This window comes from Curvibacter sp. Hmag1.1 (genome assembly GCF_059769165.1).
Genome location: NZ_JBMBGX010000002.1, coordinates 784,944 through 839,105, shown reverse-complemented (window position 1 = coordinate 839,105; position 54,162 = coordinate 784,944). Strand labels below are relative to the sequence as shown.

Genomic DNA, 54,162 nt, shown 5'->3' with positions numbered 1-54,162 from the left:
AAGTCGGTTTCGCTGGTGCGGGTGACGATGGTGGCGTTCATGACCGGGTCATCGCCAACGATAGCGCCCAGGCGTCCGCCGATCGTGAGGTGTTTCAACAGGTCTTGGGGAATTTGACCGACCGAGCCGCTGAGCAGGATCACGTCAAATTTGCCCTCGGAGGCGCCGAGCTTGGAGCCATCAGCTTCACGCACAGTCACATTGTTCAGACCGGCTTGTGCGAGGTTGCTGCGGGCAAACGCTGCGAGCTCGGGCACGATTTCCAGAGTCAGCACCTGGCGGGCGCGGTGGGCCAACAGGGCGGCCATGAAGCCGGAGCCGGCACCGATTTCGAGCACGGATTCGTGCGACTGGACGGCCAGATCCTGCAAAAGGCGGGCTTCGAGGCGGGGGGCGAGCATGCACTGGCCGGCGGGCAGGGGGATTTCGAGGTCGGCAAAGGCCAGGCTCTTGTGGGCGGCGGGCACAAATTCGTCACGGTGCACGTTGTCCAGCAGCTCCAGAACCTGGAGGTCGAGCACATTCCAGGGGCGGATTTGTTGCTCGATCATGTTGAAACGGGCTTGATTCGGATGCATGGCGAAGTTTCCTTGGGTCACGTTAAACGGGTGTGACAAATTTTACCGGCCGGTGGAGGGTGCGCCGGACCACAAACGTTTGGCCCATTGCGCCAGATCATCCATGTAGCAGTACACCACCGGAACCACTACCAGTGTGAGCAAAGAAGAGGTAATCACGCCACCGATCACTGCCTGTCCCATGGGAGCGCGCATTTCGGCGCCTTCGCTCAAGGCAAAGGCCAGCGGCACCATGCCGAAGATCATGGCCAGCGTGGTCATCAGGATGGGGCGCAGGCGCACTTTGGCGGCCAACAACAGGGCTTCCGAGCGGGGCAAGCCGGGAACGGGATGGCCTTGTTCGTCCGTGCCGCCTTCACGGGCGCGGATGGCAAAGTCCACCAGCAGAATCGCATTCTTGGTGACCAGGCCCATCAGCATCACCACCCCGATGATGGAAAACATGGAGAGCGTGGAGTTGAACATCATCAGTGCCAGCACCACGCCGATCAGCGTGAGCGGCAGGGAGGTCATCAGCGCCAACGGTTGCAGGAAGCTCTTGAACTGGCTGGCCAGAATCATGTAGATGAACACGATGGCCAGTACCAGCGCCGAAATGGCGTAGCCGAAGGCTTCCGCCATGTCTTTGGTGGAACCGCTGAATTTGTAGCTGTAGCCCGGCGGCAGGCTGATGCTGTCCATCGCGGTCTTGATGTCGGCCGACACCTCGCCCGCCGAGCGGCCCGACACGTTGCCGCTGATGGACACCTCGCGGGTAAGGTCGCGGCGGTTGATCTGGTTCGGGCCGGTGGATTCACGCACGTCGGCCACCTGGTTCAGTCGCACGATGCGGGGGCTGCCATCGGCATTGCTGCCCACGGTGAAGGGCAGGCGCTGCAGGTCCGACGCGGCATTGCGGGCATCGGGTGCCAGGCGCACATTGACGTCATAGGTTTGGTCGTCCGGCGCGCGCCAGTTGCCCACGGTCTTTCCGGCGATCAAGGTGCGCAGGGCGCTGCCGATCTGGGCCACATTCAGGCCGAGGTCCGAGGCCGCATCCCGTCGCACCCGCACGTCCAGCGTGGGCTTGTTGGGTTTCATGCTGGAGTCCAGATCCACGAGGCCGGGGACGTCGCGCACCTTGTCCAGCGCCACCACGGTGAGTCGCTCGAGTTCGTGCGTGTCGGGGCCTTGAATGGAGAACAATATCTGCTTCTGCCCACCGACTGAATCCAGCAAGCCCACGTGGGTCACCGTGATGCCGGCCACATTGCGCAGGCGCTGACGCAGCTTCACTGACATCTGGTCCACGCTCAGGCTGCGGTTGTTGCGGTCCACGAGGCGGATGTAAATGTTGGCGTAAATCTTCCCCTGCGCATTGCCGGTGTTGATCGTGGTCAGCGTGTAACGCACCTCGGGGAATTCGCGGATGATGGCCTCGACCTGTCGGGCCCGGGACTCCGTCACTTCCAATGACGAACCCACCGGCGTGTTGAAGGTGAGCGACGTCTCTGAGAAGTCTGATTTGGGAACAAACTCGGTGCCCAGGAGCGGCACCATCAAGATGCTGCCGACAAAAATGCCGACGGCGATCAACACTGTGGCCAGCTTGTGCAGCAAAGCCCAGCGCAGGATGCTTTGGTAGCCCTCAGCCAAGGCCTCGGTACCGCGGTCAAACAGGCCGGTAACGCGACCTATGGTCTTGTCGTAGAAGGTGACCGGAGCATGGCCTTTACCGTGGCTCTCAATACTGGGGTCATGCCAGATGCTGGAGAGCATGGGGTCCAGCGTGAAGCTCACAAACATCGAGATCAGCACTGCCGCCACGATGGTGATGCCGAACTCGTGGAAGAACTTGCCGATGATGCCGCCCATGAAGCCGATGGGCAGGAACACAGCCACGATGGAGAGGGTAGTGGCCAGCACGGCCAGGCCGATTTCCTGGGTGCCGTCCAGCGAGGCGTTGTAGGCGTTCTTGCCCATTTGCACGTGGCGCACGATGTTTTCGCGGACCACGATCGCATCATCAATCAGTAAGCCCACGCACAGCGACAGGGCCATCAGCGTGATCATGTTGATGGTGAAGCCGAAGGCATTCATGAACAAGAAGGTGCCTATCAGCGCAATCGGGAGCGTGAGTCCGGTAATGACGGTGGAGCGCCACGAGTTCAGGAACAGGAACACGATGAGCACCGTAAGCACTGCGCCTTCAATCAGCGTTTGGCGCACGTTGTTGACCGACACCCGGATCTGGCGCGACCCATCGGTGATCTGCTCCAGCCGCACGCCCGGAGGCAACTGCTTTTGCATCTCGGCCAGTGCTTTGACCAGGCCGTCCACCACCACGATGGTGTTTTCGTCCTGGGACTTTTGCACGTTCATCAGCAGGGTGCGCTGGCCGTTGTAGAGGGCCAGTGTCTCGGCCTCCTGGGCGCCATCGGCCACGCGGGCGACCTGGTCCAGTCGTACCGGTGTGCCGTTCTTGCGGGCCACGATGATGCTGCCAAAGTCTTCCGGGCGCTGCATGCGGGCTTGTACCTGAATCACGCGCTCCTGCTCGTTTGAGTGGATGGTGCCCAGGGGCAGGTCCTGGTTTTCGTTGGTGACGGCGGTGACCACCTGGTCCGGCGTGATGCCGAAGGACTCCAGCGCCTGCGGGTTTAGGTAAAGGTTGATCTCGCGCTTGGTACCGCCCACCAAAGTGACTGAGCCTACGCCACGTACATTTTCCAAGCGCTTCTTGAAGTTCTGCTCTGCCCAGTTGGTCAGTTCTACGGCGGTCAGCGCTTTGCCGCCCTGGCTGGCGTCCGGCAACACGACCACCGACCACACAGCGCGGGAAGACGGATCGAAGCGCAAGACGCGGGGTTCTTTGACTTCGGTGCGCAGCAGGGGTTTGACGGCGGCCACTTTTTCGCGCACATCGTCCGCAGCTTTGCGGCCATCGATGTGCAGGCCAAACTCAATCACCACCACGCTCTGGCCCTCGTAATTGCGGGAGGTCAGGGCATTGATGCCGGCGATCGAGTTGACGCCTTCTTCCACTTTTTTGGAGACTTCACTCTCCACAATTTCGGGAGATGCACCGGGGTAGTCGGTGATGACCACCACCACCGGAAAGTCGATATTCGGGAACTGGTCGACCTGCAAACGTTGTAACGAAAACAAGCCCAGCACCACCAAGGCCAGCATGACCATGGTGGCGAACACCGGGTTCTGGAGACTAACGCGGGTAAACCACATCAGTTGCTACCTGCTGCGTTTTTGATCGCGGTTCCCGCACGCAGGGCGCCCACTGCGCCCGACAACACAGGAGTACCTTCGGGTATGCCCTTGACGCTGACCATGGCCACGCCATTTGCATCACCGCGCTCGCCCAGCTCCACCGTCTGGTGGGCGACTTTGTTGTCCTGCACCCACTGCACATAGGGTTGTGGTTTGTCGGTGCGTATGGCGCTCACGGGCAAAGCCAGTGTGCGGCTGACACCCACGGCCAGTGCGCCTTGGGCGAACAGGCCCTGGCGCAGGCCTTCAGGCTTTTCCAGGCTCAAATACACCAGCACAGAGCGGCTGCCCGCCACCGCGCTGGGGTTGATGCGGGCCACGCGGGCTTGCAGGCGCTGGGCAGAGCCTTCTACCGTCAGTTGCGCAGTTTGTCCGGGTTTAACGCCCAGTGAGTCGGCCGCTGCCAGATTGGCTTCCACCTCAAGGCGGCTCAGGTCCACGATTTCCAGCACGCGCGCATCAATCGCCACGCGTTCGCCGGGCTGGGTCAGGCGCTGTGCGACCTGGCCTGAAATGGGGGCGCGCAGCACGGTGTCTTCCAGGGATTTGGCCGCCACATCCACACCTGCCATCGCAGCGCGGTAGGAGGCCTCGGCAGCTGCAAGGCTGGCGCTGGAGGACTCCAGTGCAGTCTGGGAAATAAAGCCCTGGTCCACCAGCTTGCGGTTGTTCTCAAAGCTGCGGCGGGCAATATCCACCTGCGCTTTGGCGGATTCGGCTTGCTGTTGAGCCTGGCGGGTGCGGGCTTGGTATTCCGTGGAGTCCACGCGCGCCAGCACTTGACCGGCTTTGACCATATCGCCTTCGCGCACAGTCAGCCCTTGTAGTTCGCCGGCGACACGGGCTTTCACAAAGGCTGAGCTCACTGCTTTGATCGGGCCGGAAACCGGCAGGGTGCGGGTGAGTTCCACGGTGTTTGCACGCACCAGATCTGCAGCACCCAGCTCCAGGCTCACCGGCACTTTGAGTGCAGCCTGTTGGCTTTCCAGCACCTCTTTTTTGGCTTTGTTGCTCGCAACGAGCCGCATGCCTACACCGGCGACGACGGCCAGACTGACGGCCACAGTGGTCCATTTGATCCAGGGTTTCATAGTGTCAGGAGGCGTTGGGTGCGGCAGGTGTGCGGACTGTCAGCCCCAGCAGCAGGTTGTCGATATGGGTGTTCAAGTAGGCAATGGGGTCCAGTTCCCCATTGCCCGCCACGCAGGGTCCGATGGAGTGGCGCCACAGGGCCAGAAACATCATGGGGGCGAGCAACAGGTAAACGCCGTATTCCACATTCAGCTGCCGGAACTCTCCGGAATCCACGCCCCGCTGCAAGACGCGGCGGATCAGGTCATTTCCGGGTTTGACGACTTCCTCTTGGTAAAAAGCAGCAAGTTCTGGAAAATTGCCTGCTTCACTCATCATCAGCTTGGATATGCCGGACGCCTTGGTGGAACCCACGCGTTCCCACCAGGCCGTCATGCAGTAGCGCAAGAGGTCGGCGCTGTTGCCTTCAAAGGTTTCCAACTCGGCGCTCCATTCGGAGAAGCGGCCCGAGATGTTTTCGCGCACCACCGCTTTGAACAGCTCTTCCTTGCTGGAGAAATACAAAAACAAGGTGCCCTTGGACACGCCGGCCAACTTCGCGACCTCTTCGGCACGGGTGGCGGCAAAGCCTTTTTCCACAAACAGTTCCAGTGCGGCTGCCAGCAACTCGCCCGGGCGTGCGTCTTTGCGCCGCTCGCGCTTGGCGCGCGCGCTGGAGGCAATGTCACAAAGGGTGGGGAGGGTTGGCATAAATTACTGACTGGTTGGTTATTAATGTACCGGTGCCGCCCCTGAGTGTCAATCCAAGTGGTTTCCCGTGCCGGGCAGTTTGTGCAAAGTTGTGCAAACCGTCTGTGCATTGCCCTTGTTGCTTCAAGATAACGGGCTCCTCCGTAAGATTCAGGGCGTTCAACCGACTGAGCTTGTGCCCGGGCATCGTGCCACGGCGCTGTGAACCCCATTCTTTTCAGGAGTCCCCCATGAGCACCACACACCAAACCATCACCCTAGGAGGCGGTTGCTTCTGGTGTACCGAGTCGGTGTTTGTCGAGGTGATGGGGGTGGTCGATGTCGAATCCGGGTACAGCAATGGCCACTTGCACCAGCCCAGCTACGAAGCTGTGTGCACCGGGACGACCGGCCACAATGAAGTGGTGAAGCTGGTGTACGACCCGGCGGTGGTGAGCACCCGCGAGTTGCTGGAGATCTTTTTCGTGATTCATGACCCGACCACCCTGAACCGTCAGGGCAATGACACCGGCACGCAGTACCGCAGTGGCATTTACTTTTCCACCCCGGAGCAGGAGGCCGAGGCCCGCGCCATCATCGCCGAGCTGACCGCCAGCGGGCATTACGGCCGCCCCATCGTGACCGAAGTCCTTGCGGTTCAAAACTACTGGCCTGCCGAGGCCTACCACCAGGACTTTTTTGCCCGCAATCCGACGCGGGGCTACTGCATGGCGGTGGCAGCGCCCAAGGTGGCGAAGTTCCGCAAGACCTTCGCGCGCTTGCAGAAAAGTTGAATCCACAGCCCTTCAGGCTGTAACCCGAGACGGATTCGCTGGTACAACCTGAGTTGTCATCAACTCAGGGTCCCCAGGCATGACCTCAGCAGCGTTATCCGCGCCCATCCACTTGCGCCGCCGCTTTGCGGTGATCAGTCTGGGGGGCATCCTGGCGATGGCATTGGGGCTGGGGTGGTTGATGTCCCAGATGTTGACCCAGCGCATGCTGCAGCGCGAGGGCGAGGTCAGCATGGACTTCATCCAGAACCTGCTGCGAACCGATGATTCCGGCCAGTACCTCGCACGCCCTGATGACCCCGCGCTGCAGGCGCGCTTTCTGGGCTCGATGGCCCATATTGCCTCCATGCGCGAGCCGGTACGTGCCAACGCTTACACCGCCGACGGTACCGTGGCCTGGTCCACCGACGCCTCGCTGATCGGCAAACGCTATCCCGTGAACGACGAGCTGGACGAAGCCCTGCAAGGCCAACTCGTCGTGCATAGCGGTCGCATGGATGAGGACACCGTAGCCAAAGGCGAACACGTGGGACTGGCAGCCTTGGCGCCGTTTTATGTGGAAAGCTACATCCCGGTCCTGGGGCCCGATGGCAAGGCAGTGGTGGGGGTGATGGAGCTCTATAAGGTGCCTGTGCAGCTCAATGCGGCGATCCGGGAGGCCCATCTTCAACTCTGGGCTGCGTGTGCCCTGGGTGCGGCCGCTTTGTTTGTGGCCTTGTACTGGACGGTGGCTCGCGCAGACCGCGTAATGCGCCTGCAGCAAGCGCGCTTGGCTGAAACCCAGACGCTGGCCACCGCCATTGAGCTGGCCGGCGCTGTGGCCCATAACCTGCGCAACCCCTTGGCCTCCATTCGGGTATCCGCTGAAATGCTGCAAGCGCAGGGGGACGCAGCGCACACCGAACACTGCACTGACATCACAGGCGCAGTCGACCGGGCGGATCGTTGGATCACCGAGCTTGTACGGGTGTCCCAAGCGCCCCAGCTGCAAATTGAGCGGGTGCGCCCGGTAGCTGTCATTCGCGATTGCCTGGAGGAACTGGGGCCGGAAATGACGCGCCGCGCTATCCGTTGGTCTACATCACAGGGTAAGGCACCGGATGTGCTGGCCCATACCGCCATGCTGCGGCAGATCATGGTCAGCATCGTGGCCAATGCCATTGACGCCATGCCCCATGGGGGCGACTTGCAGGTGACTTGGGTCGTCCAGGGGGCGGCACTCAATATCAGCGTGACGGACAGCGGTATCGGTCTACACGACGAAGTGCGCCAAGCTTTGTTCAGGCCATTTTTCAGCACCAAAAGCGGAGGTCTGGGCATCGGGCTCGCGCTGGTCAAGCGCATGGTCGAGCAGTGGGGCGGGCAGATCACCCTGCGGCCGGCGCCGGAGCGTGGCACCCGTGTAGAGATGCTGTTCCCCTTGGCTTTGCCGGACGCGGCTGGGACTTCCGTACACTGAGGCGCCATGGCATCCATTCTGGTTATTGAAGACGAACGGGTCCTAGCCAAAAACATGGTCCGGTTCTTTGAGTCGTTGGGGCACAACGCCGAAGCGGCCCACGATGGCATCATTGGCGTGCAGGCTGCTGCCCGCATGGTGCCCGACGTGGTGATTGTGGATTTCCAACTGCCGGGCATGGATGGTCTGGAAGTCATCCGCCAGCTGCGACAGACCGAGGACCCGCCGCGCATCGTGATGGTCACCGGTCATGCGAGCGTCACGCTGGCTGTGGATGCCATGAAGGCGGGCTCCATGGACCTGCTCACCAAACCCGTGACCCTGGCCAGCTTGCGAGAAGTCGTGGAGCGGGCTTTGCGAGAACGGGGTGAGCAACGGGCCCTGCATTTCTACCGCCAGCGCGAGGCCAGTCACTCCAGCCTGAAAGCCCTTATCGGCGAGTCGCCGGAGATGGTGGCCTTGCGGTCCATGGTGCAAAAGCTGTCTCTTCTGGAACCCACCGACCAAACCTCGGCCGCGCCCATCCTGATCATCGGGGAGACCGGGACTGGCAAAGAGTTGGTTGCCAGGGCCTGCCATCAGGCAGGTCCCCGTGCCGATGCCCCCTTTGTAGAAATCAACTGTGCAGCCCTGCCTGCCCATTTGATGGAAGGTGAACTTTTTGGCTACGAAAAAGGCGCTTTCACCGACGCGCATGCCCGCAAGATGGGCCTGATCGAATCAGCCGATGGCGGCACCTTGTTTCTCGATGAAATCGGCGAAATGGACTTGGGTCTGCAGGCCAAACTGCTGCGCGTGCTGGAAAACTTCAAGGTGCGCCGCTTGGGGTCGCTCACCGACCGGCAGGTGAATGTACGCATCGTGGCCGCCACCAACCGGGATCTGGATATCCATGTGCGCGAAGGGCGTTTCCGCAGTGATTTGCTGTATCGCCTGAGTGTGTTCCAAATCCAGATTCCTCCCCTGCGCGCGCGCGGGGATGACGTGTTGCACCTGGCTCGCCATTTGCTGGATCAGCAGGCCCGCAAATACGGGCATGGAACCTTGCGCCTCGACGCATCAGCTGCGCAAGCCTTGAAGGGCTATGCGTTTCCGGGCAATGTGCGGGAGTTGCGCAATCTGCTGGAGCGCGCCGCACTGTTGCAAACTGGTGGTTTCATAAAGATTGCCGATCTGGCATTGCCGCAGGCAGAAGTGCGATCGGCGCCCGCCGCCGGGGCCGGGCCTGCGACGTCTCTGGAAGCGGTGGAGCGTGAGCACCTTGTGCGCGCACTCGAAGCCCACCACTGGAATGTGACCCGTGCTGCCCGCTCCCTGGATATCAGCCGCGACACCCTGCGCTACCGCATGGAGCGCCACGGACTAAAGCGCTGAACGCGCCCACTAGCGGTTGTTGCGGATGGGGGAATCGTTCGCTATGCCCCAGTCCATCTTGGGCTTGAGCGGTGGGGTCAGGGGCTGACCGGTGCCGTAGTTTTCGCTGTACCAAAGCGCCAGCCATACCAAACCTGCCAATGCCGCCGCACCCGCGGCCAGCTTGAGCACGATGAGCCAGAAGTTGGGTTCTTTGTCGCTTGCCATGGTGCTTAAGTGTGGAAACTGTGCAGATTCAAACAATATTGTGAAATTTGCGCCGAAAACGCCTGTGGCGCCCGCGGAATATGCGCAGGCAGCTCCTGAATGTATAGCAAAAACCGGCGTCAGTTCAACTTCATCCCTGCGACCAGCTGGGTCACGTTGTGACGCATCATCTTCAAGTAGGTGGCGCCTGGCTGGTCCGCGGTGGACAGTGCGTCGGCATACAGGCTGGCGCCCAGGGTGGCACCGGCGTCTTTGCTGAGTTGGGCGATGAGCTTAGGCGTACTCATGTTTTCCACAAACACGGCGCGGATTTTTTCGCGCTGGATTTGCTTGATCAGCTGGGCCACTTGTTTGGCGCTGGGTTCGGTTTCAGTGTTCACACCTTGCGGGGCCAGAAACTTCACGCCGTACTGCGCTGCAAAGTAGCCAAATGCATCGTGCGAGGTAATGACCTTGCGTTTGTCCGCCGGGATGCTGACAATCTGCTCTTTGGTCCAGCTGTCCAGCGCCTGCAGTTCTTTGACGTAGGCCTCTGCGTTGGCTTGGTAAGTGGCAGCACCTGCGGCGTCCACTTTGGACAAACCGGCTGCGATGTTGCGCACGTAAAGCACCACATTGCCGGGGTTTTGCCAAGCGTGGGGATCGGTTTCTTCGTGGGCGTGGCCGGCGTGGCCTTTCTCTTCTTCCATATGTCGTGGCTTCACCCCTTTGGTGGCTGCCACAGTCTCGCCCTTGTAGCCTGCTGACTTGATGAGCTTGGCAGCCCAGGGTTCAAAGCCCAATCCGTTGGTGACGACCAGCCTGGATGCCAACAAGGTTTTGGCGTCAGCGGGCTTGGCTTCAAACACATGGGCATCTTCATTGGGGCCGACCAAGGTGGTGACGGCCACCCGGTCGCCACCGACCACGCGCACCAGATCGCCCAAGATGCTGAAGCTGGCGGTCACCGGCAGCTTGTCGGCCGCGAAGGCTTGGCTGCCCAGCAAGGCCAGGGCGGTGGCACTGGCCAAGAGAAAACGGCGCGGCATGGCGGAGAGCGAGAAGGTGTCGAATGCAGTCATGGTGATATGCAGGTTGGGTTGTGGAGTCGAAATAGAAAAGAAATGCGGATGGGGCGTGGCTCAGGCCACGCGGTGGGACCGCATCCAGCGGCGTGGTAGCCAGCCGCCGGGCGCGAGCAACAAAGAGGTGGCATAGAGCGCCCCTGCGCAGCCGATGATGGTGGGGCCCGAGGGCGTGTCGAAGTGGTAGGACAGCAGCAGCCCGGCGACACCGGCCAGCGCCGCTTGTGCGCTGGCGTTGAGCAGTTGCGCAGGCAGGGTGTCGTGCCACAGGCGGGCACTCACGGCGGGCAGCATCATCAGCCCCACGGCCATGAGCGTGCCCAGGGTCTGAAAGCCCGCCACCAGGTTGAGCACCACCAGCATCAAAAAGCCCTGCTGCCAGACCCAAGGCGGCACGCGGCTGCGGTGCGCGGCCAAGAACACCGGGTCAAAGGTTTCCAGCACCAGCCCCCGGTACATGAGCGCAAGCGTCAGGACGCTGAAGGTAGCCACGCCGGCCACCAACAGCAGGCCATCCCCGTCCACACCCAGGGCGCTGCCGAACAGGATGTGCAGCAAGTCCAGCTGCGTACCGTGGCCCGCAATCAAGGTCACGCCCAGCGCTAGGGCCACGAGGTAAATGGCGGCCAGGCTGGCGTCTTCTTTCAGGGTGGTGAAACGGCTCACCGCACCGGACATGCCCGCAACGAGCAGGCCCGCGACCACACCGCCCACTGCCATGGCGGTGAGTGATAAGCCACTCACCATGAAGCCGATGGCCACCCCGGGCAGCACTGCATGGCTGAGTGCATCGCCCAAGAGGCTCATGCGGCGCAGGGTCAGGAAAACGCCCAAGGGGGCGGCACTCAGCGACAGCGCCAACGTAGCCACCAGCGCGCGGCGCATGAAGGCAAATTCGGCAAAAGGGGAAATCAGGGCCTCCCATACCGGGCCCACAGAAAAGTCCATGGGCATCCTTAAACGGTGGTAGGGGTGGCGGCCAGTCGCCGGGCCAGCAGGGTGTCGAAGTCCAGGCCGTTGACTTCGCCGTCGATGTCGCAAATGGCGGCTGTCTCGTCCCAGGCTTCAGCCATGGCGCGGGCGCGTTGCAGGTTGGCTTCTGTCAAAACCTCAGCCGTGGCACCCCAGGCAATGCATTCGCGTGCCAGCAACAGGGTCTGGGGAAAGTGCTCCCTCACTTGCGCGTCGTCGTGCAGCACAGCTATGACGGTGCGGCCTTGGCGGTGCCACTGCTGCACCAGGGTGAGCAGGCCGGCGGTGGTTTTGCTGTCGACGGCGTTGAAGGGTTCGTCCAGCAGGATGAGGTCGGCGTCCTGCACCAGCAGGCGGGCAAACAGGGCGCGCTGTAACTGGCCGCTGGAGAGCGTGCCTACCGGGCGGCGCTCAAAGCCTTGCAGGCCCACCGCCTCCAGCGCAGCATCCACCCGCGCCAGCATGGCCGCTGTGGCGCTGCCAAAGGCGCCGGTCTGCGCCCACAGGCCCATGAGCACGCAGTCGCGCACATCCAGCGGAAAACTGCGGTCCAACTCGCTGTGTTGGGGCAAGTAGGCCAAACGCTGTCCGGGTGCAGGGCTAATGTGCCCGTGCGGGTCGGGTTGCACCAGCCCGGCCAGGCTTTTGAGCAAGGTGCTTTTGCCTGCACCGTTGGGGCCTATCACCGCCGTCAATGAGCCTCGCGCAAAGTGACCACTTACATGGTGCAGCGCCGGGTGGCGGCGGTAGCTCACCGTCAGGTTGTGCAGCGTGACGGCGGCGGATGGCACCAGTGTGGTCATAGTGGCGCTGCTTCCAGGCTCGCCCACCACACGCCCAGCCAGAGCAGGGCGAGGGCCGGCAGGGTGATGGCGACGCGCTGCCATGCGGGCAGGGCCAGGAATCCGGGGCGTTTGTAAAGTTGGCGGGTAGGGCGGGGAACTGTCACAAAGCAATCTCATAATGCAACTAAATTGCGATATAGTCTAACGCAACTTGGTTGCATTTAAATGACTATTGCAACTGAATTGCATTTTCGAGGATGTTCTGATGGCTTCTGTGAACCCACCGGCCCCGCCCGTGCTCAAGGGTGACGATCCGATTGACGCGCTCTTGTCGGCCCATGGCCTGCGCCGCACGGCGGCGGCGCGCCGCGTGTTGGGCTGGCTGTTGGCCCACCCCGACACCAGCTACACCCATGCGCAGTTGCAGGAGTCTCTGGCCGGTGACCACGTCGAGCCGTTGGACCGCGTCACCCTCTACCGCCTGATAGACCGCCTGACGCAGGTAGGCCTGCTGCTTTGCCGGGTGGACAGCCAGCGTGTGCGCCGCTACCAGGCCATGCCCGCCAGCGTGCACGCTACCCCCCACTTTGAGTGTCAGACCTGCCACCGCGACAGCCCCTTGGCCGGTGCCCTGCATGCGGTGGATCTGGAGAAAGCGGCACAAACCGCCATCGAATCCCTGCGGGCACTGGGCTACACCGACATGCACCTCGACTTTGCGGTGAAGGGCGTGTGCGCGGACTGCGCCACGGGTGCTGCATCTGCCAGTGCGAACGCAGGGCCCGCCGCATGATCCATAGCCAAGGTCTGCGCTACCGCTACCCCGGAGGCAGCGAGCTGCGTTTTCCGGATGTGCAAGTGCCCCAGGGCGCGGTGCTGCTGCTCAGTGGCCCTTCGGGCAGTGGCAAATCCACTTGGCTGGCCTTGGTGGCTGCCTTGGTGGCGCCATCTGCCGGCACGCTGAACGTGGCAGGCCAGGACGTGACCGGTTTGCGTGGTGCGGCGGCGGACGCATGGCGTGCTGGCGCCATCGGTTTTTTGCCGCAAAAGTTGCATTTGAGTGAGGCGCTGACCGTGCAACAAAACCTGGCTATGGCGCAATGGGCCGCTGGTAGGGATGAAGATATCGCAAGCATCCAAACGGCCCTGAATGCGTTGGGAGTTGCAGAGCTGGCAGGTCGCTTGCCCGGCCAGCTCTCCGGCGGGCAGGCGCAGCGGGTGGCGCTGGCGCGTGCGGTGCTGCTCAAGCCCCACGTGCTGCTGGCCGACGAGCCAACCGCCAGCCTGGATGACGAAGCCGCCGCACAAGCTGTGGGCCTGTTGCTCGCTACCGCAGCCCGGCACGGCGCCACGCTGGTGATTGCCACCCACGACGCGCGGGTCGCTGCCCTGGTGCCGCCTGCGACGGATGGTCAAATAGGCTTCTGGCGCTTGTCAATTGTGCGCGAGCAGCTATCAAAAGCGTAGCACCATGAAAACTCTATTCTTTGCATGGCGCTATTTGTGGTCCCGTCCCTTGGGGGCCGCGCTCAACCTTCTGCTGCTGAGTCTGGGGCTGGCGTCGATTACCTTTTTGTTGCTGGTGGGGGCGCAACTCAGCAAGGCTTTTGACCGTGACTTGGCCGGCATCGACGTGGTGGTGGGCGCCAAGGGCAGCCCCATGCAGCTCATCCTCTCGGGCGTGTTGCACATTGACGTGCCGCCGGGCAACGTGCCGCTTCAGGCGGTGAATGAACTGGCGAAGAACCCGCTGGTGGCGCTGATCATTCCCATCAGCCTGGGCGACAACTTCGGTGGCTATCGCATCGTAGGCACGTCGACTGCTTATGTGGACCTCTACGAGGCACAGCTTGCTCAAGGTGCGCTGTGGACGCAGCCCATGCAAGCCGTGCTGGGATCTACCGTGGCCCAGCGCATGGGGCTGCAACTGGGCCAGACCTTTGTAGGCTCGCATGGCTTGGGCGCGGGTGGTCACACCCACGGCGAGAACGCCTACACCGTGGTCGGCATCCTGCAGCCCAGTGGCAGCGTACTGGACCGGCTGATCCTGACCGACACCGCCTCGGTGTGGAAGGTGCACGAGGACTACACGGCGGTGGACGATGACGACCGCAAGGTCATGGAAGAAGAGCGCGAAATCACCATGGCGCTGGTGAAATACAAAACCCCCATGGCGGCCTTGAGCTTTCCGCGCTATGTAAACACCAGCACCGAAATGCAAGCCGCCGCTCCGGCGCTGGAAATCACCCGCTTGCTCAACATGCTGGGCCTGGGCACCGATGTGCTGCGTGCTTTTGCCGCTGTGCTTTTGCTCACTGCGGGCTTGAGCGTGTTCATTGCCCTGTGGAGCGCCGTGCGCGAGCGGCGTACCGACCTGGCGCTGCTGCGCATGCTGGGTGCATCCCCTGCCAAAGTGGCTACCTTGCTGCTGTGCGAAGCCCTATGGCTGGGGCTGCTGGCGGCCGTGCTGGGTGTGCTGCTCGGTCAGGGCTTTGCGCAGGCACTGGCGTTGTTCCTCAGCCTGGACAACTCGCTCTTGATCGGCGGCATGGTCTGGCCCGTCGGGCTGTGGGTGGTGCCCGCACTGGCGCTGGTCGTGTCTCTCGCTTCTGCTGTATTGCCTACCGTGGCGGCTTATCGGGTGAGCGTGTTGCGCTTGCTTCAGAGCCGTTAACTCCGTTTGTATTTCACTCTAACTCCCAAGGAAATATATGAAAAAAAGCCTCCTGGCGCTCATTCTGCTTGCGCAAGCAGCTACGTTTTCTGTAGCAAAAGAAAGTGCTGAAGAAACCAAACAGGACGTGGCCAAGCACCGCGCCATGGCCGCCGCACATGAAGCTGCTGCAAAGTGTCGTGAAGCCGGCAAAGGGGAAGACATCTGCAACAAAGAGCTGCAGGCCGCGTGCAAGGGCATTGCCATTGGCAAGTTCTGCGGCATGAAACACGAGCATTGAGCCGCGGGTTCAACCCCGGGTCTTATGCGGTTCACAGGGTCGCACTAAACTGTGGCTCTTCTCCGGAGGTTTTGTATGCGCGCTGAAATCTGCTCCGCCCGTCGTGGTGTCTTCTCTTTGGCCTTGGTGCTGGGTGCTGTTTGGGTCGCGCCTGCCATGGCCCAGCTAAGCTCCCCCATGCCCGGTGTTCCCGCGGGTACCGGCGCCGGCGTGCACAGCCCCAACAGCCCCTTCGCCCCTTTGAAAGACCGCGCTGACGTGCTGCCCTGGTCGGTACTGACCACCGTCAAAACCAAGACGGAGAAGAACCGCCTGCTGCCCGTGTTCCCGGCCGATGTGCAGGCCCTGAACAAAAAAGTACAGCGCATTCAGGGCTTCATGATGCCGCTGGAACCCGGTGAAAAGCAAAAGCACTTTCTCATCAGCTCTGTGCCTCTGACTTGCTCTTTTTGTGTGCCCGGCGGTCCCGAGAGCATGGTGGAAGTGAAGACCAAGACCCCTGTGAAATACTCCATGGAAGCTGTGGTGGTCGAAGGTCAGTTTGCGGTGCTCAATGACGACCCCTATGGCCTCTACTACCGCATCACTGATGCGGTTGCCGTCAAATAACTTCCGTTTTGCTGTAGCTGCATGCCTTTGGACCACCCGGTCGTATCGTCCCTGTTGCCGGTGGTTCTGCTGATTCTGGTCGGTGTAGTCACCGGCAAGATGAAGCTCATCCGCCAAGAGGCGGTACGCGATCTTTCCAACCTTGTTTTTCTGGTGCTGACCCAGGCCCTGCTGTTCCGCACCATGAGCAGCGTGCATGTGCAGGACTTGGACTTTGCACCCGTGTCGCTGTACTTCGCCGTGGCGGCCGGCTTGTTTACGGTGATGTTGTTGCTGCAAGGTCCCAGCAGCCGGGCTGCAGTGATTGCGCTCTCCGGCACCTTCAGCAACACGGTGATGATCGGCATTCCGCTGGTCGGCTTGGCATATGGCAAAGACGCGCTGGTGCTGCTCTTCACCCTGATTTCCTTGCACGCGCTGGTGCTGCTGACATTTGCCACCGTGGTGCTGGAGTTGCTGAGTGCGCGTGAAGAAAGCGCCCAACACGATGGGCCCGCACGCCACCCGCTCAAGTCGGTAGGCTTGGCGGTGCGCAATGCGGTGGTGCACCCGGTGCCCATGCCCATCATTGCAGGGCTGCTCTATGCCCAGACCGGTTGGGGCTTGCCCGATGTGGTGGACCGGCCCTTGCAACTGCTGGGCAATGCCTTCGGCCCGGTGGCGCTGGTGTTGGTGGGCGTAACGCTGTCTAACGCAGCCATCGGCCGCAATCTGAAGGGCGCCTTGGCCATTTCCGCTGTCAAGACGCTGCTGCATCCCGCCCTCATGGCACTGTCGGGCTACCTGGCAGGCCTGCGCGGCATGTCGCTTACCGTGTTGGTGGTGGCGGCATCGCTGCCCATTGGTGCCAACGTGTTTTTGTTTTCTCAGCGCTACCAGAAGGCGGAAGACCTGGTCACTGCCAGCGTGGCGGTTTCGACCTTGGTGGCATTGGTCACCGTCACGCTGGTGATGTACCTCTTGCCTTTGTGGCTGGGCTGACTCAGCCGCTATCTGGAGCATTTGAACTTGAAGCTTGCCCGTCTTTTGTGGAAAGTTGCCTTTTGGCTGCTGGTGGCTTTGACCGTGGTGATGTCTTTGGTGCCCGGTGAACAGGTTCCCCAGACCCTGGTGTTTTGGGACAAAGCGCAGCACGCACTTGGTTTTGCAGCCTTGGCCGTTTTCGGTTTGCTGGCCTATCCGATGGCGGTGCCGCGTGTGCTGGTGGGCTTGCTGCTGCTGGGTGTGGCCATCGAGTGCGCGCAGGCGATGACCACCTGGCGCCAAGGGGACTGGATGGATTGGTTGGCTGATGCCACAGGCATCGCTCTGGGTACAGGTGCCATGGCGGTGTGGGCGCGCATCCGTGGCCTGACACTTTTGGCAGGAAACTCCGGTACATGAACTTCAAGTTGAAACACCCCTTGCGCACCTTGCTCACGGGGGTGCTGGCGCTACTGCCCTTGGCGGCAACCTTGTTATTGCTATCGTGGCTGTGGAGTTTTCTGGCTGTATGGCTGGGGCCGGGGAGTGCCTTCGGTCAGTTGCTGACCGGCATCGGGCTGGGGCTGACTGAGTCGGAGGTGATCGGCTACCTGCTGGGCTTGATGTTGGTGGTTGCGCTGGTCTATGCCTTCGGCTTGATGGTGGAGCGGGGCCTGGAGCAAGGTGCGGCCCAGCTGCTGGAAGCATTGGTGCAACGCATTCCTGTGGTCCGTACGGTGTACGACGTGGTGCAAAAGCTGGTCGGTCTGTTGAGCAGGAAAGACGGGGAGGAGCTTCAGTCACTGTCGCCTGTATGGCTGTATTTTGGCGGCAAACCGGGCTCTGATGCCGGTGACGCCAGCGTTGCGGCGGGCAAGCAGGGCACAGCTGTGCTCGGCTTTTTGTCGACACCCCAGGCCGTGATGATTGGTGGCATGCCTTATCTCGGGGTACTGGTGCCGACAGCGCCCGTTCCTGTGGGCGGTGGTTTGCTCTATGTGCCGCCGGACTGGGTGGAGCCCGCAGACATCGGCATGGAGGGGGTGACGAGCATCTATGTGTCGATGGGCGTCACTTCCGATCAATACCTGAAAAAATCCGGGCTCTGACGCCCGTGTAGCAGGCAGCCCTGTGCGCTAAGGTGCCAAGCGCTCGCGCAGCCACTGGCCGTCTTCGCCTGCGCAGTAGCGCAGGCGGTCGTGCAGGCGGCTCTTGCGGCCTTGCCAGAATTCCCACTGGTCCGGCTTGAGCCTGTAGCCGCCCCAGTGCGGCGGGCGGGGCGGTTGCAGCAAAAACTGTGCGGCGTATTTGGCTGCGTTGGTGACCAGCACCGTGCGACCCGGAATCACCTCGCTCTGGGGCGAAGCCCAAGCACCAATGCGCGAATCCAGCGGGCGGCTGTGGAAGTAGGCGTCGCTTTCCTCATCACTCACTTTTTCGACCACGCCTTCAATGCGTACCACGCGCTCCAGCTCCACCCAATGGAACTGCAAAGCCGCATACGGGTTGCCCGCCAGTGCCTGGCCCTTGCGGCTGCCGTAGTTGGTGTACCAGACGATGCCGCGGGCGTCGTACCCTTTGATCAGTACCACGCGGGTGGACGGGCGCAAGTCGCTGCCCACGGTGGCCAGCGTCATGGCATTGGGTTCGGGAATCTCGCCCTGAATGGCTTCCTGAAGCCAGCGATCGAATTGTTGGAGCGGGTCAGCGTGCGAGGCGTGCTCATCGAGTTCGGCACGTTCGTAGCTTTTGCGAAGGTCGGCAATGGATGTCATGCCCGCAGTATAGGAAGAGTGCGCTTCCCGCGGCTTGCGATGGGTCATGCGGCAGCAGGGTGAGTGCGCAGCGACCGCCTACAATCATGGGTTGCTTTTTCAACCGGAGTCTTTTGCATGTCTGCCCAGGAAAATAACGACCAAACCGTCGTCACCGTAGTCATCGCCGTCATCATCGTGGCCATCCTGGCTTCCGTGATCGGTTTCGCCGTCCACAAGTCCCGCGCCAAGCCTGCTGCTGCGCCTGTGTCGGTGTCTACCCCTGTGGCAGAACCTGCAGATGCTGCCGCTTCGGCACCTGCTGCCCCTGCGTCCGCTGCCCAGTAAACAGCTTTTGCACCGGCACAGCCCGCCTGTGCCGGTCGCGTTTCCTTTTCGGGCGTTGGAGCCGGCGTACTGCCAGTTGCATACTCTTCGCAAGTGACCTTGCCTTCCGGAGTGCAGCGCCCATGAATATCCCCGCGAGTTACCCCCTGGTTTCATCCCTTGAGGCCGCTGCTTTGCCTGTGGTGCTGGTGCTGGCCTCCGGCCGTGGCGAGCGCTTTACAGCATCCGGCGGCAAGGTGCACAAACTGCAAGCAGACCTGGCCGGCACCCCCGTGATGCAGCGCACTCTGAACGCCGTGCGCGCCAGTGGATTGCGCTGGCACCTCGAAGATGCAGGCCACCCCGGCATGGGTGATAGCATTGCTGCCGCCGTACGCGCCACCCTCGAAGCGCCGGGCTGGATGGTGTTGCCCGCCGATTTGCCCCTGATTCGCCCTGAAACCCTGGTGGATATCGCCCGTGCTCCGCTGGCCGGCGAGGTACTTATGCCGGTGTTTGAAGGGCAGCGTGGCCACCCGGTGCGCTTTGCCCCTGCGTGTGGCGATGCACTCGCTGCTTTGCAGGGAAATCAGGGTGCAGCGCCCGTAGTGTCTGCGCGAGCAGCTATCAAAATAGTAGTCAACGACCCCGGTTGCATCACCGATATCGACACCCTGGACGATTTGCAACGCGCAGAACGCCTGTTGCAGGCAGCGTCCTGAACCCGCGACACGGCCGTACGGCGGCCAGTTTGTACCTCACTGGTAACCACGTGCATTCACAAGTGGGGGTTTCCAAGTTACCATCAGATGTGTAATTTAGTTACAGAAACATATGCCAGACACCACCTCTACCCCCGTCGCGTTGCACCCTGTTGTGGAGGCGGTGACCCGCCGTATCGTGGAGCGCAGCGCGGCCACCCGCAGCGCGTATCTGGCCCAAGTCGCGCAGATGGCTGATCGCAAGCCCGGTGCCGACCGCATGGGTTGTGCCAACGTGGCTCACGCTTTTGCCGCGATGCCCGAGGCCGACAAGACCCGCGTCACCGGACTGGACAAGCTCAAGATCGTGGCCGAGAAGGGCCCGAACATCGGCATCGTCAACGCTTATAACGACCTGCTTTCCGCCCACGCGCCCTTGCAGCATTACCCTGATCTGGTCAAGGTCGAAGCCCGCAAGCACGGCGCAACAGCCCAAGTGGCGGGCGGAGTACCCGCCATGTGCGATGGCGTGACCCAAGGTACCGCCGGCATGGAGCTGAGCTTGTTCAGCCGCGACGCCATCGCCATGGCTACTGCCGTGTCGCTGAGCCACGATGTGTTTGATGCCGCCCTGATGCTGGGCGTGTGCGACAAGATCGTGCCCGGCTTGTTGATCGGCGCACTGCACTTCGGCCACCTGCCCACCGTGTTTGTGCCGGCTGGCCCCATGACTTCGGGTCTGCCCAACAACGAAAAGGCCAAGGTGCGCGAAAAAGCCGCCCAAGGCTTGGTCGGCCGCCCTGAACTGCTGGCCGCCGAGAGCGCTGCGTACCACGGCGAAGGCACTTGCACTTTTTACGGCACCGCTAACAGCAACCAGATGCTGCTCGAAGCCATGGGCCTGCATGTGCCTGGCACCGCCTTCATCAACCCCGGCGACGGCATGCGCCAGGAACTGACCCGTGAAGCGGTACGCACCGTGCTGGGCATTACCAAGGCCAAGCGTTTTGCGCCCATCGGCGAGGTGGTGGACGAGCGCTGCATCGTGAACGCCATGGTGGCGCTGCTGGCCACCGGCGGTTCGACCAACCATTTGATCCACTGGGTGGCGGTGGCCCGCGCCGCGGGCATCGTGATCGACTGGAACGACTTCTCGTCCCTGTCGGACGTGGTGCCCTTGCTGACCCGTGTCTATCCCAACGGCAGCGCCGATGTGAACCAGTTCCAGGCTGCAGGCGGCCCAGGCTACGTGATCCGCGAGCTGCTGGATGCCGGCTTCATGCATGCGGATGTGTTGACCGTGCGCAGCGGTGGTTTGCGTGAATACACCGCCATTCCGTCCGCCAAAGCCGATGGCAGCTTGCAGTGGGCAGATGCAGGTGCCAGCAAGGACGAGACCGTGGTGCGCCCTGCCAGCAGCCCGTTCAGCGCCAGCGGTGGCCTCAAGTTGCTCAAGGGCAACCTCGGCCGCAGCGTGATCAAGGTGTCTGCGGTGCCGGACGACCGCCACATCATTGAAGCACCTTGCCGCGTGTTCGACTCGCAAGACGCACTGCACAAAGCCTTCAGCGCCGATGAACTCAATCACGACGTGATTTGCGTGGTGCGTTGGCAAGGCCCGCAGGCCAATGGCATGCCTGAGCTGCACAAGCTCACCCCGCCCCTGGCCGTGCTGCAAGGCAAGGGTTATCGCGTGGCGCTGGTGACTGATGGCCGCATGAGCGGCGCCTCCGGCAAAGTGCCTGCCGCCATCCACGTGTCGCCCGAGGCCGCTGCCGGTGGCCCCTTGGCCAAGGTGCGCGATGGCGACATCATCCGCCTGGACGCCAACGCCGAAACCCTGCAAGTGCTGGTGAGCGATGCCGAGTGGGCGGCACGCCCCCTGGACACCATGCCCGAAGCCCTGCGTGCTGCTAATGGCATCGGCATGGGCCGAGAACTGTTCGCCAACTTCCGCCGCAATGCACTGGCCGCCGAAGAAGGCGCCTGCACCTGGTTCTGACCCCCCCCAATAACGTCGATCTGGAACTTTTCAATGTCTAACGCTCCCGCCTTTACCGCCCTGCAAGTCATGCAGGACGCGCCCGTCATCCCCGTCATCGTGCTGAACGATGTAGCTCACGCGGTGCCTATGGCCCGCGCTCTGGTGGCCGGCGGCGTGCGCATGCTGGAAGTGACCCTGCGCACTCCCCAGGCGCTTGCCTGCATGGAAGCCATTGCCCGTGATGTGCCTGAAGCCGTGGTTGGCGCCGGCACTGTGCGCAGCAAGGCAGATGCACAAGCTGCCGCCAACGCCGGTGCCCGCTTTGCCGTGAGCCCCGGTTACACCAGCGCCGTTGGCCAGGCCTGCCGTGACTTGGGCCTGTCCTTGTTGCCCGGTGTAGCCACCGGCAGCGAAATCATGATGGCGCAGGAAGATGGCTTTACCCAGCTCAAATTTTTCCCCGCCATGCAAGCCGGCGGCCCCGCCATGCTCAAGGCTTGGAGCGGCCCTTTCTTCGACGTGAAGTTCTGCCCCACCGGCGGCGTGACCCTGCAAAACGCGCCCGAGTTTTTGGCCCTGCCCAACGTGGTGTGCGTTGGCGGCTCGTGGATCGTGCCGGCCGACGCCATGGCCAAGGGCGAGTGGAACAAGATCACCCAGCTAGCCAAAGACACGCAGGCGCTGCGCAAGTAAGGCGCACGGTGGTTGAAAGAAAAAAGGGCGCTGCGGCGCCCTTTTTTATTTCGCGGGTAGCTATGAAAGTTATAGCTAGAGCATGATTTTTCTCGAATAAGCTGCTAGTGGTACAAACCTTTAGGATTTCAACCGCACATCCGAAACAAAAAGTCCTGCCATGGAACCCATAGATTACCGCTCCGATACCCGCAGCCACTTCATCGCTGCATCGCCATCCACTGTATTCGCCGCCATGAGCGACCCTGACCGGGTGGCCCGTTGGTGGGGGCCGGATGGCTTCAGCAGCACCATGCACACGTTTGATTTCCAGCCTGGGGGCAGCTGGGTGCTCACCATGCATGCGCCGGACGGGACGGACTATCCGAATGAAAGCCGCTTTGCCCGGATCGTGCCAGATGCTTTGTGGGAGATAGAGCACCTGAACGGCCACCATTTCACGTTGACTCTGGAGCTCAAGCCCTCAGGGGAAGGTACCAAAGTGTGTTGGAAGCAGACCTTTGACACCGTGGAGCATTACCAGGCCCTGGCCACCTTTGTGGCTGCGGCCAACCAGCAGAATCTGGAGCGATTGGCCGCCGAGGTACTGCGTTAACGCAGGCCTACACCTGCTTCTCTTGGTGCTTTTTGGATCAGTTCGATCTTGTAGCCGTCCGGATCGGTCACAAAGGCGATCACTGTGCTGCCGCCCTTGACGGGGCCAGCCTCGCGGGTCACGTTGCCGCCGGCAGCTTTGATTTTCTCCACAGCGGCATAGGCGTCCGGCACGCCCAAGGCGATGTGGCCGTAGGCAGTGCCCAAATCGTAGCTTTCGGTGCCCCAGTTGTAGGTGAGCTCGATCTCAGCCTGGCCGGGGTTGCCTCCATCAAATCCGAGGAAGGCGAGGCTGTATTTGTATTCCGGGTTTTCCGAGGTGCGCAGCAATTGCATGCCTAGCACTTGGGTGTAGAAATCGATGGAGCGTTGAAGGTTGCCAACGCGCAGCATGGTGTGGAGGAATTGCATGCGGCAAATTGTGCATCAGGGCATTTTCCTTGTCTGTGCATGGTGAATAATCCGGCCAACTTTCAAAGGCCCACCATGAGCACGTTCACCCAAGTCATTCTGTACACCGACACCGACGGCTTCGCCAAGTTCCGTGAGGAGACGATTCCTTTGAACGAGGGCAATCCGCAGTCCATGCTCTCAGAAGTGTTTGCGTCGGGCGGCTACCAGTTGCGCACCAGCCCGGTGGGCTTTCGCAGCCAGTTCCATTGCTCGGGGAATACGCAGTGGTGCTTTATTTTGCAGGGGCAAATGGAGATCGGGGTGCACGGCAGTTCGCGCGTGTTCGGGCCCGGCCAGCACTTTTACTCGGCAGATTTGCTGCCCGAGGGTGCCACGTTTGACCCTGCCGTCCACGGCCACTGGAGCCGTCAAGTGGGTGACCAGCCCTTGGTCACCCTGTTTGTGCGGGGCTAAGCCGCAGCGGCGCGGGTTGCCGTGCCCTGCAAGGCACCCGACAAAATGCGCTGCACGCCGGGTCGCCCAGCTTTGACCGCCTGCACCAAGCCCGCAGCCACGTCTTCGGCTTGCACGGGCAGGTAGTTGGCAGGAATGAGTGGCTTGAGCACTTTGCTGACCACCAGGCCGATACGCTCGCCGGGGCGCCCGGGCTGGTTCAGCGGGCCGCGATCACCCACCAAGAGGGAAGGGCGAACGATGCTGACACTGGTGTAGCCCAGCTGTGCAATCGCATCTTCCACTTCGCCTTTGACGCGGTTGTAGAAAACGCCAGACTTGGCATCCGCGCCCATGGCGCTGACCACTCCTAATTTAGTAGCGCCCTGCGCACGTCCCATCTGCGCTACTGCCATAACGGCGTCATAGTCCACCGCGCGGAACGCGGCCTGGCTGCCGGCCACCTTGATGGTCGTGCCCAGACAAATAAAAACATCGTCGATTTGCGGCAGCTCAGGGAGCGCCGCAAAGTCGACGATGTGTTGGGTCAGCTTAGGGTGGGTCAAGGGCAGCGTGCGCCGCCCCAGACTGTGTACCGCGCTGGTGTATTTATCGGCTAGAAGAGCCGCCAGGACCGCGCGGCCCACGAGGCCCGTTGCCCCCGCGACCACCGCCACCCGGGCGTCCACCGCCGCCGAAGCCGCCTCCGCCACCACCATATCCGCCGCCATTTCCACCTCCACTGCGGCCACCGCCGCCAAAGCCACCGCCACCACCGCGGCGGGCGCCACGGCCAGCCATCATATCGACGCTGGTGCGCATGGGGTCAGGTTGGGCAGTAGACGGACGTGGTGCGCGACCTTCGTGGGTGAAGCCTGCAGGCGGCTGGAACTCGGCGCTACCGCCTTCACGGCGCGGACCACGGCCTTGTGCGGGACGCGGGCCTTGCGAGCGGGGAGGCTGGAATTCGCCGCCGCGATCAGGGCCTCGGCCACCGCCGCTATTGCCACGGGGGCCTTGGCCACCACGACCGCCGCCGTTACCGCCACCACCAGCGCCGGCATTCCCACCGCGACCACCGCCTTGGCCGGCTTTGTTGTCGCGCACGCGTTGCAGCATTTCGGTGCGGGCGGCCTTGGCGGCAGCCTGCATGACGTCACGGCTTGGAGGCTTGCCTGCGCCGCCCCAAATGGTCTGACGGCCCATGGCGATGGGTTCTGCCTTTTCACCGGGTTCGGGGGCAAATCCCTCGACCACCTTGACTTCGATTTTTTGCTTGGTGAAGCGCTCGATGTCCTGCATGAAGCCTTCTTCGTCCAGGCAAACCAGGTTCACAGCGGCGCCGTCGGCACCGGCACGACCGGTGCGGCCGATGCGGTGCACATAGTCTTCGCTCACGTTCGGGATTTCGTAGTTCACCACGTGCGGCAGATCGTCAATGTCGATGCCGCGAGCAGCAATGTCGGTGGCCACCAAGGCGCGCACATCGCCGCTCTTGAAGCCGGACAGTGCCTGGGTACGGGCGGCTTGGCTCTTGTTGCCGTGCAGCGCCATTGCAGTGATGCCGTTCTTTTCCAGAAACTCGGCCACGTTGTTGGCGCCGAACTTGGTGCGGGTGAACACCAGCACCTGGCTCCAGTTTTGCTCGTTGATGATGTGGGCGAGCAGGGCCTTTTTCTTGCCTCGACCCACGGGGTGGATCACCTGCGTGATGCGCTGCACCGTGGTGTTGCGAGGTGTGACTTGCACGCTTTGCGGGTTCTTGAGCAGGCCGTTGGCCAGCTCGCGGATTTCGTCGCTGAAGGTGGCAGAGAACAGCAGGCTTTGCTTTTCTTTAGGCACCAGGGCCAACACCTTTTTCACGTCATGGATGAAGCCCATGTCCAACATGCGGTCGGCTTCGTCCAGCACCAACATTTGCACTTGGCCCAGGTCCAGCATGCCTTGTTGGGCCAAATCCAGCAGACGGCCAGGAGTAGCCACCAGAATGTCCACGCCCTTTTTTACTTTGGAAATCTGCGGGTTCATCCCTACGCCGCCGAACACGACGGTGGAGCTGAGTTGCAGGTATTTGCCGTACTGACGCACCGACTCTTCTACTTGGGCGGCGAGTTCGCGGGTGGGGGTCAGCACCAAAGCGCGAATGCCGGTGCCGCCGAATTTGTTCTGCGCGCTGCGGCTCATGGAGAGGCGGTGCAGCAGGGGCAGGGTGAAGGCAGCGGTCTTGCCGGTACCGGTCTGGGCGCCGCCCAGCAGGTCGTGGCCTTCGAGTACCAATGGAATGGCTTGCGCCTGGATGGCGGTGGGCGTTTCGTAACCCTGCTCACGCACGGCCTTCACAATGGCAGGTGCCAGCTTCAATTCTTCAAAGTTCATGGATAAATGCGTCCGTCCTGGACGCTTGGGAATCGGCCGTTCTGCTGGCACGCGGCACAGCAGTCAGTCAAAGGCAGATGGATTCAAAAGTGGGACGCCCTTGTCACGTGGGGTCCCCAGCAAGGTGCTGGTATTGCAGGCAACTGAAAAGCTGCAATGGATCGTATTGTCGCACGCTTGGCCGAATGTCCGGAAAACGACACAAAGTGCCCGCCGCGTTTACTGACGGGTAACAAACTGTCAATACACTGGTGCTGCCCGTTCGAGGCGATGAAAATAAGCCCACGATGAAGAAATACCTGTTGCGACGCTTGGGCGTGGCCCACGAGCCCGGCGATGACAAGCCGTCTCTATCCACGTGTATTGAGGCGGTGCTTGAGCAAAGCGATGCTTTGCTGGAGGACGTGCTGGAAGGTTTGCAACTTATGTTGGCGGTGGCCGGTGGCAACACCTTGCACGCCCGTTTGCACCCGGTTCGCCAAGCTGCGGTAGACCGGCTGAACGCCCAGTCCGCCGAAGCCAAGGCGGTGTTCCGTGTGGAGCTGCGTAGCGCGGTGTACGGAGGGGGCTCCTTCCGCAAGCCCCAGATCAGCCAAGTTCGTTTTGATGACTTCCAGTTTTTGGAAGAAGAACAAATTGACGCCAACATCGAACTGGCGGTCACGGAGCAAGAGGTAAATCGCTCGGTGGAGGCCGTACTGCCGGCGCTCAATGCATTGGTGAGCAGCCTGATGGGCTGGGCCAGCGTGCAGGCGCATCTGAATCCGCTGAAGCCGGAGGCTTTTGTGCATGCCCTGAGAGAGGCATTCGGACAGGTCTTGCCGGATGACGAAACCCGATCGGCTGTTATGGCCCCTGCTGCCGGCATCCTGGGCGCGGCGCTGAATAACATGTACAAGGAGCTGGTTGAGTGGCTCAAGTCCCTCGGTGTGGAGCCCGTAGCTGCCTATGCGCCGTCGTCCAATCCTTTTGGTGCTCCGGCGAAGCCGGTCGAAACAGCGGTCACCCGCAGTCTGTTGACCCTGGATAAGCTCCGTCGCTTGCTGTCTGGAGAGTTGGACCCGCGCCCCATGGTGGCAGCAAATGCCGACTTCACCCATACCGTGCCTGCCTCATTTGTGGCGCTGGAAGATATGAAGCTGGTGGAGCCCATGCTCAAGCGTTTGTCGCAACGCGCAAGTCATGTGGATTCAGACAGCGGAAAGACGTTGGCTACCACCTCCCGAGCCAAAGTCGAAGCACTTCAAGGCAAGGCACTGGGCAAAGAGCTGGGCGAGGAAGTGGTGCGACTCATGTTGGAAAACCTGATGCAGGACCGACGTTTGCTCGAAGGCGTACGGCAATCGGTCATGAACATGGAGCCGGTATTGCAGCGCCTCTCCGCCCATGACCCGCGGTTCTTTGCCGATCGAAAGCACCCTGCGCGTGTTTTCTTGGACCGCATGACCCACCGCAGTTTGGCGTTTCAGTCAGAGGACGATGCGGGCTATTTTCACTTTCAGAAGACTCTGGACAATGCCATCAGCGTGCTCGCCTGCGGCGAAGGCGACGCCAAGGCCTTCGAACGTATGGTCCGCAAGCTGGAAGAGGGCTGGGCCCAGGAGGACCAGCAGCAGAAGCAATTGGCTGCAGAGGCTGCTCGGGGACTTATGCACGCCGAGCAGCGAAATATGTTGGCCCAGCGCTTGGCTCAGGAGTTCGCGCAACGCATGACCTTCAAGAATGCGCCGGAGATCGTGCTGGCATTTTTGCGTGGGCCGTGGGCGCAGGTGGTGGCCGAATATCAACTTAAGTTTGCTGACGGCACCGACGATTCTGAAGGGTACCTGGCGTTGGTGGACGACCTCATCTGGAGCGTGCAACCGCGACTGGTGCGAAAAAACCGGCCACGTTTGGTCGGGTTGGTCCCCCAGATGCTGCTCAAAATTCGTCAGGGCTTGTTGCTGGTGGACTACCCCGAAGAACGGATTCCCCCGTTTTTCGATGCTTTGATTGACATCCACGAACAAGCCTTTGACAACGCCAAATACGTAGCTCAACGAGATGCGCCGACCACCGCACCAGAGGCGGTGGAAGCTGCAGCCGAAATGACGGACGACGAGCTCTGGATAGCCGAAATGGAGGCCCAGGATTCGGGATTTCTCACGCACATGCAGATGCCCAAGCCTGCGACAGCAGACGTTCTTGAGGTGTCGGACCCGGAGCTCCAGAATGCCTGGAGTGCAGAAAACTTACGTACAGGTTCTTGGGTAGACCTAGCGCTGGGAGGCGAGTGGGTGCGGGCACAGTTGTCCTGGGCCAGTCCTCACCGGACCTTGTTCATGTTCATGTCAAGCGGGGGTATGGCGCATTCCATGTCCCGCCGGACTATGGACAGACTTCGCGGCTTGGGATTGATCCGCTTGGTCTCTGACGGTCATGTGATGGATAACGCATTGGATGCGGTTGCCCGTGAAGCCTTGTTGAATGACGTGAAAAACGCGTTCGATGGCCCTCCAGTGGCCAACAAATAAGGGGAAGACGGCCGAGCAGTCGATAATATGGTTTTACCGCTGAATAACCAGAATCGCAATGGCCCAATACGTTTTCTCCATGAACCGCGTCGGCAAGATCGTGCCCCCCAAGCGGCACATTCTTAAAGACATCTCCCTTTCCTTCTTCCCCGGTGCCAAGATCGGTGTCTTGGGTACCAACGGTTCCGGCAAATCCACCCTGCTCAAGATCATGGCGGGTGTGGACAAGGAAATTGAGGGCGAAGCCATTCCCATGGCCGGCTTGAATATCGGTTATCTGCCCCAGGAACCCCAACTCGATCCGAACCACACTGTGCGTGAAGCCGTCGAAAGCGGCATGGGCAAGGTGTTTTCTGCTAAAGCACGCCTTGAAGAGGTGTATGCGGCTTACGGTGCGGAGGACGCCGACTTTGACGCATTGGCCGCTGAACAGGCCGAGCTCGAAGCCATCATCGCAACCGCTGGCACGGACTCTGAGCATCAATTGGAAATTGCTGCTGACGCCCTGCGTCTGCCCCCATGGGATGCCAACATCGGCGTCCTGTCCGGCGGTGAAAAGCGCCGCGTGGCTCTGTGCCGGCTGTTGCTCTCCAAGCCTGACATGTTGCTGCTCGACGAACCCACCAACCACTTGGACGCCGAATCGGTGGACTGGTTGGAGCAGTTTCTGCAACGCTATTCCGGCACAGTGGTCGCTATTACCCACGATCGCTACTTCCTGGACAACGCAGCGGAGTGGATTTTGGAATTGGACCGTGGCTCCGGCATTCCATACAAGGGCAACTATTCCGATTGGCTGACCCAAAAGGGCGCCCGCCTGGAAGCCGAACAAAAAGGCGAAGAAGCCCGTGCCAAAGCCTTGAAGAAGGAATTGGAGTGGTCCCGTCAGAACCCCAAGGCCCGCCAAGCGAAAAGCAAGGCCCGTCTGGCCCGCTTTGAAGAATTGAGCGACTACGAATACCAGAAGCGCAACGAGACCAACGAGATCTTTATTCCCGTGGCGGACCGCTTGGGTAGCCAAGTGATTGAGTTCAAGGGCGTGAGCAAGTCTTTTGGCGACCGCGTGCTGATCGACAACCTGAGCTTCAACATCCCTGCCGGCGCGATTGTCGGCATCATCGGCCCCAACGGCGCCGGTAAATCGACATTGTTCAAGCTGATCGCAGGCCGTGAAAAGCCGGACTCGGGTGAAGTCGTCATCGGCTCTACGGTCAAGATGGCATTTGTGGACCAGCACCGAGACGCATTGTCGGACGACAAGACAGTCTGGGAAGACGTTTCCGGTGGCCTCGACATCCTCAACGTGGGCAAGTTCCAGATGGCCAGCCGCGCCTATTGCGGTCGATTCAACTTCAACGGCGGCGACCAGCAGAAGAAAGTGGGCATGTTGTCAGGTGGTGAGCGAGGTCGGTTGCACTTGGCTAAGACATTGATCGCAGGCGGCAACGTGTTGATGCTGGATGAACCGTCCAACGATCTGGACGTGGAAACCCTGCGTGCCCTGGAAGATGCGCTGCTCGAATTTGCCGGCACCATGCTGGTGATTTCTCACGATCGCTGGTTCCTGGATCGTATTGCGACCCACATCCTCGCTGCCGAAGGTGACAGCCAGTGGACCTTCTTTGATGGCAACTACCAAGAGTACGAAGCCGACAAGAAGAAGCGTCTGGGCGAAGAGGGCGCGAAACCCAAGCGCGTGCGTTACAAAGCCTTGAAGTAAACCGCCAGCGAGGCAAGAAAGCCCCATGCAAGATATCAACCCGCGTTACGCGTCTCTTTACCAGGCGACTGTCAAAGACGCCGCGGCGGGTGGTACCGCCATCATGGGCAAGCTGATTGCCTCTTTGCGTCGTGACTTGCAAGCTCGCGAGAGTGCTTCTCGGGATTTTCGTGAGCGCGATGTGCATGCGGAGTCTCTCAAGCAGCTTTACCAACACGAACAAACCTTGCGCGAGGGCTATGGCCCTGCGCTTTTGGAGCAGTTCACACGCCCGTCCGAGGCTATCAAGGCGGCGATGCCATCGATTGCTGAAGTCCAGTTCGATCAACTCGAGTTGATGGATGAGGTGCAAGTGCAAGAGAGCGTCAACATGGCGCGGGCCCAACAAATGGCCATGTTGGCAGCAGAGGCCAGTCTGGCGGAGCTCAACACCCTGATTTGCGCTACCTTGGGTCTGCAAACCGTACGCCCGGAGCGCAACCCATTGCGCCCTGAGGCTTACATCACTGCGCTGCGCAATACGGTAGAGCGCACGCCTGCACCCGCTGCCATGCGGTTGGATTGGCTGACCGTGATGGGTATTGCCTTGGGTGCTGAGCTCAAAGAGCTGTATTCCAGCCTTGCTTCCCAATTGAAGACACAAGGCGTAGTCGCTGCAGGATATGCCGTCACGCCTGCGCCCTCTGCCTCTGGTACGCCTAGCGGGGGTAAGGGGCGTGAAGCTGCAGCACCGGCTCCGTTTTCAGAAACATCGCGATATGGCGCTCCAGGCAGTGCGGAGCGTGAGGCCCTGATTGCCCGAGAGTTGCGGGCGCCTAAGCCGGTGACGGACCCGGCACTTTTGACCTTGGATCGCTTGCGTAAATTGCTGGCTGGCGAGCTCGATCAGCTGGGGACGCCGCATCGTGTGGCCGCTTTCGCGCAACAGTTTGCACGTCAGTTCGAGTCTCCCGGCGGCTATGGCGGACCGGTTGCAGAGAGTCACTCAGATTTCGCATCCACGGTGCCGGCGGCCTTCGAAGCGCTGACCGAGATGAAGCAAGTAGACCGTGTCGTGCAACGACTGGAGCAGCGACGTGGCGGCGTTGCTCCTGCAGCGGGCTTGCAAGGGCTGCAAGCCGTTCGCGAAGACATCAGGCGCAGTGCCAGCGGTGTCGCACAGGCGTTGAGCCTGGAGGTGGTGAACCTGATGGTAGACAACATCGCCAGGGATCCCCGTCTTCTGGAACCGGTTCAGGCATTGATTCGTGAGCTGGAGCCGGCGCTGATGCGCTTGGCGTTGGTGGATGCCCGCTTGTTTACCGACAAGCACCACGCAGCGCGCATGCTGGTTCAAGAGGTGACCCACCGCAGCTTGGCCTACGCCAATGTGCAGAGCCCGGGTTTTCTGGCTTTCCTCGATGAGGTGCGTGAGGCCATCGCCCCTTTGGCCAATGCACATCCGGAAGGCCCGGAAATGTTTGCAGATGCCTTGCATGAACTGCAGGCAATGTGGAATGAAGAAGCAGCCAAGCAGGCCCAAGCCCGTACACAAGCGGTTAAGGCCCTGGAGAAAGCTGAGCAACGCAACTTGCTGGCCGAGAAAATTGCCCGCGAAATCGACTCCCATCCTGACGCGGCCAAGGTGCCTGATGTAGTGCTGGCATTTTTGTGCGGTCCATGGGCACAGGTTGTGGCGCAAGCGCGCCTCTCTGGAGGCGCCGGTTCTGCGGCGGCTGATAAGTACCAAGCGCTGATTTCTGCCCTGTTGTGGAGCACCCACCCGGATCTGGCCCACAAGAATATTGCCAAGCTCACCAAGCTGGTACCTTTGCTACTCAGCACTTTGCGCGACGGCCTGGAGACTATTCAGTACCCGGCCACCAAAACCAGTGCTTTCCTGGAAGCACTCATGGGCTTGCACCAATCTGCATTCAGGGCTGTGCACAAAGAGGCCACTGCCGCTGCAGTCAAGGTGGAAACGGCAGCTCCCAAGGCCGCTGCAGCGACGCCCGCGCGCAACCGCCCTGTGGAGGACGGAAACCCTTGGGTGGCGCCATCGGAAGCACAAGACTCCAATTTTCTGGATATTCCGGACGAGGCACCTCCCACAACAACGGCAGCTACCACCATTTTTTCGCCCGTGGTGCCACCGGTGTCATCCGGCTCGGGCGCCGGGGGATTGCCGCTGGGCTCGTGGGTCGAATTGCACACGAATGGCGAATGGGTGCGCACCCAGCTCACCTGGGCGAGCCCGCACGGTACCTTGTTCCTGTTTACGAGTGCAGCTGGTTCGACCCAGTCCATGACACGCCGAACCCACGACAAACTGGTGGCGGCGGGTCAGCTGCGTGTGATTTCGGCACAGCCCGTGGTCGACGGCGCGTTGGATGCCGTAGCCCAGCAGGCCATGAAAAACAGCGTGGACTCTACGCTGTAGCCAATCGTTGGCGCACCAAACCGATGTGGTTGCGCAGCGCGTACAGCTCGTCTGCGTAAGACAGCGGGAGAATTACTTTTTCGACCTTGGATTCGATCTCAGCCAGTTCAGCAAGCAAGTCAGCTGCGGAGCCGGGCGATGCCTCGTAGCGGCTCTCGATGTCGCGTAGTTGGCCATACCAGCGGAAGACACGGGAGCGTACCCTGTAGGCATACAAAGGTGGTGCGATCTTTCCCAAAGGCAGCAAAACGGCAATGATGATGCCCAGGGCCAGCCACATGCGCTCCACCAGATTTGCAAGGGTGAATGGTATGTAGCGTTGCAGGGTCGGTATGCCGTTCTTCAGGGTGCGCTCGGCTTCAGGCGCCAGCGCAAACTCACTGTGTGATGCGTTGGGGAACTCCCGGGCCCGATTGAACCATCCCGATTGGCCGTGCGTCTGCACCGCAGCTTGGGCCAACAGCTGGCGCAGGCCGGGATGTAGTCCATCCCGCACCAACATGCTGGTGGTGGTGGCAATCAGGTGTACGTCCTGGGATGGGACATTGCGTGCCAAATCCACCACGCCACGGGGCAGGGTCACAGGTGTGATGAAAGGTAGTCGCCGTGCATAGGCCTCGTTCTGCGGAAAATCCATCAACCGGATACCCGGGGTTTGCAGCAACATTTGCACCATGGGGGCTTGGGGCGCCGAGGCGAAAACCACTGCGTCCAGCTTGCCTTGCAACAATTGGATGGTGGCGGGTGTTTGCTCCAAATGGCTCAAACGGGCTTTCTTGGGGTCCATGCGGTGCATGTCCATCAAGGCATCCATCAGGGGCGGTACGCCGCTGCCAGCGGTACCGGCATTAAGGCGCAACGTTGCCAACTGATTCAAGGAGTTCAGATGCCCGGTTTCGCTGATGGCTGTCGCTGCACTGCTGCGGTAGAAGAGCCAGATCGGCTCGACAAACAGGTTACCCAAGGTGAGCAACTCTTCCGCATCTTCATCCTGAGGCACGCTGGCGCTGCCGCCTTGCACGAAACCGGCATCAGCTTCTCCTGCTTGAAGTTTGCGTAGGTTGTCCGCAGACCCTTCTGTTTTCACCAGGTCCACCGTGATGCCTTGTTGGCGAAGCAACTTGGCATATTGCTCGCCCATCTCCGCATATGCGCTTTGCTCCGGACCGGTCACCAGCGTCAGGTGCTTGGGAGGCATGGGGTCCAACCACCAATAGGCCAGCCAAATCAGCCCGGCACCCGCAAACAGCAAGGGGCTCGCAGAGGTAAAGAGATCCCAGAATGCGAGAAGGGCAGCTTTGACGGGGCGGGGCAGGTGCAGTGACATGGTGGCTATAGCGGGTGCTCAGCGTAGAACTTGCCACCATGGTAGAGCAAGGGCGATGCGCCGCTCCGATGGCTGCAGCGCTCAACCTCGCCGACAAAGATCACATGGTCACCCTCTTCGTATTGGCTGCGATTGAAACACTCAAAATGCGCCACCGCTCCATCCAGCAAAGGCGCGCCATGAGTGCCACGTGTAAAGCCGACACCAGCGTAGCGGTCAATGTCTTTGGTGGCGAACTGGGTCGCCAACGCTTGCTGGTCTGCAGCCAGAATATTGATGGCGTAGTGGGCGCCGCGGCTGAATGCTTCCATGGAGCCCGCCTTTTGCGACAAGCTCCAGAGCACCAAGGGCGGAGTGAGAGAGACGGAGTTGAACGAATTGGCAGTTAAACCGACCAAGGTGCCATCGGCCGCCTGCGCGGTGACGATGGTGACCCCGGTGGCAAACATGCCCAGCGCTTGGCGGAACTGCTGGCTGGAGAAATCGGGGGGCAGCGCGCTGCGAGCACGGGAGGGTGGGTTCATTCGTGGAATTTACCGCGCTTTCCGCCCTAGCCCTCTGCGCGGGCAGCAAAACCTTCGCCACATGCGACCTTTACAATGAGCCGCATGTTCAAAAGCCTTTTTGCCTGTCTGGCCATTGCTATCGTTTCAGTAGCTGCTCGCGCTGATTCTGCGAGGGCTTGTGCGGATTACGCTTCGAAGATACCAAGTGTGACGCCGGCAATGTGTGAATCTGCTGCATTGCAGGACCTCAAGGCCCGATCGGGGCAGGGACGGGTCATTTGGGGGCGTGATGTCGGCCCCACGGATGCGAATTTCAAGGTGTTGGTGATTGGGGGCATCCACGGCGACGAAATGTCGTCGACCTCTTTGGTCTACCACTGGCTGGGGTTGGCGATGACACCGCCCTCAGACTCGCCGCTCAACATTCACTGGCGTTTCATTCCCAGTCTGAATCCGGATGGATTGTTTGCGAAGCCGGCGCGTCGTACCAACGGAAATGGTGTGGACTTGAACCGCAATTTCCCGACGCCGAACTGGGCGCGTGATGCCAAGGTCTATTGGGAGCAACGTACCAAGCGCGATCCGCGTCGGTGGCCGGGCAACAAACCGGTGTCCGAACCTGAGTCCCGTTTCTTGCTGGAGCAGATGGATAACTTCAAACCGAACTTGATCGTCAGCGTACATGCGCCCTATGGCGTGCTGGACTTTGATGGTCCTTCGGTGCCGCCCAGCAAGTTGGGTCGCTTGTACCTGGATCAGGTAGGTATTTTTCCAGGCTCGCTGGGTAACTATGCGGGGGTACACCGGCGTATTCCGGTGGTCACCATTGAGCTGCCCAGTGCGGGTCGCTTGCCGCAGGATGCAGAAGTCCGTCAGATGTGGATGGATTTGCTGCGCTGGACCAACGACCGCCTGGGTCCGTCAGCTTCTGCCACCGTACCCTGATTCATACGCTTGCGCTGCCGGAAATACGAAGTGAGGCTTTGTCCGCCCACATTTGGAGGCTGTCTACCAGGTCACGCTGACTGAAAGAGCAACTTTCTTCACTGAAGAGGGCGCTGGATTCCAACCTGTCCATCAGCTGGTGCAGCACTTCAGAGAACTTCTCAGGCAGCGCGGCGAGCAATGCGCTCTGGCCGCGTGCCAAATCAGACAAGGCATGGGCAGTGAGCCCGCCCGCCCGGAAGCTCTCCAAGGCGTCCTGAAACGCCTGGAGCTGGTCTTGTGCAGGGCTGGCGGCTAACTTCATGCGGCTTAGTGCCCCAGAATCTTGGACAAGAAGTCGCGGCTGCGCTCGTTTTGCGGGTTGTTGAAGAACTCGTGAGGCGTGTTCTGCTCCACGATCTGGCCCTGGTCCATAAAGATCACACGGTCGGCCACGGCTTTCGCAAAGCCCATTTCGTGGGTCACACAGATCATGGTGATGCCCTGGCTGGCCATCTCAATCATCACGTCCAGCACTTCCTTGATCATCTCCGGGTCCAGGGCCGAAGTCGGCTCATCGAACAGCATGATCTTCGGCTTCAGGCATAGCGCACGGGCGATAGCCACACGCTGCTGCTGACCACCGGAGAGTTGCAGCGGGTACTTGTTGGCCTGGTTGGCGATGCGCACGCGCTCCAACTGGATCATGGCCTTTTCTTCGGCTTCTTTCTTCGGCATTTTGCCGACCCACATGGGGGACAGCGTCAGGTTTTCCAGCACGGTGAGGTGCGGGAAAAGGTTGAACTGCTGGAACACCATGCCGACTTTCTTGCGCACGTCGTCGATGGCTTTCACGTCGTCGGTGAGTTCCACGCCGTCCACGATCAAGTTGCCTTGCTGGTGTTCTTCGAGGCGGTTGATGCAGCGGATCATGGTGGACTTGCCGGAGCCGGAGGGGCCGCAAACTACGATGCGTTCGCCTTTGGTGACGGTCAGGTCAATATCGCGCAGTACGTGGAAATTGTTGCCGTACCACTTGTTGACTTTGTTGAAGGTGATGATGGGTTCAGACATATTCGTTCCTTAGCGGAGTTTGCTCTTGTTGACTTGCTTTTCGATCCAGAGGCTGTAGCGCGACATGGAGAAGCAAAATCCGAAGTAAATCAGGGCGATGAAGAGGTAGCCTTCGATCTTGTAGGGGCGCCAGTCGGCATCCGAGTTCAGGGCCAGGCTCATGGAGCCTGTCAGCTCATACAAACTCACAATGGTCACCAGTGAAGTGTCCTTGAAGGTCGAGATGAAGTTGTTCATGATGCCGGGCACCACCATGGACAGGGCTTGCGGCAACACGATCTTGCGTTGTGTCTGCCAGTACGACAGGCCCAGTGTGGCGGCAGCTTCAATTTGCCCTTTGGGCACCGCCTGCAAGCCGCCGCGAATCACCTCGGCCATGTAGGCCGCTGCAAACAGGGTGATACCCGCCAGTACGCGAACCAGCACGTCGATGTTGAAGCCCTGGGGCATCAGCAGCGGGAACATGAAGGACGCCATGAACAGCACCGAGATCAGCGGCACGCCGCGGATGAGCTCCACGTAGATAGTGCACAGGCTCTTGATGGCAGGCAGGTTGGAGCGGCGCCCCAGGGCTATCAACAAAGCCAGCGGGAAGGCCATGGCCATGGACAAGGAAGACAGCAACAGCGTCAAGGGCAGGCCACCCCAGCGGTCTGTATCGACCTTGCTCATGCCGAACACATCGCCGGACATCAGCATGAAGAAGCTGCCCAGGACCACGACCCAGGCCAGGCCCAGCCATGCTTTCCAGAACATGCGCATGCAGCTTGCCACCAGCAGGCTGCACAGCAACAAAGTGGCGATCAGCGGGCGCCATTGCTCTTCAAAGGGGAAGCGGCCAAAGATGATGATGCGGAATTTCTCCACGATCACACCCCAGCAGGCACCAGCGCCTTCGACGTGGCAGGCCTCGAAGTTGGGTACCCACACCGCTTGAACCAGTGCCCAGTTCAGGAAGCGCGGGACGATAGCCAGCAGGAAGGCTCCGATGACCAGGGTGCCTAGCGTCGTCTTCCAGTCGCCGAACAGATTGAAGCGAATCCACGCTACCAAGCCGTCGGTCTTGACCGGCGCCGGGCGTGCTTCGATAGGTTTAAATGTAGTTGCGCTCATGTGCGTCTCTTAACGTTCTTTGATGGCAGAGCGGGTGTTGTACCAATTCATCGTGATCGATGTGAACAGCGACGTGCTCAGGTACACCAGCATGATGATGGCAATGCACTCCACGGCGCGGCCCGTCTGGTTGATAGCCGTATTGGCAATCGACACCACATCCGGGTAACCAATGGCCACTGCCAAAGAAGAGTTCTTGGTCAGGTTCAGGTACTGGTTGGTCACGGGCGGAATGATCACGCGCAGGGCTTGCGGCAACATCACCAGGCGCATGGTTTGCCCACGACTCAGGCCGAGAGCTGCTGCTGCCTCGGATTGGCCCAGTGCTACGGATTGGATACCGCCACGAACCACTTCGGACACGAAGGCTGCGGTGTAAATGGTCAAGCCCAGCAATACGGAGAGGTACTCAGGCGTCAAGGCTCCGCCATTTTCAATGGCGAACTCGCCCTGCACCGGCATGTTCAGTGCAGTGGGTGCACCACCCAGCAACCAACCCAGAATGCCCGCGCCCAGCACAATGGCTAGTGGCGTCCAGAACATGCTCTTTACACGACCGGTTTGCTCAAACGACTTCTTGGCGTACGAACGGTACAAAACGGCACCAATCACACCCGCCAACAGTCCCCAAGCACCCCAGACATGGCCTGTAGCCCACTCTGGGATAGGGAAGTTCAGACCGCCCTTGCTCAGGAAGAAGGGACCCAATACCAGTGGCTCATTGGACGCAGGCAGCACTTCCGTGAACATCAGGTACCACATCAGCAATTGCAGCAGAACGGGGATGTTGCGGAAAAACTCGACATACGCCGAACACAGACCGCGGATCAGGGCATTGCGCGAAAAACGGCCTACGCCGATCAAGGTGCCCAACAAAGTGGTCAGCACGATGCCGACAACTGCTACCCGTAGCGTGTTCACAAAGCCCACCAGGTAGGCGCGCCAGTAGGACTCGCCGGAATCAAAAGCAAAGAAGCTTTCGCCGATGTCGAAGCCTGCAGGACCCGTCAGGAAATCAAAACCACTTTGGATGCCACGCAACTTCATGTTGGTGGTGGTGTTGTGTGCCAGATAGAGCACTGCCAACAAGACCACCACGATGGCAACGATCTGGTACAGGAGTCCACGGAATGCCTGGCTGCGCCAGGACCAGGACTTTTTAGGAGGGGAGGAGGGTGTGGACATATCAGCCCTTGGTTTCACTTGAAGAACGCTCATCAATTGAAAAGGGCAGCGCATGGTGTGTGCGGCTGCCCTTTTCTGGTGCGCAGCGCCGGATTACAGCGCTGCGCTAACCGCCATTAACGGACTGGGGGAGCGTATTGCACGCCGCCTTTGCTCCACAGGTTGTTCAAGCCACGTGGCAATTGCAGGGGAGACTTGGGGCCCACATTGCGTTCGAAGATTTCACCGTAGTTGCCGGTGGTCTTGATCGCGCGTGCCAGCCATTCTTTGTCCAGACCCAGCAACTTGCCGGTGTCTTCAGTGGTACCAAGCAAGCGGCCGACAACGGGGTCTTTGGTGTTGGCCTTGAGGTCATCCACGTTGGCTTGGGTAACGCCGTTTTCTTCAGCTTCCAGCAGACCGTAAACAGTCCACTTCACGATGGCAGTCCACTCGTCGTCACCGCGGCGAACCATGGGGCCCAAAGGCTCTTTGGAAATCAGCTCAGGAAGAATGACGTGGTCAGCGGGGTTCTTGGCAACCTTGTTGCGGGTTGAGGCCAAGCCGGAAGCGTCTGTTGTGTAAGCCACGCAACGGCCGGAGAAGTAAGCACCTTCAGCCGCTTCGAGCTTTTCAAACACGATAGGTTTGATGTTCAGGGCGTTAGCCTTGGAGTAGTCGGTCAGGTTCTTTTCGGTGGTGGTGCCGGATTGCACGCACACGGTCTGGCCCTTAAGTTGTTTGGCGCTCTTGAGCTTGCTCTTCACGGGAACCATAAAGCCTTGGCCGTCGTAGTAAGTCACGGCGGTTTGGGACAGACCCAAGGAAGCGTCACGGGTCAAAGTGAAAGTGGTGTTGCGGGACAGCACGTCGATTTCGCCGGATTGCAGAGCAGTGAAACGGGCTTGTGCGTTCAGGGGAACGTACTTCACCTTTTCGCCATCGCCCAGCACTGCAGCAGCCACAGCGCGGCACACGTCCACGTCCAGACCGGTCCACTTGCCGTTGGAATCAGCAGCACCGAAACCTGCCAGACCTGTGTTCACACCGCAAACCACTTGGCCACGGGCCTTGACGGCGTCCAATGTTTTGCCAGCGTGGGCAGGCGCTGCAACGACAGCACCCAATGCGGCAACCACGGCTGCCAGTGTTTTCAGTTTCTTCATGCTCATAAATCATTACTCCAAAGAATTGAATCAGCAGGATGCACCAGACTGGTGTCTGCTCCCCGATTCTGAGGCTGAACTGTAGCCTCAGGAGCCTTCGCTCTCATCGGGGTTTACCATCGAAAGGTATGCGGAAAAGTAATAACCTAATTCGCCGCCTACCTCTCTGCAAGTCGTGCGAATGAAGCAGAAAACGTGCCACCGGTAGAGAAGTGTGATCACCCTTACGCAGTTTTGGCGGCGGGATATCGGATTGGGGGCTTTGTCACCTGAGTGGCAGCCCGGCGCCGGCCTTGCGATAAGGTGTGGGCCCAGACCCACAAGACCAAGGAGACTTTCCATGTTCGAAACCGCAATCGCCGGCAGCTTGCCCAAGCCCTCATGGCTGTCAGAGACCGAAAAACTCTGGCCGCAATGGAAGCTTGCCGGCCCTGAACTGCAGCAAGCCAAGGCGGATGCCACCCTGTTGTGGATCAAAGCCCAGGAAGATGCGGGCTTGGATGTGGTGGGCGATGGTGAGCAAAGCCGGCAGCATTTTGTGCACGGTTTTCTGGAGCAGGTTGACGGCATCGACTTTGAAAACAAAGTCAAGATGGGCATCCGCAACAACCGGTATGACGCCATGGTGCCTCAGGTTGTTGCTGCATTGAGGCTCAAAGGTCGCGTGCATGCCTTTGAAGCTCAACTCGCAAGAACCCACACCAAAAAGAAACTCAAGTTCACCTTGCCCGGACCTCTGACGATTGTGGACACCGTGGCCGACCGGTTTTATGGCGATCGAAAGACCATGGCGTTTGCGTTTGCGGAGTTGCTGAATCAGGAAGCGCGGGCCTTGCAGGCTGATGGGGTGGACATCATCCAGTTCGATGAGCCGGCTTTCAATGTGTACATGCAGGACGCCGCGGACTGGGGTGTGCAAGCACTGGAAGTCGCCGCCAAAGGGCTCACTTGCACCACTGCCGTGCATATTTGTTATGGCTACGGCATCAAGGCCAACACAGACTGGAAAGAGACGCTGGGTGGCGAATGGCGGCAATACGCGCAGGTGTTTCCGGCACTGGCGGCCAGCAGCATCCAGCAGGTGAGCCTGGAGTGCTACCACTCGCATGTACCGCCGGACTTGATGGCACTGCTCAAGGACAAAGACGTCATGGTCGGTGTGATCGACGTAGCCAGTGACGTGATTGAAACACCTGAGCAGGTGGCGGACACCATCGGCATCGCATTGCAACACGTGCCACGCAATCGCATCTTCCCTTGTACCAACTGTGGCTTGGCGCCCATGAGCCGTGAGGTTGCCACCCGAAAGCTCGAAGCCTTGGCCAAAGGCGCGGCCCTCGCACGCGAGCGCTACGGGGCCGGTGCATGAGTGGCCTGACTCTCTCTCCGGGTTTCCATGCGCCTGCCCTGCGGAACCTCGAGCAAGTGCTGCAAGCGGATGTGGAAAAAGGGCGTTTACCCGGGGCAGTAGCCTTGGTTGCACGCCATGGCCAGACCGTGTTGCACTCAGCCATCGGACAGCAGAACCCGGCGGACGGCACGCCCATGGCCGTGGACAGCATCTTCCGCATCTACTCCATGACCAAGCCACTGGTGTCGGTGGCGATCATGCAATTGCTGGAGCGCGGCCAACTGTTGATGAGTGACCCGATAGGCCAGCACTTGAGCGAGTTTGCCGATGTGCGGGTGGCAGAGGATGAAACGGGCCGGCAGACCCGGCCCCCGGCCCGCCCCTCCACGGTGCAAGACCTGTTGCGCCACACCTCCGGCCTGACCTACGAGATTCTGGGCGACGACCCTATCCAGCAGCGCTACGCCCAAGCCGGCTTGGGCACCCGCATGCTGAGCAACACCGGTTTCTCGCAAGCCCTGTCCGCGATTCCTTACCGCTACGAGCCCGGCAGCATCTGGCAATACAGCCGCGCGACAGACCTGCTAGGTGCCCTGTTGGAACGCGTGACCGGGATGGCCTTGGGGGACTATCTGCAAGCGCACATCCTCGGACCTTTGGGCATGGTGGACACCGCATTTGTGGTCCCGCCCGACAAACATCACCGCATTGCTGAGCCCTTTGCCCATGACCCGGACGGTGGCGTGCCCATGCCCCTGATGGACTTGCGCAAGACCACCCCCATGCAAGCGGGCGGCGCAGGTTTGGGCTCCACGGCAGCCGATTACGCACGCTTTTTGCAGTGCATGTTGAATGGCGGCGCCCTGAATGGTGCGCGCATTCTCAGCCCTGCCTCGGTACGGCTGATGACCTCTGACCATTTGGGCGACATTCCGGTCAACCGCAGTGGCCGCGCGGCAGAACTGCTTCCCCCCGGACATGGCTTCGGCTTGGGGTTTGCGGTGCGCCTCGAAGAGGGGTTGGGTACCCAGCTGGGCAGCAAAGGCATGTACTACTGGAGCGGTATTTCCGGCACCGTGTTTTTTGTGGACCCGGCGAAAGATTTGTTTGCAATTTTGCTAACCCAGGCTCCCAATCAACGCAGCTGGTACCGCCCCTTGTTCCGCAATCTGGTGTACGCCGCGCTGAACGATTGAGTGGCGTCGGCGTTCAGCAGCCCGTGGTGCGCAGGATGAGCTGGGGCTCGCCGCTGCCGTTGTAGTTGTAGGCCAAGGAACAGTTGGCGGGGGTAGGGGCATCGGTCAGTACCCAACCGGCATCGCCATTCGGGATGGTGCTGTTGCTGTAACCGTAAAACGTGAACTTGTTGAACACGATCGGGGCGGTGGAAAGGTAGCCCCCACCAGCTATGGCTGGTGCGCCTTGCAGCGTCATGCCGATGCCGTCCCACCACCGGTCGGGGTAGCCATTCCAGAGGCGGATGCTGCTGCCTTGCATGTCCAGAAACTTCAGTGCCGGGTCTGCCACCGCCGTGGTGCCGCGCAAGGCAGCGGTAACCTTCACAGTTTCCATGGTGGTCCTGACAGCACCCAACAATCCATTGAGCGTGGCCACACGCGCATCGGTGCCGAGGTTGATGAACTTGGGCACCGCTACAGCCGCCAGCACACCGAGGATGGCAATGACCATCACCAATTCGATGAGCGTGAACCCCCGGTTTGCCACTTTGTTGCTTGTCATGCAGCGCATTTTAGGCATAGAGCGCCCGTTGGGTCTGCGTAAGCAGCTATAAAAACCATAGCGACATTGATGATTTTCTAGGGGTTGCAGTAGTTGCATCGTGAGGCGGGCACGCTTTGCACCAGCTCCACACGCTGTGAATGGCCGCACGCATCGCAGCGAATGTTTTTGGCCATGATCGCGTGGGTCGGCAACCCACAGGATTCACAGGGCGCTCCAGCTATGGGCGACTCTTCGCCAAAGCCGTAGCTCGCACAATCAGGGCAGTTGCTGCAAAGGCGTTGCGATAGCAGCTCTGCGCACCGTCTGATCATGCGCATCCGGGTGGGGTTCCGGTGCGCCCGCATATCAGTCTCCAACTCAACCGGCCCGCTGTGTAAAGCCAGTTGCACTTGAACTTCCAAGGCGGCCAAGTCCCTGCAGTCCTTGTCGAAAACCGTCTGCCCCGGCTTCCCGATGATCAGGCCATGGGCTGGAAAGCCGATAGCGCTCGCAAAATCGGCGGCGTCCTTCCAGTCATGCACGGTGGTTTGTCGGTAATTGGTTTCAGGGCCTTGTACCGCGGCACAGATAAGGCGCTGGTCGGTGTCATCCCAAAAAGCAAGCACTTCACGCCCCCAGGGGATCATCCCGGTATAGGGGTCCGGGCCAAAGCTGCCCTCACTGCCCAGCCCGAATCGCCATCCACTGAGTTCAGTGGCCAGTTTGGCCTTGCTGGCCGCTGCATCCACTTGGGTGCCTTTGCGAGCCACGGTGCCGGTGAAGGTGCCCAGCTTGTCGGTATCAAAGCCGGAAATCGTGGACACAGAAAAGCCCGCTTCTTGAAGCGGGCCTTCTACGGCGCTTTGTTTGCCATGTTGCGTCAGGAGTGCGATGGCTTGCATGGAGGCCCTATTGTCAGCCAAGCCATCACTGTGAAGCATGCTGGCCCGGGCGGGTATTGCAGGGCCAGCCGTTGTGTTTGCTGATCAGCCCCTGGCGACTTCCAGCACCAGCTTGCCGAAGTTTTCTCCGTTGAAGAGCTTGAGCAGCGTCTCCGGGAAGGTCTGCAGGCCCACCACTACGTCTTCCTTGCTCTTCATGCGACCGTCTTTCAGGTAGCCGGCCATTTCGGCCACGGCAAGGTGGTAGCGGTCGGCGTAGTCGAACACCACAATGCCTTCCATGCGCGCGCGGTTCACCAGCAGACTCAGGTAGTTCTTGGGGCCTTGCACGGCCGTCGTGTTGTTGTACTGGCTGATGGCGCCGCAGATGATGATGCGGGCCTTGCGGTTGATGCGGGCCAGCACGTCGTCCAGAATCTCGCCGCCCACGTTGTCGAAGTAAATGTCGACGCCGGACGTGCAATGCTCTTTCAGGCCTGCGCGTACGGCGCCGGGGCCGGCCTTGTAGTCGATGCAAGCATCAAAGCCCAGTTCCTTGACCACCCACTCGCACTTGGTGGGGCCGCCCGCAATGCCGACCACGCGCAGGCCCAAGATTTTGGCGACCTGGCCTACGGTCTGCCCCACGGCACCGGCGGCACCGGAGATCACGATGGTCTCGCCCGCTTTGGGCTGGCCCACATCCATCAGGCCGAAATAGCCGGTCATCCCAGGCATGCCCAGCACATTGAGCCACTGGGTCAGGGTACCGGCACGCAGGTCGATTTTGACCAGGCCGTTGCGCTTCATCTCGTCTTTGGCAATCGTGATGTATTCCTGCACACCGAAGCCGGCGCTCACATAGTCGCCCACGGCGTATTTGTCGCTCTTGCTGGCCACCACCACGCCCACGCCACCGGCGCGCATGACTTCACCAATGCCCACCGGCGGGATATAGCTCTTGCCTTCGTTCATCCAGCCGCGCATCGCGGGGTCCAGGCTCAGCGCCAAGGTTTTGAGGGTCACACCGCCCTCAGCGGGCTCAGCCACCGGCTCGGAGGTGTGGCTCCAGTCGCTGGCTTTGGGCATCCCGACAGGGCGCGCGGCCAGGCGGATCTGGTGGTTGGTCAGGGTAGACAGGGCTTGGGTCATAGGGGCTCCGGGGGGAAGGGGGTCAACAATGGTCGCGGATGGTAGCGCCGTACCGTGCGTAGCTTGGTAGCCTAGGTGACAAGCCCGGGCTTGAGTTCTTAAGTCGTGGTGTGTGGATGCGCGGCGGTGTGCGGTGGCATCGCACTTTGGCTGCGCAGTTCGGCCAGCTGGCTCGACAGCTCTTTCACCGCTTGGGTCAGCAGCAAAAGCTCCTTGTCTTTGAGCAGGTCGATTTTTTCGTGCAGCAGCTCAATCTCCAGCTCCGCCTTGACGTTGACCTCGTAGTCGCTCTCGGCGTGTTTGCGGTCCAGCTCCGACTGCCGGTTCTGGCTCATCATGATGGCCGGCGCCGTGTAGGCCGCCTGGAAAGACAGTAGCAGGTTCAGCAGAATGAAGGGGTAGGGGTCCCAGGCCTGCGACCCGGTCAGCACATTGCCGGTAATCCACACCACAATCAGGCCACTCTGGATCAGGATGAAACGCCACGATCCCACGGTGCGCGCCACCACGTCTGCCATGCGCTGCCCGCGGGTGGGTGGTGGCAGATCAAAGTGCTCTGGCGCGGCGGTGACTTTTGGCGGGTGCTTGTGGCGGTGTTTGCGCCGGTGTTCACGTAGCAGGCCGAGCTGGTGTTGATCCACCGCTGGACTTGAGGCAGTAGGCGTGGTGTTTGTGGTGGGCATGCGGGCCTCCGGTGGTATGCGGCAGGGTTGCCGGCGCCCTGAGTGTGCGCTCAGTGAGCCATGTAGCGGCCGGCGCGATGGTTGGTCGCCAAAGTCTGGTTCAGGGTGACGGCGCCCAGCACACTCCACTGCACATGCTGCCAATCGGTCACGCCGAAGGCCAGTAGCACGATGGTGCAGTCAAGTGCCATTTGCAAGCGCCCTGCGCGCCAGCCATATTTATCTTGCAGGTACAGCACCAGCACATTGAACCCACCCAGGCTGGCTTTGTGCCTGAACAAAATCAACATGCCCGTGCCCATGAGCAGGCCGCCAATGATGGCGGTGGCTGCAGGGTGCAGGTGTTCAAAGCCCATCCATTGCGGCAACAGGTTGGTGAACACGGCTAGAAGCGCCACCGCCATGAAGGTCTTCACGGTGAAAACCCGCCCCATGCGCTGGTAGGCCAGAGCGTAAAACGGCAGGTTGATGGCAAAGAAAATCAGGCCGAAATTCCAGCCGGTGGCGTAGTGCAGCCAGAAGGCCACCCCTGCCGTGCCACCAGTTAGCAAGCCCACCTGCTTGAACATCAAGACCCCCAGCGCCACAAAAATGGTGCCGGTGAGCAGGGCTTGCAGGTCTTCGGAAGGACGGTGGCGCAGGGCAGGAGAGGATTCGGGCATCGAGCGAGTGTATTCAGGCGGTGGCAGTGTCCGAGCAGGTGACGCCGCCGCAGCCATGAATCTCCGTTTGCGGCAAACGGTCCGGTTGGGCGAGCGCTCCGGTAGCCGGGTCGTAACCTGCCGAACGCAAGTGCAATGCCAACGACGCATCCATGCTTTGCGCATGCTGGGGAAACCAGATGCCCAGTTCGTCGGCCATCTGCCGCACCACAGCCAGATCGCCGCCGTGGCCGCGGGCTTCCCCCTCGCGCAGTACCTGAAGCACCACTTTGTGCTGGGTGGCATGGCAGTTGCCGGCCGCAAAACCGGTGGCGCGCATCCATTGGTCTTCGCGGTCGAAATGCTCCTGGGTGTGGGCAATCAACTCCGACCACAGGGGCATGAGCAATTCGTCTTCCGCCAGCACCACGCGCTCCAGCAGGGTCACAAACTCTTGGTGCACTTCGTCCATCACGGGCATGTCGAGCACCAGAGCGTCGCTCCAGGCAAGGGTGGCGGGGGCATTGACGGTTTCGGTCATCGGTTTTCTCCTTGATCCGGCCCAGCTTAGGGGCAGACGGTTTCGGGCGTATTGACCCACATCAGGCATCGAAAGAAGAGTGCGGTTGATAATCCGGCGCTATGACCATTTCCTTCCAGCCCCCTCTGATTGCCCGCCCTGCCGACCTGGGCGCCACCCTGTTTCGTCAGGGCTACGCGGTCGTCGGAGCGTCACAGGTTGCAGGGCTGTCCGGCGTGCCGTTGGACGCCATGTTGGGCTGGTGCGACGGGTGGAATGATCTGCCGCCGGACAACTATTTGAAAGATGGTGGCCGCTACCGCCGCCGTCGCCATTCCTGCTTTGTGATGGATAGCCACGGCGTCACCCAGGCACCGCACCGGCCGCATTGGCAACCCTTGGCCTACAACGCCCTGCATGGCGGCATGCAGCGACACTTTGAGCCCATGGAAAGCGGCGTCACCGCGCAAGCTCCTTGGCAGCAACTATTGGCCTGGCTGGGCCGGGTGGCAGACGATTTGAAAGGCCCTCATACCTGGTTTGCGGAGGCGCACCAGTTTCGCATCGACACCACCGACGGTATCGGTCGCCCCACGCCGGAAGGCGCCCACCGCGATGGCGTGGACCTGGTGGCCGTGTTTATGGTGGCCCGCAACGGAGTGAAGGGCGGCGAAACCCGTGTGTTCGAGGCCGATGGCCCGAACGGCCAGCGGTTCACCCTGAGTGAGCCCTGGTCATTGCTGCTGTTGGATGATGAACGCGTCATCCATGAGTCCACCCCCATCCAGCCCGTGGCTGAAGGGGGCTACCGCGATACCTTGGTGGTCACCCTGAGGGCTGGTGGCTTTCAGGGTGAGGCTTAAGGCGTTTTAGCCCTTTAGCGCCCGCCGAATGTGCGCAGAGAGCTCCTGAATTGATAGCGGTCTGTCTGCTTTAAACCGCTGCGACCACTATTCCTGGCGTCAGCAGACGTTGCATCAGTTCCCGCACTGTTTTGATCTGGTCGCCAAAAGGCAAGCGGCCGGCACCCCGGAAGAACAGGCCTTTTTTCACATCGCCACGCAGCGCAGCGGCCAACTGGTTGTCGATGCAAAACTGGCCCCAGCCCGGTAAACCATCGCGAAGGCCGCACTGGCCCAGGCAGTCAAAGCTTTTGGTGCAGCGGCTCTTCGCGTGCGCCACGGCTTGTAGTTTTGGCTCTATCTTCATGTACGCGCGCAACCAGGGCGTGCCCACCGCGCGGGCGGGCAGGCCGGCCACGCTGGTGAACTCAACCATGTCTTCCTCGCGTGCTTCGGCCAGCACGCGCTTGAATTCCGCGTGGGCGTCGCTTTCCTCGGTCACGGCAAATGCGGTACCCAGTTGTACTGCGTCCGCCCCCAAGGCCTGCAGACGGGCTATGTCTTCATGGGTGCGGATGCCGCCGGCGGCAATCAGCGGTATGTGCTGTTCGTAGCCCGCATCTTTGAAAAACTGCCGCACTTGGGGAATCACGTTCTCAAAGTCAAACCGGGTGTCCTGCAGGTCCGCGATCTTGGCAGCGCCCAAGTGGCCACCGGCCAAGCGCGGGTGCTCGATGACGATGGCATCCGGCAGTCGCTTTTTGCGCTCCCACTTTTTAACCAGCAGTTGCACACCGCGTGCGTCCGAGAGGATGGGGATCAGCGCGGCTTGGGGGTGGTCTTTGGCCAGGTCCGGCAAATCCAGCGGCAAGCCGGCGCCCACCACCACGGCATCGATACCGGCTTCCAGGGCCCGGGTCACGTTGGCGGCGTACTCGCTAACCGCCCGCATCACGTTGATGGCCAGCAGGCCTTTTCCACCTGTGCGTTCCCGAGCGGCTTTGATTTCGCGGTCAATGGCCTCCAAGTTGGCGGCATTGATGCCGGCTTTGGCTTCCTCACCGGGCGCCAGCTCACGGGTACGGTCCATCAAGTCAGGGTGGTGCCGCCGCAAGTCCACGCTGGAGAGCGTTCCTACGCCGCCGGCCGCCGCCACGCTGCCGGCCAAGCGGTTGCCCGAGATGCCGATACCCATGCCGCCCTGCACGATAGGCAGCACACGCCGGCCGGCAATTTGCAATGCACTCAGGCCGCTTTTGCGCAACCAATCGTTGGATTCTTGCGGCAAATGATGCATATCAGGCTTGGTATCGTTCATTGTGTGGTCTAAGATGGCAGCGTTTAGCAACCGCGGAGCTTAGGCTGACGCGGCCCGGAGAGGTTTGCGTTGCGTCAATCTAAGACGCAATCGGCGGTTGGAAGCCGGAAATGACAAGAACAAGGTAGACAGATTTCATGAATGCTTTGGTGCAGAGTCTTGCGGCCCTCGGGGGCTTGAGAGACCGTGATGCGTTGGATACAGAATTGGTGCGCCTCGTGCTCACGAGTTCTGGCGTCGACATTCATTCTGCAAACCTCATTCGTGTTGTAGGCGAAGGCGAAGACCGGCGTTGCCTCTCCCTCTCTGCGCTGGCAGTCGGCCAGGAAACCGCCACCCGCGATCTGCTGTGGTCAGACTGGAGTCTGCTGCCCAAGGTGTCTGACTTTCCTGTGCGGCAAAAATCCCTGGATATAGGCCGGGCGGCTACCAACCCGCAAGATGCGGGGCATGTGGTGTTGCCCGTAGGCCATGCGCAAAGTCTGCAAATCTTGTTGGAGGTCCGGGCGCCCAAGCCTCTGCAAGCTGCGGACATCGACTTGCTTCAAAGCATCTTGTTGGCCTACCAGAACCTGTTGGGTTTGCTGGATTACGGCGAGCGCGATTCGCTGACGGAGCTTCTCAACCGCAAGACTTTTGACGGCGCTTTTTTCAAAGCTACGGCAGACCAGTCCAACACTCCTCCCGACAACATGCCCGAGCGCCGGCATGACAGCCCTGATTCAGGGGTGTGGTTGGCGGTGCTGGACATCGATCATTTCAAACGCGTGAACGACAACTTCGGCCACCTGATTGGCGATGAGGTATTGCTCTTGATGGCCCGCCTGATGCGCGGCAACTTCCGTTTTCACGACCAGCTGTACCGTTTTGGCGGGGAAGAGTTTGTCATCCTCATGCGGTGCGATAGCTCCGCACATGCGGAAGGTGCATTGGAGCGTTTGCGGGAGCGGGTGCAGGCCTATGCCTTCCCGCAAGTAGGCACCATCACGGTGAGCATGGGGGTGTCGTCCCTCTTGCCCAATGACACGCCCAGCAGTGCGTTCGGGCGCGCCGACAAGGCGGTCTATTACGCCAAGGAGCACGGCCGCAACCAGGTTTGCAACTACCAGACCCTGGTAGCCGAGGGCAAGCTGGTTGAGCAGGTGGCTGACGAAATGGATGTGGACCTGTTCTGAACAGGCCCACCTTGGTGATTAGCGATTAGCGGTCGCGCTCGAAAATGGCGGCAATGCCCTGGCCGCCACCGATGCACATGGTCACCAGCGCATAGCGGCCGTTGATGCGCTCCAGCTCATACAAAGCTTTCACGGTAATCAAAGCGCCGGTTGCCCCGATGGGGTGGCCCAACGAGATGCCGGAGCCATTGGGGTTGACCTTGGCCGGGTCCAGCCCCAGGTCTTTGGTGACTGCGCAGGCCTGGGCTGCAAAAGCTTCGTTGGCTTCAATCACATCCAGATCGTTGACGGTCAAGCCGGCTTTTTGCAATGCCAGCTTGGTGGCGGGCACCGGGCCGATGCCCATGTATTTGGGGTCCACGCCAGCGTGGGCGTAGGCCACGAGGCGAGCCAGTGGTTTGAGGCCGCGGGCCTGGGCCACGCTCTTTTCCATGAGCACCACGGCAGCGGCGGCGTCATTGATGCCCGAGGCGTTGCCTGCGGTCACGGTGCCGTTTTCCTTGATGAAAACGGGTTTCAGCTTGGTCATGTCTTCGAGCTTGCAGTCGGGGCGGAAGTGCTCGTCGGTCGCGTAGGCCACTTCGCCTTTTTTGCTCTTGAGCATGACGGGGGTTATCTGGCTGGTGAAGTAGCCGGCCGCGGTGGCCTTCTGGGCGCGCTGGTGGCTCTCCACCGCGAGAGCGTCCTGCGTTTCGCGGCTGATACCCCACTTGGCGGCAATATTCTCCGCGGTCACGCCCATGTGGATGGTGTGGAAGGGGTCGTGCAGCGCGCCGATCATCATGTCCACCATCTTGGTGTCACCCATGCGGGCACCCCAGCGCATGTTGAGACTAGCAAATGGCGCGCGGCTCATATTTTCAGCGCCACCACCAATGGCCACATCGGCATCGCCCAACAAAATGCTTTGGCTGGCGTTGACGATGGCTTGCAGGCCCGAGCCACACAGGCGGTTCACGTTGTAGGCCGGTGTCTCCTGGGCGCAGCCACCGTTGATGGCAGCGACGCGGCTGAGGTACATGTCCTTGGGTTCGGTGTTCACTACATGGCCGAACACCACATGGCCCACGTCCTTGCCCTCGACGTTGGCACGGGCCAGGGATTCGCGCACCACCTGGGCGGCCAGATCGGTGGGGGGAATGTCTTTGAGGCTGCCGCCAAAGGTACCAATGGCGGTGCGCACAGCGCTGACGACGACGACTTCACGGGACATACAAGGCTCCTCTATCAATAAAAGTGGGTGCAGCACGCAGTGTGCGCCGCTTGCAATACAGGCATCTTACGGTTCGCCGGGTCATGGTTTTGTCATGAAATTGACATTAGAGGTACCTACCCTCAAGGTGTCAAAAATCTGCCCGTTCAGGAGTTGCCCGTGAGTTCCAGTGAAGAAGAAATGATCCGTCGCATCCGCAGCGACATGTTGGACAGCTATGACGAAGAGCTGGAAATGGAGCTCGACGACCACAACCAGGACGAGCTGGCCGATGGCCTGAGTCCCGAGCTGAGCGCCCAACAAAAACAGGACCGCCGCACCTATTTCCGCGAGCTTTTCCGCATGCAGGGCGAGCTGGTCAAGCTGCAGGACTGGGTGGTGGCTACCGGTCACAAGGTGGTGGTGATTTTTGAAGGGCGCGATGCGGCCGGCAAGGGCGGCGCCATCAAGCGCATTACCCAGCGCCTCAACCCCCGTGTCTGCCGTGTGGCTGCGCTGCCCGCGCCCAACGACCGCGAACGTACCCAGTGGTACTTCCAGCGCTATGTGAGCCACCTGCCTGCGGCCGGCGAGATCGTGTTGTTTGACCGCAGCTGGTACAACCGCGCAGGTGTGGAGCGCGTCATGGGCTTTTGCAACGACGAGCAGCTCGAAGAGTTCTTCCGTACCGTTCCCGAGTTTGAAAAGATGCTGGTGCGCTCCGGCATCCAGGTCATCAAGTACTGGTTTTCTATTTCGGATGAAGAGCAGCACACCCGCTTTCTGGGCCGCATTCACGACCCGCTCAAGCAGTGGAAGCTCAGCCCCATGGACCTGCAGTCCCGCGTGCGCTGGGAGGCTTACACCCACGCCAAGGAAGCCATGCTGGAGCGCACCCATATTCCCGAAGCCCCATGGTGGGTGGTACAGGCCGTGGACAAAAAGAAGGCCCGCCTGAATTGCATCCAGCACCTCTTGGGTCAAATGCCCTACGAAGAGATACCTCACCCTCCGGTAGAGTTGCCAGAGCGGGTCCGCCACCAGGACTACGAGCGCCACCCGGTGCCGGCAGAGATGTACGTGCCGGAGATCTATTAGGCTTTCAACGAACGACGATGTGGCGGGCTAGCCCCGCACGTCGGCCACTGGCTGCTCACCGAAATCAGGCCGGGCCAGATAGGCCAGCACGCGGCGCGCGGCCTCTTCGGGGCTGGTGAGTTGCCCGTGGTTCTTCAAGCCTTCAAAGCTGCCCCGGTCGGGAAACTGCGCGACATCGGCGCTGCGTAGCTGGACTTGCATGTTGGTGTCTATCACACCGGGGGCCAGTGAACAGACTTTGGCACCATGGGGAATCAAGGCTTCGTCCATCGACAGGCAGCGGGTGAAGTGGTCCATGCCTGCTTTGGCCGCGCAGTAGCCGGCTTGCGAGGCCATGGCGCGCCGGCCGAGACCGGACGACACGTTCAGCACCTTGCGCGGCACTTTCCATTCGCGGGTGGCCGCCAGAAATGCGGCGCACAGCTGCATGGGCGCTTCCAGGCCCACGCGCAGGGCATGGGCCAGGTCGGTCGGGGCGCTGTCACGCAGCGGCACCAACGCGGGAATGACGCCTGCGTTGTTGATCAGGGTGGCGCTGGCGTAGTGATGGTCCGGCAATGCCTGTAGCCACGCACTCAGGCGCTCTGCTGCCGTAGCACCATCCGCCAAGTCGACATTCCATTGTTCCAAAAGGGCTCCTGAATCGTGGGCTGCTTGCTCCAATGCGGGTTGGGTGTTGCGTGAGAGGCAGAGCAGTTGGTGGCCGGGTTGCAGCAGTTGCTGCGCCATGGCCAGACCCATGCCACGCGATGCGCCGGTCAGGATGGTGAGATGCAATCGGGATGTGGACATGGGTGCTTCCGTTAACTTGCTATGAATTCAGGAGCTACTCGCGCATATTCCATAGGCGCCAGAGGCTAAGAAGGCTTGTAATCGCCTAGTCCCGCGGCTTGCGCAAGGCAATGAAGGCGGCAACGGCCGTGAAACTGACGATGAGTGCCACGATCCACCAGAAGCCATGCGGGTGTTCCGCCAGCGGGATGCCGCCCACGTTCATGCCCAGCAAGCCGGCAATGATGTTGATGGGCAAGGCCAGCACGGTCACGATGGTCAGCACGAACAGGCTGCGGTTGTTGGCCTCGGCCACGCGGCCGGCAATTTCTTCCTGCAGCAACTTGATGCGCTCCTGCAGCGCGGCCATGTCGCTCAGGGCCACGTTGAATTCTTCGGTGGACTGGCGCAAGTCGCCCAAGTCTTCCTCGCCAATCCATTCCGGCGGCTTGCGCAGCAGGCGGAACAGGGCAGCAGGTTCCGGCGCCAGCAGGCGTTGCAGGCGCACCAGCAGCCGGCGCAGGGCACCGAGGTTGGCGCGCTTGGTCTCCAGCCGCCCCGCCAGCAGCTTGTCTTCAATCTCGTCCACCCGTGCGGTGGTGTTGCGCACGATGTTGATCAGCACATCGCCCTGGTCGTGCATCAGGTGCACCAGCAGGGCCACCGGGGACATGACCTTTTCGCCCCGGCGCACGGCGTCGCGCAAGCGGTCTATGGAGCGCAGGGGTTGCAGGCGGGCACTGACCACCAGGCGCGGGCCGACGGACAGCCACAAGGTGGAAATGTCAGACGGCTCAAAAGCAAAGTCGTAGCTCACATCGTTGACCACGG

At 60.9% G+C, this 54,162-nt stretch carries 56 protein-coding genes (2 of these 56 running past the window's edge); 26 read left to right on the top strand and 30 right to left on the bottom strand.

What is annotated here, in order from left to right:
* The 4 genes in view from ACOAP0_RS04450 to ACOAP0_RS04435 are tightly spaced (at most 42 nt apart) and all read right to left on the bottom strand, a layout consistent with a single transcriptional unit that may run on beyond the window.
* A protein-coding gene (locus tag ACOAP0_RS04450) for a protein-L-isoaspartate O-methyltransferase family protein (protein ID WP_498375419.1) crosses the window boundary here: on the bottom strand, positions 1-578 show its 5' portion. 76 nt of this gene lie to the left of the window's left edge; the window shows 578 of its 654 coding nt (coding positions 1-578); the start codon lies at positions 576-578; its stop codon lies off the left edge, out of view.
* A 42-nt stretch (positions 579-620) separates the two neighbouring features.
* Positions 621-3,800 carry an efflux RND transporter permease subunit gene (locus ACOAP0_RS04445; protein WP_498375420.1) on the bottom strand — a complete coding sequence of 1,060 codons (3,180 nt, stop codon included), beginning with the start codon at positions 3,798-3,800 and terminating at the stop codon, positions 621-623.
* Positions 3,800-4,933, bottom strand: coding sequence for an efflux RND transporter periplasmic adaptor subunit (locus ACOAP0_RS04440; protein WP_498375421.1), 1,134 nt, complete (start codon positions 4,931-4,933; stop codon positions 3,800-3,802). Before ACOAP0_RS04440 ends, ACOAP0_RS04445 begins: the two co-directional genes overlap by 1 nt.
* Positions 4,934-4,937: 4 nt before the next feature.
* Entirely contained in the window at positions 4,938-5,624 is a 687-nt protein-coding gene (locus ACOAP0_RS04435; RefSeq protein ID WP_087494681.1) for a TetR/AcrR family transcriptional regulator, read from the bottom strand.
* Positions 5,625-5,854: 230 nt separating this feature from the next.
* On the opposite strand from ACOAP0_RS04435, the gene msrA reads away from it, so the two are divergent.
* From msrA to ACOAP0_RS04420, 3 genes are all read left to right on the top strand, one after another.
* Positions 5,855-6,397 (top strand): peptide-methionine (S)-S-oxide reductase MsrA, encoded by a 543-nt coding sequence (gene msrA / locus ACOAP0_RS04430; protein ID WP_498391324.1) that lies wholly within the window; start codon positions 5,855-5,857, stop codon positions 6,395-6,397.
* 79 nt (positions 6,398-6,476) lie between these two features.
* A complete protein-coding gene (locus tag ACOAP0_RS04425; RefSeq protein ID WP_498375423.1) occupies positions 6,477-7,856 on the top strand; it encodes a sensor histidine kinase in 1,380 nt (459 codons plus the stop codon).
* A gap of 6 nt (positions 7,857-7,862) precedes the next feature.
* Positions 7,863-9,230: a sigma-54-dependent transcriptional regulator gene (locus tag ACOAP0_RS04420; protein ID WP_498375424.1), complete on the top strand. Its 1,368-nt coding sequence runs from the start codon at positions 7,863-7,865 to the stop codon at positions 9,228-9,230.
* 9 nt (positions 9,231-9,239) lie between these two features.
* Here ACOAP0_RS04420 and ACOAP0_RS04415 read toward each other — a convergent pair whose 3' ends face one another.
* From ACOAP0_RS04415 to ACOAP0_RS04395, 5 genes are all read right to left on the bottom strand, one after another.
* Positions 9,240-9,437 (bottom strand): hypothetical protein, encoded by a 198-nt coding sequence (locus tag ACOAP0_RS04415; RefSeq protein WP_498375425.1) that lies wholly within the window; start codon positions 9,435-9,437, stop codon positions 9,240-9,242.
* Between the two features lie 119 nt (positions 9,438-9,556).
* Positions 9,557-10,498 carry a metal ABC transporter substrate-binding protein gene (locus tag ACOAP0_RS04410; protein ID WP_498375426.1) on the bottom strand — a complete coding sequence of 314 codons (942 nt, stop codon included), beginning with the start codon at positions 10,496-10,498 and terminating at the stop codon, positions 9,557-9,559.
* 60 nt (positions 10,499-10,558) lie between these two features.
* Positions 10,559-11,449, bottom strand: a complete 891-nt coding sequence (locus ACOAP0_RS04405) for a metal ABC transporter permease (RefSeq protein ID WP_498375427.1) — start codon at positions 11,447-11,449, stop codon at positions 10,559-10,561.
* Positions 11,450-11,457: 8 nt separating this feature from the next.
* On the bottom strand, positions 11,458-12,276 hold the full coding sequence (aztA, locus tag ACOAP0_RS04400; RefSeq protein WP_498375428.1) for a zinc ABC transporter ATP-binding protein AztA: 819 nt from the start codon (positions 12,274-12,276) through the stop codon (positions 11,458-11,460).
* On the bottom strand, positions 12,273-12,422 hold the full coding sequence (locus ACOAP0_RS04395) for a hypothetical protein (RefSeq protein WP_198301907.1): 150 nt from the start codon (positions 12,420-12,422) through the stop codon (positions 12,273-12,275). Before ACOAP0_RS04395 ends, aztA begins: the two co-directional genes overlap by 4 nt.
* Before the next feature lie 101 nt (positions 12,423-12,523).
* Here ACOAP0_RS04395 and ACOAP0_RS04390 point away from each other — a divergent pair, with 101 nt between their 5' ends.
* The 8 genes from ACOAP0_RS04390 to ACOAP0_RS04355 all read left to right on the top strand — a co-directional run bounded on the left by ACOAP0_RS04390 (position 12,524) and on the right by ACOAP0_RS04355 (position 17,893).
* Positions 12,524-13,051 carry a Fur family transcriptional regulator gene (locus ACOAP0_RS04390; RefSeq protein WP_498375429.1) on the top strand — a complete coding sequence of 176 codons (528 nt, stop codon included), beginning with the start codon at positions 12,524-12,526 and terminating at the stop codon, positions 13,049-13,051.
* Positions 13,048-13,725 (top strand): ABC transporter ATP-binding protein, encoded by a 678-nt coding sequence (locus tag ACOAP0_RS04385; protein WP_498375430.1) that lies wholly within the window; start codon positions 13,048-13,050, stop codon positions 13,723-13,725. The genes ACOAP0_RS04390 and ACOAP0_RS04385 overlap by 4 nt, the downstream gene beginning before the upstream one ends.
* Before the next feature lie 4 nt (positions 13,726-13,729).
* Positions 13,730-14,932 (top strand): ABC transporter permease, encoded by a 1,203-nt coding sequence (locus ACOAP0_RS04380; protein ID WP_498391323.1) that lies wholly within the window; start codon positions 13,730-13,732, stop codon positions 14,930-14,932.
* A gap of 37 nt (positions 14,933-14,969) precedes the next feature.
* A complete protein-coding gene (locus ACOAP0_RS04375) occupies positions 14,970-15,212 on the top strand; it encodes a hypothetical protein (RefSeq protein WP_087494671.1) in 243 nt (80 codons plus the stop codon).
* A gap of 156 nt (positions 15,213-15,368) precedes the next feature.
* Positions 15,369-15,821, top strand: a complete 453-nt coding sequence (locus ACOAP0_RS04370; protein ID WP_232459990.1) for a DUF3299 domain-containing protein — start codon at positions 15,369-15,371, stop codon at positions 15,819-15,821.
* 21 nt (positions 15,822-15,842) lie between these two features.
* Entirely contained in the window at positions 15,843-16,802 is a 960-nt protein-coding gene (locus ACOAP0_RS04365; protein WP_498375433.1) for an AEC family transporter, read from the top strand.
* A gap of 27 nt (positions 16,803-16,829) precedes the next feature.
* A complete protein-coding gene (locus ACOAP0_RS04360) occupies positions 16,830-17,204 on the top strand; it encodes a VanZ family protein (protein WP_498375434.1) in 375 nt (124 codons plus the stop codon).
* The gene (locus tag ACOAP0_RS04355) at positions 17,201-17,893 is read left to right on the top strand and encodes a DUF502 domain-containing protein (RefSeq protein ID WP_498375436.1); all 693 of its coding nucleotides are present in this window, start codon (positions 17,201-17,203) and stop codon (positions 17,891-17,893) included. The genes ACOAP0_RS04360 and ACOAP0_RS04355 overlap by 4 nt, the downstream gene beginning before the upstream one ends.
* Positions 17,894-17,920: 27 nt before the next feature.
* On the opposite strand, the gene pdxH is transcribed toward ACOAP0_RS04355, so the two are convergent.
* A complete protein-coding gene (gene pdxH, locus ACOAP0_RS04350) occupies positions 17,921-18,559 on the bottom strand; it encodes a pyridoxamine 5'-phosphate oxidase (RefSeq protein WP_498375437.1) in 639 nt (212 codons plus the stop codon).
* 117 nt (positions 18,560-18,676) lie between these two features.
* Here pdxH and ACOAP0_RS04345 point away from each other — a divergent pair, with 117 nt between their 5' ends.
* The 5 genes from ACOAP0_RS04345 (at position 18,677) to ACOAP0_RS04325 (ending at position 22,838) form a co-directional block, all read left to right on the top strand.
* Positions 18,677-18,886, top strand: a complete 210-nt coding sequence (locus ACOAP0_RS04345) for a hypothetical protein (RefSeq protein WP_087494668.1) — start codon at positions 18,677-18,679, stop codon at positions 18,884-18,886.
* A gap of 122 nt (positions 18,887-19,008) precedes the next feature.
* Positions 19,009-19,587 (top strand): nucleotidyltransferase family protein, encoded by a 579-nt coding sequence (locus tag ACOAP0_RS04340; RefSeq protein WP_498375438.1) that lies wholly within the window; start codon positions 19,009-19,011, stop codon positions 19,585-19,587.
* Positions 19,588-19,699: 112 nt separating this feature from the next.
* Entirely contained in the window at positions 19,700-21,568 is a 1,869-nt protein-coding gene (gene edd, locus ACOAP0_RS04335; RefSeq protein WP_498375439.1) for a phosphogluconate dehydratase, read from the top strand.
* Positions 21,569-21,601: 33 nt separating this feature from the next.
* Positions 21,602-22,243, top strand: a complete 642-nt coding sequence (eda, locus tag ACOAP0_RS04330; RefSeq protein WP_498375440.1) for a bifunctional 4-hydroxy-2-oxoglutarate aldolase/2-dehydro-3-deoxy-phosphogluconate aldolase — start codon at positions 21,602-21,604, stop codon at positions 22,241-22,243.
* Positions 22,244-22,403: 160 nt separating this feature from the next.
* Positions 22,404-22,838, top strand: a complete 435-nt coding sequence (locus tag ACOAP0_RS04325; protein ID WP_498375441.1) for an SRPBCC family protein — start codon at positions 22,404-22,406, stop codon at positions 22,836-22,838.
* Here ACOAP0_RS04325 and gloA read toward each other — a convergent pair.
* A complete protein-coding gene (gene gloA, locus ACOAP0_RS04320) occupies positions 22,835-23,248 on the bottom strand; it encodes a lactoylglutathione lyase (RefSeq protein WP_498375442.1) in 414 nt (137 codons plus the stop codon). The genes ACOAP0_RS04325 and gloA overlap by 4 nt on opposite strands.
* Before the next feature lie 75 nt (positions 23,249-23,323).
* Here gloA and ACOAP0_RS04315 point away from each other — a divergent pair, with 75 nt between their 5' ends.
* Positions 23,324-23,704, top strand: a complete 381-nt coding sequence (locus ACOAP0_RS04315; protein WP_498375443.1) for a cupin domain-containing protein — start codon at positions 23,324-23,326, stop codon at positions 23,702-23,704.
* Here the strand turns inward: ACOAP0_RS04315 and ACOAP0_RS04310 are convergent.
* The gene (locus ACOAP0_RS04310) at positions 23,701-24,249 is read right to left on the bottom strand and encodes a Rossmann-fold NAD(P)-binding domain-containing protein (protein WP_498391322.1); all 549 of its coding nucleotides are present in this window, start codon (positions 24,247-24,249) and stop codon (positions 23,701-23,703) included. The genes ACOAP0_RS04315 and ACOAP0_RS04310 overlap by 4 nt on opposite strands.
* Positions 24,250-24,292: 43 nt before the next feature.
* Positions 24,293-26,059 carry a DEAD/DEAH box helicase gene (locus tag ACOAP0_RS04305; RefSeq protein WP_498375444.1) on the bottom strand — a complete coding sequence of 589 codons (1,767 nt, stop codon included), beginning with the start codon at positions 26,057-26,059 and terminating at the stop codon, positions 24,293-24,295.
* A gap of 287 nt (positions 26,060-26,346) precedes the next feature.
* Here ACOAP0_RS04305 and ACOAP0_RS04300 point away from each other — a divergent pair, with 287 nt between their 5' ends.
* Genes ACOAP0_RS04300 through ACOAP0_RS04290 form a run of 3 tightly spaced genes read left to right on the top strand, consistent with a single transcriptional unit; the run spans position 26,347 to position 32,711 of the window.
* Positions 26,347-28,572, top strand: coding sequence for a DUF1631 family protein (locus ACOAP0_RS04300; protein ID WP_498375445.1), 2,226 nt, complete (start codon positions 26,347-26,349; stop codon positions 28,570-28,572).
* 58 nt (positions 28,573-28,630) lie between these two features.
* Positions 28,631-30,292, top strand: a complete 1,662-nt coding sequence (gene ettA, locus ACOAP0_RS04295) for an energy-dependent translational throttle protein EttA (protein WP_315465802.1) — start codon at positions 28,631-28,633, stop codon at positions 30,290-30,292.
* 25 nt (positions 30,293-30,317) lie between these two features.
* Positions 30,318-32,711 carry a DUF1631 family protein gene (locus ACOAP0_RS04290; RefSeq protein WP_498375446.1) on the top strand — a complete coding sequence of 798 codons (2,394 nt, stop codon included), beginning with the start codon at positions 30,318-30,320 and terminating at the stop codon, positions 32,709-32,711.
* Here ACOAP0_RS04290 and ACOAP0_RS04285 read toward each other — a convergent pair.
* Both ACOAP0_RS04285 and ACOAP0_RS04280 read right to left on the bottom strand, forming a co-directional pair.
* Entirely contained in the window at positions 32,701-34,038 is a 1,338-nt protein-coding gene (locus ACOAP0_RS04285) for a TAXI family TRAP transporter solute-binding subunit (RefSeq protein WP_498375447.1), read from the bottom strand. The genes ACOAP0_RS04290 and ACOAP0_RS04285 overlap by 11 nt on opposite strands.
* Positions 34,039-34,043: 5 nt before the next feature.
* Positions 34,044-34,562, bottom strand: coding sequence for a flavin reductase family protein (locus ACOAP0_RS04280; protein ID WP_498375448.1), 519 nt, complete (start codon positions 34,560-34,562; stop codon positions 34,044-34,046).
* Positions 34,563-34,646: 84 nt separating this feature from the next.
* On the opposite strand from ACOAP0_RS04280, the gene ACOAP0_RS04275 reads away from it, so the two are divergent.
* The gene (locus tag ACOAP0_RS04275) at positions 34,647-35,489 is read left to right on the top strand and encodes a M14 family murein peptide amidase A (protein WP_498375449.1); all 843 of its coding nucleotides are present in this window, start codon (positions 34,647-34,649) and stop codon (positions 35,487-35,489) included.
* Position 35,490: 1 nt separating this feature from the next.
* Here ACOAP0_RS04275 and ACOAP0_RS04270 read toward each other — a convergent pair whose 3' ends face one another.
* The 5 genes from ACOAP0_RS04270 to ACOAP0_RS04250 form a co-directional block, all read right to left on the bottom strand.
* Positions 35,491-35,793, bottom strand: a complete 303-nt coding sequence (locus ACOAP0_RS04270; RefSeq protein WP_498375450.1) for a hypothetical protein — start codon at positions 35,791-35,793, stop codon at positions 35,491-35,493.
* Positions 35,794-35,798: 5 nt separating this feature from the next.
* Positions 35,799-36,542, bottom strand: a complete 744-nt coding sequence (locus ACOAP0_RS04265; protein WP_087494649.1) for an amino acid ABC transporter ATP-binding protein — start codon at positions 36,540-36,542, stop codon at positions 35,799-35,801.
* Positions 36,543-36,551: 9 nt separating this feature from the next.
* Positions 36,552-37,655 (bottom strand): amino acid ABC transporter permease, encoded by a 1,104-nt coding sequence (locus tag ACOAP0_RS04260; protein ID WP_498375451.1) that lies wholly within the window; start codon positions 37,653-37,655, stop codon positions 36,552-36,554.
* 9 nt (positions 37,656-37,664) lie between these two features.
* Complete coding sequence (locus ACOAP0_RS04255) at positions 37,665-38,840, bottom strand: amino acid ABC transporter permease (RefSeq protein ID WP_498375452.1); 1,176 nt, start codon at positions 38,838-38,840, stop codon at positions 37,665-37,667.
* Positions 38,841-38,956: 116 nt separating this feature from the next.
* Positions 38,957-39,991 carry an amino acid ABC transporter substrate-binding protein gene (locus ACOAP0_RS04250; RefSeq protein WP_498375453.1) on the bottom strand — a complete coding sequence of 345 codons (1,035 nt, stop codon included), beginning with the start codon at positions 39,989-39,991 and terminating at the stop codon, positions 38,957-38,959.
* A gap of 334 nt (positions 39,992-40,325) precedes the next feature.
* On the opposite strand from ACOAP0_RS04250, the gene ACOAP0_RS04245 reads away from it, so the two are divergent.
* Entirely contained in the window at positions 40,326-41,354 is a 1,029-nt protein-coding gene (locus ACOAP0_RS04245; protein WP_498375454.1) for a methionine synthase, read from the top strand.
* Positions 41,351-42,532 carry a serine hydrolase domain-containing protein gene (locus ACOAP0_RS04240; protein ID WP_498375455.1) on the top strand — a complete coding sequence of 394 codons (1,182 nt, stop codon included), beginning with the start codon at positions 41,351-41,353 and terminating at the stop codon, positions 42,530-42,532. The genes ACOAP0_RS04245 and ACOAP0_RS04240 overlap by 4 nt, the downstream gene beginning before the upstream one ends.
* Positions 42,533-42,545: 13 nt before the next feature.
* Here the strand turns inward: ACOAP0_RS04240 and ACOAP0_RS04235 are convergent, their stop codons facing one another.
* From ACOAP0_RS04235 to ACOAP0_RS04210, 6 genes are all read right to left on the bottom strand, one after another.
* Positions 42,546-43,076, bottom strand: coding sequence for a pilus assembly FimT family protein (locus ACOAP0_RS04235; RefSeq protein WP_498375456.1), 531 nt, complete (start codon positions 43,074-43,076; stop codon positions 42,546-42,548).
* Between the two features lie 77 nt (positions 43,077-43,153).
* Positions 43,154-43,960 carry a DUF6671 family protein gene (locus ACOAP0_RS04230; RefSeq protein WP_498375457.1) on the bottom strand — a complete coding sequence of 269 codons (807 nt, stop codon included), beginning with the start codon at positions 43,958-43,960 and terminating at the stop codon, positions 43,154-43,156.
* A gap of 84 nt (positions 43,961-44,044) precedes the next feature.
* Positions 44,045-45,091: an NADP-dependent oxidoreductase gene (locus ACOAP0_RS04225; RefSeq protein ID WP_498375458.1), complete on the bottom strand. Its 1,047-nt coding sequence runs from the start codon at positions 45,089-45,091 to the stop codon at positions 44,045-44,047.
* A 98-nt stretch (positions 45,092-45,189) separates the two neighbouring features.
* The gene (locus ACOAP0_RS04220) at positions 45,190-45,774 is read right to left on the bottom strand and encodes a DUF1003 domain-containing protein (RefSeq protein WP_498375459.1); all 585 of its coding nucleotides are present in this window, start codon (positions 45,772-45,774) and stop codon (positions 45,190-45,192) included.
* Positions 45,775-45,824: 50 nt separating this feature from the next.
* Positions 45,825-46,436, bottom strand: a complete 612-nt coding sequence (locus tag ACOAP0_RS04215) for a YitT family protein (protein WP_498375460.1) — start codon at positions 46,434-46,436, stop codon at positions 45,825-45,827.
* 13 nt (positions 46,437-46,449) lie between these two features.
* A complete protein-coding gene (locus ACOAP0_RS04210) occupies positions 46,450-46,956 on the bottom strand; it encodes a hemerythrin domain-containing protein (RefSeq protein WP_498375461.1) in 507 nt (168 codons plus the stop codon).
* Positions 46,957-47,057: 101 nt separating this feature from the next.
* On the opposite strand from ACOAP0_RS04210, the gene ACOAP0_RS04205 reads away from it, so the two are divergent.
* Positions 47,058-47,798 carry a 2OG-Fe dioxygenase family protein gene (locus ACOAP0_RS04205; RefSeq protein WP_498375462.1) on the top strand — a complete coding sequence of 247 codons (741 nt, stop codon included), beginning with the start codon at positions 47,058-47,060 and terminating at the stop codon, positions 47,796-47,798.
* Positions 47,799-47,868: 70 nt separating this feature from the next.
* On the opposite strand, the gene ACOAP0_RS04200 is transcribed toward ACOAP0_RS04205, so the two are convergent.
* A complete protein-coding gene (locus ACOAP0_RS04200) occupies positions 47,869-49,095 on the bottom strand; it encodes an NAD(P)H-dependent flavin oxidoreductase (RefSeq protein ID WP_498375463.1) in 1,227 nt (408 codons plus the stop codon).
* Positions 49,096-49,232: 137 nt separating this feature from the next.
* On the opposite strand from ACOAP0_RS04200, the gene ACOAP0_RS04195 reads away from it, so the two are divergent.
* Positions 49,233-50,270, top strand: a complete 1,038-nt coding sequence (locus ACOAP0_RS04195) for a GGDEF domain-containing protein (protein ID WP_498375464.1) — start codon at positions 49,233-49,235, stop codon at positions 50,268-50,270.
* Positions 50,271-50,295: 25 nt separating this feature from the next.
* On the opposite strand, the gene bktB is transcribed toward ACOAP0_RS04195, so the two are convergent.
* A complete protein-coding gene (bktB, locus tag ACOAP0_RS04190) occupies positions 50,296-51,483 on the bottom strand; it encodes a beta-ketothiolase BktB (RefSeq protein WP_498375465.1) in 1,188 nt (395 codons plus the stop codon).
* Between the two features lie 180 nt (positions 51,484-51,663).
* On the opposite strand from bktB, the gene ppk2 reads away from it, so the two are divergent.
* Positions 51,664-52,560 carry a polyphosphate kinase 2 gene (gene ppk2 / locus ACOAP0_RS04185; RefSeq protein WP_087497217.1) on the top strand — a complete coding sequence of 299 codons (897 nt, stop codon included), beginning with the start codon at positions 51,664-51,666 and terminating at the stop codon, positions 52,558-52,560.
* A 27-nt stretch (positions 52,561-52,587) separates the two neighbouring features.
* On the opposite strand, the gene ACOAP0_RS04180 is transcribed toward ppk2, so the two are convergent.
* Entirely contained in the window at positions 52,588-53,352 is a 765-nt protein-coding gene (locus tag ACOAP0_RS04180; protein WP_498375466.1) for an SDR family NAD(P)-dependent oxidoreductase, read from the bottom strand.
* 85 nt (positions 53,353-53,437) lie between these two features.
* Positions 53,438-54,162: the 3' portion of a transporter gene (locus ACOAP0_RS04175; RefSeq protein WP_498375467.1), read on the bottom strand. The gene runs 289 nt beyond the window's last position; 725 of the gene's 1,014 nt are visible here — the last part of the coding sequence; its start codon lies off the right edge, out of view — the gene reads right to left on this strand; its stop codon occupies positions 53,438-53,440.

Excerpts from the sequence above, each read along its gene's own strand:
- ACOAP0_RS04445 (WP_498375420.1), bottom strand. The coding sequence starts at position 3,800 with ATGTGGTTTACCCGCGTTAGTCTCCAGAACCCGGTGTTCGCCACCATG.
- ACOAP0_RS04440 (WP_498375421.1), bottom strand. The coding sequence starts at position 4,933 with ATGAAACCCTGGATCAAATGGACCACTGTGGCCGTCAGTCTGGCCGTC.
- ACOAP0_RS04435 (WP_087494681.1), bottom strand. The coding sequence starts at position 5,624 with ATGCCAACCCTCCCCACCCTTTGTGACATTGCCTCCAGCGCGCGCGCC.
- msrA (WP_498391324.1), top strand. The coding sequence starts at position 5,855 with ATGAGCACCACACACCAAACCATCACCCTAGGAGGCGGTTGCTTCTGG.
- ACOAP0_RS04425 (WP_498375423.1), top strand. The coding sequence starts at position 6,477 with ATGACCTCAGCAGCGTTATCCGCGCCCATCCACTTGCGCCGCCGCTTT.
- ACOAP0_RS04420 (WP_498375424.1), top strand. The coding sequence starts at position 7,863 with ATGGCATCCATTCTGGTTATTGAAGACGAACGGGTCCTAGCCAAAAAC.
- ACOAP0_RS04415 (WP_498375425.1), bottom strand. The coding sequence starts at position 9,437 with ATGGCAAGCGACAAAGAACCCAACTTCTGGCTCATCGTGCTCAAGCTG.
- ACOAP0_RS04410 (WP_498375426.1), bottom strand. The coding sequence starts at position 10,498 with ATGACTGCATTCGACACCTTCTCGCTCTCCGCCATGCCGCGCCGTTTT.
- ACOAP0_RS04405 (WP_498375427.1), bottom strand. The coding sequence starts at position 11,449 with ATGGACTTTTCTGTGGGCCCGGTATGGGAGGCCCTGATTTCCCCTTTT.
- aztA (WP_498375428.1), bottom strand. The coding sequence starts at position 12,276 with ATGACCACACTGGTGCCATCCGCCGCCGTCACGCTGCACAACCTGACG.
- ACOAP0_RS04390 (WP_498375429.1), top strand. The coding sequence starts at position 12,524 with ATGGCTTCTGTGAACCCACCGGCCCCGCCCGTGCTCAAGGGTGACGAT.
- ACOAP0_RS04385 (WP_498375430.1), top strand. The coding sequence starts at position 13,048 with ATGATCCATAGCCAAGGTCTGCGCTACCGCTACCCCGGAGGCAGCGAG.
- ACOAP0_RS04380 (WP_498391323.1), top strand. The coding sequence starts at position 13,730 with ATGAAAACTCTATTCTTTGCATGGCGCTATTTGTGGTCCCGTCCCTTG.
- ACOAP0_RS04375 (WP_087494671.1), top strand. The coding sequence starts at position 14,970 with ATGAAAAAAAGCCTCCTGGCGCTCATTCTGCTTGCGCAAGCAGCTACG.
- ACOAP0_RS04370 (WP_232459990.1), top strand. The coding sequence starts at position 15,369 with ATGGCCCAGCTAAGCTCCCCCATGCCCGGTGTTCCCGCGGGTACCGGC.
- ACOAP0_RS04365 (WP_498375433.1), top strand. The coding sequence starts at position 15,843 with ATGCCTTTGGACCACCCGGTCGTATCGTCCCTGTTGCCGGTGGTTCTG.
- ACOAP0_RS04355 (WP_498375436.1), top strand. The coding sequence starts at position 17,201 with ATGAACTTCAAGTTGAAACACCCCTTGCGCACCTTGCTCACGGGGGTG.
- pdxH (WP_498375437.1), bottom strand. The coding sequence starts at position 18,559 with ATGACATCCATTGCCGACCTTCGCAAAAGCTACGAACGTGCCGAACTC.
- ACOAP0_RS04345 (WP_087494668.1), top strand. The coding sequence starts at position 18,677 with ATGTCTGCCCAGGAAAATAACGACCAAACCGTCGTCACCGTAGTCATC.
- ACOAP0_RS04340 (WP_498375438.1), top strand. The coding sequence starts at position 19,009 with ATGAATATCCCCGCGAGTTACCCCCTGGTTTCATCCCTTGAGGCCGCT.
- edd (WP_498375439.1), top strand. The coding sequence starts at position 19,700 with ATGCCAGACACCACCTCTACCCCCGTCGCGTTGCACCCTGTTGTGGAG.
- eda (WP_498375440.1), top strand. The coding sequence starts at position 21,602 with ATGTCTAACGCTCCCGCCTTTACCGCCCTGCAAGTCATGCAGGACGCG.
- ACOAP0_RS04325 (WP_498375441.1), top strand. The coding sequence starts at position 22,404 with ATGGAACCCATAGATTACCGCTCCGATACCCGCAGCCACTTCATCGCT.
- gloA (WP_498375442.1), bottom strand. The coding sequence starts at position 23,248 with ATGCAATTCCTCCACACCATGCTGCGCGTTGGCAACCTTCAACGCTCC.
- ACOAP0_RS04315 (WP_498375443.1), top strand. The coding sequence starts at position 23,324 with ATGAGCACGTTCACCCAAGTCATTCTGTACACCGACACCGACGGCTTC.
- ACOAP0_RS04305 (WP_498375444.1), bottom strand. The coding sequence starts at position 26,059 with ATGAACTTTGAAGAATTGAAGCTGGCACCTGCCATTGTGAAGGCCGTG.
- ACOAP0_RS04300 (WP_498375445.1), top strand. The coding sequence starts at position 26,347 with ATGAAGAAATACCTGTTGCGACGCTTGGGCGTGGCCCACGAGCCCGGC.
- ettA (WP_315465802.1), top strand. The coding sequence starts at position 28,631 with ATGGCCCAATACGTTTTCTCCATGAACCGCGTCGGCAAGATCGTGCCC.
- ACOAP0_RS04290 (WP_498375446.1), top strand. The coding sequence starts at position 30,318 with ATGCAAGATATCAACCCGCGTTACGCGTCTCTTTACCAGGCGACTGTC.
- ACOAP0_RS04285 (WP_498375447.1), bottom strand. The coding sequence starts at position 34,038 with ATGTCACTGCACCTGCCCCGCCCCGTCAAAGCTGCCCTTCTCGCATTC.
- ACOAP0_RS04280 (WP_498375448.1), bottom strand. The coding sequence starts at position 34,562 with ATGAACCCACCCTCCCGTGCTCGCAGCGCGCTGCCCCCCGATTTCTCC.
- ACOAP0_RS04275 (WP_498375449.1), top strand. The coding sequence starts at position 34,647 with ATGTTCAAAAGCCTTTTTGCCTGTCTGGCCATTGCTATCGTTTCAGTA.
- ACOAP0_RS04270 (WP_498375450.1), bottom strand. The coding sequence starts at position 35,793 with ATGAAGTTAGCCGCCAGCCCTGCACAAGACCAGCTCCAGGCGTTTCAG.
- ACOAP0_RS04265 (WP_087494649.1), bottom strand. The coding sequence starts at position 36,542 with ATGTCTGAACCCATCATCACCTTCAACAAAGTCAACAAGTGGTACGGC.
- ACOAP0_RS04260 (WP_498375451.1), bottom strand. The coding sequence starts at position 37,655 with ATGAGCGCAACTACATTTAAACCTATCGAAGCACGCCCGGCGCCGGTC.
- ACOAP0_RS04255 (WP_498375452.1), bottom strand. The coding sequence starts at position 38,840 with ATGTCCACACCCTCCTCCCCTCCTAAAAAGTCCTGGTCCTGGCGCAGC.
- ACOAP0_RS04250 (WP_498375453.1), bottom strand. The coding sequence starts at position 39,991 with ATGAGCATGAAGAAACTGAAAACACTGGCAGCCGTGGTTGCCGCATTG.
- ACOAP0_RS04245 (WP_498375454.1), top strand. The coding sequence starts at position 40,326 with ATGTTCGAAACCGCAATCGCCGGCAGCTTGCCCAAGCCCTCATGGCTG.
- ACOAP0_RS04240 (WP_498375455.1), top strand. The coding sequence starts at position 41,351 with ATGAGTGGCCTGACTCTCTCTCCGGGTTTCCATGCGCCTGCCCTGCGG.
- ACOAP0_RS04235 (WP_498375456.1), bottom strand. The coding sequence starts at position 43,076 with ATGACAAGCAACAAAGTGGCAAACCGGGGGTTCACGCTCATCGAATTG.
- ACOAP0_RS04230 (WP_498375457.1), bottom strand. The coding sequence starts at position 43,960 with ATGCAAGCCATCGCACTCCTGACGCAACATGGCAAACAAAGCGCCGTA.
- ACOAP0_RS04225 (WP_498375458.1), bottom strand. The coding sequence starts at position 45,091 with ATGACCCAAGCCCTGTCTACCCTGACCAACCACCAGATCCGCCTGGCC.
- ACOAP0_RS04220 (WP_498375459.1), bottom strand. The coding sequence starts at position 45,774 with ATGCCCACCACAAACACCACGCCTACTGCCTCAAGTCCAGCGGTGGAT.
- ACOAP0_RS04215 (WP_498375460.1), bottom strand. The coding sequence starts at position 46,436 with ATGCCCGAATCCTCTCCTGCCCTGCGCCACCGTCCTTCCGAAGACCTG.
- ACOAP0_RS04210 (WP_498375461.1), bottom strand. The coding sequence starts at position 46,956 with ATGACCGAAACCGTCAATGCCCCCGCCACCCTTGCCTGGAGCGACGCT.
- ACOAP0_RS04205 (WP_498375462.1), top strand. The coding sequence starts at position 47,058 with ATGACCATTTCCTTCCAGCCCCCTCTGATTGCCCGCCCTGCCGACCTG.
- ACOAP0_RS04200 (WP_498375463.1), bottom strand. The coding sequence starts at position 49,095 with ATGAACGATACCAAGCCTGATATGCATCATTTGCCGCAAGAATCCAAC.
- ACOAP0_RS04195 (WP_498375464.1), top strand. The coding sequence starts at position 49,233 with ATGAATGCTTTGGTGCAGAGTCTTGCGGCCCTCGGGGGCTTGAGAGAC.
- bktB (WP_498375465.1), bottom strand. The coding sequence starts at position 51,483 with ATGTCCCGTGAAGTCGTCGTCGTCAGCGCTGTGCGCACCGCCATTGGT.
- ppk2 (WP_087497217.1), top strand. The coding sequence starts at position 51,664 with ATGATCCGTCGCATCCGCAGCGACATGTTGGACAGCTATGACGAAGAG.
- ACOAP0_RS04180 (WP_498375466.1), bottom strand. The coding sequence starts at position 53,352 with ATGTCCACATCCCGATTGCATCTCACCATCCTGACCGGCGCATCGCGT.